The organism is Alkalinema sp. FACHB-956 (assembly GCF_014697025.1).
Taxonomy (GTDB): Bacteria; Cyanobacteriota; Cyanobacteriia; order Leptolyngbyales; family Leptolyngbyaceae; genus Alkalinema.
The window spans coordinates 1-57,671 of sequence record NZ_JACJRC010000012.1; the positions used below are offsets into that span (position 1 = coordinate 1).

General features: G+C 49.5%; 41 protein-coding genes, 1 CRISPR repeat array and 1 riboswitch. Of the genes, 16 read left to right on the forward strand and 25 right to left on the reverse strand.

What is annotated here, in order from left to right; translation table 11 throughout:
- Positions 1–167 precede the first annotated feature (167 nt).
- A CRISPR array of direct repeats spans positions 168–4,037; the repeat unit is 37 nt; unit sequence GTTCGAAAATGGCTGAAACCCTTTTAGGGATTGAAAC.
- A gap of 103 nt (positions 4,038–4,140) precedes the next feature.
- The 3 genes from H6G21_RS14060 to H6G21_RS14070 all read left to right on the forward strand — a co-directional run bounded on the left by H6G21_RS14060 (position 4,141) and on the right by H6G21_RS14070 (position 6,249).
- The gene (locus H6G21_RS14060) at positions 4,141–4,365 is read left to right on the forward strand and encodes a hypothetical protein (protein WP_190574061.1); all 225 of its coding nucleotides are present in this window, start codon (positions 4,141–4,143) and stop codon (positions 4,363–4,365) included.
- Positions 4,350–4,574: a hypothetical protein gene (locus H6G21_RS14065; protein WP_190574062.1), complete on the forward strand. Its 225-nt coding sequence runs from the start codon at positions 4,350–4,352 to the stop codon at positions 4,572–4,574. The genes H6G21_RS14060 and H6G21_RS14065 overlap by 16 nt, the downstream gene beginning before the upstream one ends.
- 559 nt (positions 4,575–5,133) lie before the next feature.
- Positions 5,134–6,249 (forward strand): fatty acid desaturase, encoded by a 1,116-nt coding sequence (locus H6G21_RS14070; protein WP_347278023.1) that lies wholly within the window; start codon positions 5,134–5,136, stop codon positions 6,247–6,249.
- A 318-nt stretch (positions 6,250–6,567) separates the two neighbouring features.
- On the opposite strand, the gene cobJ is transcribed toward H6G21_RS14070, so the two are convergent.
- The 5 genes from cobJ to cobG form a co-directional block, all read right to left on the reverse strand.
- A complete protein-coding gene (gene cobJ, locus H6G21_RS14075; RefSeq protein ID WP_190574064.1) occupies positions 6,568–8,046 on the reverse strand; it encodes a precorrin-3B C(17)-methyltransferase in 1,479 nt (492 codons plus the stop codon).
- A gap of 105 nt (positions 8,047–8,151) precedes the next feature.
- Positions 8,152–8,841: a Uma2 family endonuclease gene (locus tag H6G21_RS14080; protein ID WP_190574065.1), complete on the reverse strand. Its 690-nt coding sequence runs from the start codon at positions 8,839–8,841 to the stop codon at positions 8,152–8,154.
- Between the two features lie 87 nt (positions 8,842–8,928).
- A complete protein-coding gene (locus H6G21_RS14085) occupies positions 8,929–9,642 on the reverse strand; it encodes a precorrin-2 C(20)-methyltransferase (RefSeq protein ID WP_190574150.1) in 714 nt (237 codons plus the stop codon).
- Positions 9,643–9,692: 50 nt separating this feature from the next.
- Complete coding sequence (locus H6G21_RS14090) at positions 9,693–10,343, reverse strand: precorrin-8X methylmutase (protein WP_190574066.1); 651 nt, start codon at positions 10,341–10,343, stop codon at positions 9,693–9,695.
- 79 nt (positions 10,344–10,422) lie between these two features.
- Positions 10,423–12,081 carry a precorrin-3B synthase gene (cobG, locus tag H6G21_RS14095; protein WP_190574067.1) on the reverse strand — a complete coding sequence of 553 codons (1,659 nt, stop codon included), beginning with the start codon at positions 12,079–12,081 and terminating at the stop codon, positions 10,423–10,425.
- A gap of 62 nt (positions 12,082–12,143) precedes the next feature.
- A riboswitch (cobalamin riboswitch) is annotated at positions 12,144–12,361 on the reverse strand.
- 26 nt (positions 12,362–12,387) lie between these two features.
- Between cobG and cbiE the strand changes: the two genes are divergently transcribed.
- Positions 12,388–13,632, forward strand: a complete 1,245-nt coding sequence (cbiE, locus tag H6G21_RS26235) for a precorrin-6y C5,15-methyltransferase (decarboxylating) subunit CbiE (RefSeq protein WP_347278021.1) — start codon at positions 12,388–12,390, stop codon at positions 13,630–13,632.
- Here the strand turns inward: cbiE and H6G21_RS14105 are convergent.
- The 10 genes from H6G21_RS14105 to H6G21_RS14150 all read right to left on the reverse strand — a co-directional run bounded on the left by H6G21_RS14105 (position 13,629) and on the right by H6G21_RS14150 (position 21,124).
- Positions 13,629–14,396, reverse strand: a complete 768-nt coding sequence (locus tag H6G21_RS14105; RefSeq protein ID WP_190574068.1) for a cobalt-precorrin-6A reductase — start codon at positions 14,394–14,396, stop codon at positions 13,629–13,631. The genes cbiE and H6G21_RS14105 overlap by 4 nt on opposite strands.
- Before the next feature lie 111 nt (positions 14,397–14,507).
- A complete protein-coding gene (locus tag H6G21_RS14110; protein ID WP_190574069.1) occupies positions 14,508–15,041 on the reverse strand; it encodes a TIGR02588 family protein in 534 nt (177 codons plus the stop codon).
- Between the two features lie 98 nt (positions 15,042–15,139).
- Positions 15,140–16,054 carry a TIGR02587 family membrane protein gene (locus tag H6G21_RS14115; protein WP_190574070.1) on the reverse strand — a complete coding sequence of 305 codons (915 nt, stop codon included), beginning with the start codon at positions 16,052–16,054 and terminating at the stop codon, positions 15,140–15,142.
- 13 nt (positions 16,055–16,067) lie between these two features.
- A complete protein-coding gene (locus H6G21_RS14120) occupies positions 16,068–16,472 on the reverse strand; it encodes a phage holin family protein (protein ID WP_190574071.1) in 405 nt (134 codons plus the stop codon).
- Between the two features lie 140 nt (positions 16,473–16,612).
- Positions 16,613–16,798: a YqaE/Pmp3 family membrane protein gene (locus H6G21_RS14125; RefSeq protein ID WP_190574072.1), complete on the reverse strand. Its 186-nt coding sequence runs from the start codon at positions 16,796–16,798 to the stop codon at positions 16,613–16,615.
- Between the two features lie 108 nt (positions 16,799–16,906).
- Positions 16,907–17,320 carry a hypothetical protein gene (locus tag H6G21_RS14130; protein WP_190574073.1) on the reverse strand — a complete coding sequence of 138 codons (414 nt, stop codon included), beginning with the start codon at positions 17,318–17,320 and terminating at the stop codon, positions 16,907–16,909.
- A 113-nt stretch (positions 17,321–17,433) separates the two neighbouring features.
- Positions 17,434–18,915 carry a PRC-barrel domain-containing protein gene (locus H6G21_RS14135; RefSeq protein WP_190574074.1) on the reverse strand — a complete coding sequence of 494 codons (1,482 nt, stop codon included), beginning with the start codon at positions 18,913–18,915 and terminating at the stop codon, positions 17,434–17,436.
- 341 nt (positions 18,916–19,256) lie between these two features.
- Positions 19,257–19,424 carry a hypothetical protein gene (locus H6G21_RS14140; protein ID WP_190574075.1) on the reverse strand — a complete coding sequence of 56 codons (168 nt, stop codon included), beginning with the start codon at positions 19,422–19,424 and terminating at the stop codon, positions 19,257–19,259.
- A gap of 306 nt (positions 19,425–19,730) precedes the next feature.
- Positions 19,731–20,069 carry a CsbD family protein gene (locus H6G21_RS26240; protein WP_190574076.1) on the reverse strand — a complete coding sequence of 113 codons (339 nt, stop codon included), beginning with the start codon at positions 20,067–20,069 and terminating at the stop codon, positions 19,731–19,733.
- Between the two features lie 338 nt (positions 20,070–20,407).
- Positions 20,408–21,124 (reverse strand): response regulator transcription factor, encoded by a 717-nt coding sequence (locus H6G21_RS14150; protein ID WP_190574077.1) that lies wholly within the window; start codon positions 21,122–21,124, stop codon positions 20,408–20,410.
- Positions 21,125–21,546: 422 nt separating this feature from the next.
- On the opposite strand from H6G21_RS14150, the gene H6G21_RS14155 reads away from it, so the two are divergent.
- The 6 genes from H6G21_RS14155 to H6G21_RS14180 all read left to right on the forward strand — a co-directional run bounded on the left by H6G21_RS14155 (position 21,547) and on the right by H6G21_RS14180 (position 30,514).
- Positions 21,547–22,335, forward strand: a complete 789-nt coding sequence (locus tag H6G21_RS14155; protein ID WP_190574078.1) for an SDR family NAD(P)-dependent oxidoreductase — start codon at positions 21,547–21,549, stop codon at positions 22,333–22,335.
- A gap of 358 nt (positions 22,336–22,693) precedes the next feature.
- On the forward strand, positions 22,694–25,870 hold the full coding sequence (locus H6G21_RS14160) for a PAS domain S-box protein (RefSeq protein WP_190574079.1): 3,177 nt from the start codon (positions 22,694–22,696) through the stop codon (positions 25,868–25,870).
- A 160-nt stretch (positions 25,871–26,030) separates the two neighbouring features.
- Positions 26,031–27,836, forward strand: a complete 1,806-nt coding sequence (locus H6G21_RS14165; RefSeq protein ID WP_190574080.1) for an ATP-binding protein — start codon at positions 26,031–26,033, stop codon at positions 27,834–27,836.
- Between the two features lie 456 nt (positions 27,837–28,292).
- On the forward strand, positions 28,293–28,724 hold the full coding sequence (locus H6G21_RS14170) for a response regulator (protein ID WP_190574081.1): 432 nt from the start codon (positions 28,293–28,295) through the stop codon (positions 28,722–28,724).
- Positions 28,725–28,736: 12 nt separating this feature from the next.
- A complete protein-coding gene (locus H6G21_RS14175; protein WP_190574082.1) occupies positions 28,737–30,014 on the forward strand; it encodes a hybrid sensor histidine kinase/response regulator in 1,278 nt (425 codons plus the stop codon).
- A gap of 98 nt (positions 30,015–30,112) precedes the next feature.
- A complete protein-coding gene (locus tag H6G21_RS14180) occupies positions 30,113–30,514 on the forward strand; it encodes a hypothetical protein (protein WP_190574083.1) in 402 nt (133 codons plus the stop codon).
- A 218-nt stretch (positions 30,515–30,732) separates the two neighbouring features.
- Here H6G21_RS14180 and H6G21_RS14185 read toward each other — a convergent pair whose 3' ends face one another.
- The 5 genes from H6G21_RS14185 to H6G21_RS14205 form a co-directional block, all read right to left on the reverse strand.
- Positions 30,733–33,228, reverse strand: coding sequence for an S-layer family protein (locus H6G21_RS14185; protein WP_190574084.1), 2,496 nt, complete (start codon positions 33,226–33,228; stop codon positions 30,733–30,735).
- 86 nt (positions 33,229–33,314) lie between these two features.
- Positions 33,315–35,996 (reverse strand): S-layer family protein, encoded by a 2,682-nt coding sequence (locus H6G21_RS14190; RefSeq protein WP_190574152.1) that lies wholly within the window; start codon positions 35,994–35,996, stop codon positions 33,315–33,317.
- A 386-nt stretch (positions 35,997–36,382) separates the two neighbouring features.
- Positions 36,383–38,356 carry a ShlB/FhaC/HecB family hemolysin secretion/activation protein gene (locus H6G21_RS14195; RefSeq protein WP_242041827.1) on the reverse strand — a complete coding sequence of 658 codons (1,974 nt, stop codon included), beginning with the start codon at positions 38,354–38,356 and terminating at the stop codon, positions 36,383–36,385.
- A gap of 102 nt (positions 38,357–38,458) precedes the next feature.
- The gene (locus H6G21_RS14200) at positions 38,459–40,117 is read right to left on the reverse strand and encodes a hypothetical protein (protein ID WP_190574085.1); all 1,659 of its coding nucleotides are present in this window, start codon (positions 40,115–40,117) and stop codon (positions 38,459–38,461) included.
- Positions 40,118–41,056: 939 nt separating this feature from the next.
- Positions 41,057–42,496, reverse strand: a complete 1,440-nt coding sequence (locus tag H6G21_RS14205) for a helix-turn-helix transcriptional regulator (protein WP_242041829.1) — start codon at positions 42,494–42,496, stop codon at positions 41,057–41,059.
- 513 nt (positions 42,497–43,009) lie between these two features.
- On the opposite strand from H6G21_RS14205, the gene H6G21_RS14210 reads away from it, so the two are divergent.
- The 5 genes from H6G21_RS14210 (at position 43,010) to H6G21_RS14230 (ending at position 49,692) form a co-directional block, all read left to right on the forward strand.
- A complete protein-coding gene (locus tag H6G21_RS14210; RefSeq protein WP_190574086.1) occupies positions 43,010–43,666 on the forward strand; it encodes a HEAT repeat domain-containing protein in 657 nt (218 codons plus the stop codon).
- A gap of 1,053 nt (positions 43,667–44,719) precedes the next feature.
- Entirely contained in the window at positions 44,720–45,742 is a 1,023-nt protein-coding gene (locus H6G21_RS14215) for a hypothetical protein (RefSeq protein WP_190574087.1), read from the forward strand.
- Positions 45,743–45,790: 48 nt separating this feature from the next.
- Positions 45,791–46,918 (forward strand): histidine kinase dimerization/phosphoacceptor domain -containing protein, encoded by a 1,128-nt coding sequence (locus H6G21_RS14220; RefSeq protein WP_190574088.1) that lies wholly within the window; start codon positions 45,791–45,793, stop codon positions 46,916–46,918.
- A 650-nt stretch (positions 46,919–47,568) separates the two neighbouring features.
- Positions 47,569–48,432 carry a ParA family protein gene (locus H6G21_RS14225; RefSeq protein WP_190574089.1) on the forward strand — a complete coding sequence of 288 codons (864 nt, stop codon included), beginning with the start codon at positions 47,569–47,571 and terminating at the stop codon, positions 48,430–48,432.
- A 96-nt stretch (positions 48,433–48,528) separates the two neighbouring features.
- Positions 48,529–49,692: a ParB/RepB/Spo0J family partition protein gene (locus H6G21_RS14230; RefSeq protein WP_190574090.1), complete on the forward strand. Its 1,164-nt coding sequence runs from the start codon at positions 48,529–48,531 to the stop codon at positions 49,690–49,692.
- 74 nt (positions 49,693–49,766) lie between these two features.
- On the opposite strand, the gene H6G21_RS14235 is transcribed toward H6G21_RS14230, so the two are convergent.
- The 3 genes from H6G21_RS14235 to H6G21_RS14245 all read right to left on the reverse strand — a co-directional run bounded on the left by H6G21_RS14235 (position 49,767) and on the right by H6G21_RS14245 (position 52,515).
- A complete protein-coding gene (locus tag H6G21_RS14235) occupies positions 49,767–50,720 on the reverse strand; it encodes an alcohol dehydrogenase catalytic domain-containing protein (RefSeq protein WP_190574155.1) in 954 nt (317 codons plus the stop codon).
- Positions 50,721–51,205: 485 nt separating this feature from the next.
- Positions 51,206–51,982 (reverse strand): hypothetical protein, encoded by a 777-nt coding sequence (locus H6G21_RS14240; RefSeq protein ID WP_190574091.1) that lies wholly within the window; start codon positions 51,980–51,982, stop codon positions 51,206–51,208.
- Positions 51,979–52,515 carry a hypothetical protein gene (locus H6G21_RS14245; RefSeq protein ID WP_190574092.1) on the reverse strand — a complete coding sequence of 179 codons (537 nt, stop codon included), beginning with the start codon at positions 52,513–52,515 and terminating at the stop codon, positions 51,979–51,981. The genes H6G21_RS14240 and H6G21_RS14245 overlap by 4 nt, the downstream gene beginning before the upstream one ends.
- A gap of 343 nt (positions 52,516–52,858) precedes the next feature.
- On the opposite strand from H6G21_RS14245, the gene H6G21_RS14250 reads away from it, so the two are divergent.
- Positions 52,859–53,344, forward strand: a complete 486-nt coding sequence (locus tag H6G21_RS14250; RefSeq protein WP_190574093.1) for a site-specific integrase — start codon at positions 52,859–52,861, stop codon at positions 53,342–53,344.
- Between the two features lie 11 nt (positions 53,345–53,355).
- Here the strand turns inward: H6G21_RS14250 and H6G21_RS14255 are convergent, their stop codons facing one another.
- Both H6G21_RS14255 and H6G21_RS14260 read right to left on the reverse strand, forming a co-directional pair.
- Positions 53,356–54,768, reverse strand: a complete 1,413-nt coding sequence (locus H6G21_RS14255; RefSeq protein ID WP_190574094.1) for a hypothetical protein — start codon at positions 54,766–54,768, stop codon at positions 53,356–53,358.
- A 220-nt stretch (positions 54,769–54,988) separates the two neighbouring features.
- The gene (locus H6G21_RS14260) at positions 54,989–57,529 is read right to left on the reverse strand and encodes a TonB-dependent siderophore receptor (RefSeq protein WP_190574095.1); all 2,541 of its coding nucleotides are present in this window, start codon (positions 57,527–57,529) and stop codon (positions 54,989–54,991) included.
- Between the last annotated feature and the right edge of the window lie 142 nt (positions 57,530–57,671).

Genomic DNA, 57,671 nt, shown 5'->3' on the forward strand with positions numbered 1-57,671 from the left:
TTCCGTTTTTCATGATGTCTTCGGAGCCACAGTTCGGACATCGGAGGAAGGCTGGGATAGATGACATGACTGAATCAATGAATCACGTCTCTCTATTTTCCTCCATCCTTTACAAAAGAACACTACCGAAACGCTTTCTGACGATCGATTGTTAGCCAGCTATATCCGTTCGAAAATGGCTGAAACCCTTTTAGGGATTGAAACATTGATGGCTCTTTTGTATTGGATGACATTATTTCTCGTTCGAAAATGGCTGAAACCCTTTTAGGGATTGAAACCCGCAAAACGGGCAGGGGAAGCGCTATCACAAGGGCCTCTGGTTCGAAAATGGCTGAAACCCTTTTAGGGATTGAAACAAGCAAGTCGCGATCGAGGGGATTAATCAGGAACGTTCGAAAATGGCTGAAACCCTTTTAGGGATTGAAACAGGTTCAACCGTAAAGCCCATCTCATCCCCAGCGGGTTCGAAAATGGCTGAAACCCTTTTAGGGATTGAAACGGGATTGCGTTGACGATCTCCAAATCGTATACAAACGTTCGAAAATGGCTGAAACCCTTTTAGGGATTGAAACGTAGCTAGGGAATATCGATTTGCAGATTTCAAGTTCGAAAATGGCTGAAACCCTTTTAGGGATTGAAACGGTCGCCACACGAAAGGCGCATGGGCACTGAGTCGTTCGAAAATGGCTGAAACCCTTTTAGGGATTGAAACGCAACCGGGTCAAGGACGGGGCATTTCTCCTAGGTTCGAAAATGGCTGAAACCCTTTTAGGGATTGAAACAAATCGAGCATCATCGGAGAGGGGCCGGTCTGGAACGTTCGAAAATGGCTGAAACCCTTTTAGGGATTGAAACCCCAAACTGTGCGCACACTTGTAGAGTCGGGGCGTGTTCGAAAATGGCTGAAACCCTTTTAGGGATTGAAACACAGTCTACCCGCACGGCAAAGTAACGGCAACCACCGTGTTCGAAAATGGCTGAAACCCTTTTAGGGATTGAAACCGACTGGCTATTAGAGCATTCGGGCGAGATGTTAAGTTCGAAAATGGCTGAAACCCTTTTAGGGATTGAAACCGGATCTCGTGGCGTTTCTGAGCCTCCAACGATCGCGAGGTTCGAAAATGGCTGAAACCCTTTTAGGGATTGAAACCCATGCCCCGGTGACTTTGGCCGTGGTTGCAGGCGGAGTTCGAAAATGGCTGAAACCCTTTTAGGGATTGAAACTTCTAGTCGTGCCCAGGTTGCGGCGGCATCCGCACGTTCGAAAATGGCTGAAACCCTTTTAGGGATTGAAACTCACCGTTCCTCAAGATGCCGTGGGACGGAGAGGGAGCCCTGTTCGAAAATGGCTGAAACCCTTTTAGGGATTGAAACCAGGAAGAAATCGAGGAAATGTTGGGACGGTGGAAGGAGTTCGAAAATGGCTGAAACCCTTTTAGGGATTGAAACTCAAACGAGCCCTCCCGATCGTCGAGGCCCATGGATACCGTTCGAAAATGGCTGAAACCCTTTTAGGGATTGAAACAAGGACGGAGCATTCCTCTTAGAGAAGAAATATGGGAGACGTTCGAAAATGGCTGAAACCCTTTTAGGGATTGAAACACACAAATGGAGCCATTGGCCTACGGAGATCCCAGCGTTCGAAAATGGCTGAAACCCTTTTAGGGATTGAAACCTGATAGCCAATGCCTGATTTGGCATGGGTGCCATGTTCGAAAATGGCTGAAACCCTTTTAGGGATTGAAACTTCGTTGGTTTTTTCAGTACGATAGGCTTGCCAATCTCATTCATGTTCGAAAATGGCTGAAACCCTTTTAGGGATTGAAACTCGAATGCGAAATTGACGACACCGACTGGATAAGTTCGAAAATGGCTGAAACCCTTTTAGGGATTGAAACTAGAAGCCTCGATCGAGGAACTGAAAAAGGCTCAGGAGTTCGAAAATGGCTGAAACCCTTTTAGGGATTGAAACTTGTAGGACGTTAGGGACGGCTTTGAGGAAACGTGCTCGTTCGAAAATGGCTGAAACCCTTTTAGGGATTGAAACGGCTTGCTCGAATTCTTCCAGCGTTTCCGCCGCCGCCAGTTCGAAAATGGCTGAAACCCTTTTAGGGATTGAAACAAGTGTCCATGTGTAGGCGTGGTCATAGGCTGGCCCCGTTCGAAAATGGCTGAAACCCTTTTAGGGATTGAAACCTCGATCGTGATTGTGGAGACACTCGGAGACTTAGCCGCCGGTTCGAAAATGGCTGAAACCCTTTTAGGGATTGAAACCTGGAACAGCAACGCAACACGATCGCGGCTAACCGTGCAGGTTCGAAAATGGCTGAAACCCTTTTAGGGATTGAAACGGAGAAGCAGAAATCGTTATTCCAGAAGCGGGCTGCGGTTCGAAAATGGCTGAAACCCTTTTAGGGATTGAAACGATTCAGGATAGTGCCTGAGACGCCAGGGACAAAGTTCGAAAATGGCTGAAACCCTTTTAGGGATTGAAACAGATTGACAAAAGCCCCAAGGAAGGGCTTGAAAGCGTTCGAAAATGGCTGAAACCCTTTTAGGGATTGAAACAGATTGACAAAAGCCCCAAGGAAGGGCTTGAAAGCCGTTCGAAAATGGCTGAAACCCTTTTAGGGATTGAAACTACCCAGAACAAAACCCTACGATCGAGGTAGCGTTCGAAAATGGCTGAAACCCTTTTAGGGATTGAAACACCCACTAATACCCCCGGCGTAAAGCCCTCCCTCGGTTCGAAAATGGCTGAAACCCTTTTAGGGATTGAAACAGTGTGGAATAGGTGATTTGTGGCTTGCGGAATTCGGTGGTTCGAAAATGGCTGAAACCCTTTTAGGGATTGAAACGTCTTTGCTCGATAAATTTGCCGCGTATTGAATTTCGAGTTCGAAAATGGCTGAAACCCTTTTAGGGATTGAAACCTTCTGAACAGACCCCACTCTATCGATAGGGTGGGGTTGTTCGAAAATGGCTGAAACCCTTTTAGGGATTGAAACAGCCTTAATCAGCGTGTTGTTGGCTACAATCTCACGTTCGAAAATGGCTGAAACCCTTTTAGGGATTGAAACACTCGTTCCGCCATCCATGGATAGGCACGCTCACCGACGTTCGAAAATGGCTGAAACCCTTTTAGGGATTGAAACACGGTAGAACGGCCCTAAACCCATTGCCTTGAGTGTTCGAAAATGGCTGAAACCCTTTTAGGGATTGAAACTACTTATATCATTGTGCTAGCACTTTGATGCACATAAGTTCGAAAATGGCTGAAACCCTTTTAGGGATTGAAACATCGCCACAAACGGGGCAAAGGTAATAGCCTTTCTGTTCGAAAATGGCTGAAACCCTTTTAGGGATTGAAACAACCTTGGGTGGGAGTGGAGATAGTAATAGTAGGCACGAGTTCGAAAATGGCTGAAACCCTTTTAGGGATTGAAACTAAAAATCCCCCTAAAGTGCCTGACGGAATCGAACCGCGTTCGAAAATGGCTGAAACCCTTTTAGGGATTGAAACGCGCCTCGCCCTCGACCCAATCCCCCATCACGGGTTCGAAAATGGCTGAAACCCTTTTAGGGATTGAAACGGCACACCCAACAGCCAGCGAGAACAAAAGGGGGGGTTCGAAAATGGCTGAAACCCTTTTAGGGATTGAAACGCAACTGAGCTTGAATTCTAGCGAACTCGTGCAGCCTGTCGTTCGAAAATGGCTGAAACCCTTTTAGGGATTGAAACTGAATGTGGGTGATCTGAACCTCGAATCTAAAGAGGTTCGAAAATGGCTGAAACCCTTTTAGGGATTGAAACTTCTGCGCCGTGGCCTCATTCAGCTTGCTACCAGCGCTAAGTTCGAAAATGGCTGAAACCCTTTTAGGGATTGAAACTTCATCATCTGGATCGGTCGGTGTTGCATTCCAATGTTCGAAAATGGCTGAAACCCTTTTAGGGATTGAAACCCAAACCCACCCAAACCCTATAACCCACCCAAACCGAGTTCGAAAATGGCTGAAACCCTTTTAGGGATTGAAACAGAACCGTTATACTCTGGGACTATTAACAGATGGGTTAGGAGGCACTGACAATGATCATGCATACCTGTCCAAGTTGTGGGCCCAAAAAAATCAGTCGCAATAATGGTCACCCGGCATAGCAAACAAAATTATTACTGTTGGGACTATGGTCGTCAGTTTGTCCTCGATCCCGCCTGGAAAGCCATTACCTCACAACAATATGGACTGATTGAGCAGATGCTACTCGATCTCGTCTCCTTAGCGGGGATTGCCTGCATTCTGCAAATTTCTGAAGACACCGACAACGTTAGGTCAACGTCAAAGCTGCCGTTATGCCCCAACCAGTAGAGGTGAGTGAGGCCCCCCAAAAGCACCAGAATGTGCAGATGGATGAGTTGTGGTCATTGGTTGATGATAAAGGCAATGAGCAATGGGTTTGGTGGGCGATCGATGCTCAAACGCACGTGATTATAGATGTCAAGGTGGGTGACTGGAGTGCGGTATCGGTTCAAGTGTGGGACTTTCATGCTCCCTGTATTTTGTCAATTCCACCTTAATGGTAGCCCTACTTCAGCCAAAGGCTACTAGATCCATGTTCTGCTATAGACCACCAATGCAACCAGCGTCATTCGTTGATTAGGGCTGGTTAGGTAACTGGCACAATCTGTTCATCCAGGAACATCTATTACCGATAGGACATCCTGCAGGAAAGCGATTTCTTGCACAAGGACGCGGTATGGTGGTGTGTGACGTCGTCATTACCAATACGGAGTTGTAGATTGGTGCAGTTTTACGTACCTGGTCACGGCTCTTAATACGGTAATTCTGCGTCAATATTGTATGAAGATATATGCATGCCCACAGGAGGAGCCCTAGCCAGTCTATGACAGCAGAAGGTTATGTAAGTAACTCAATCAGCATTCGTGTAGCATCTTTGAACGAGAGTAGCTTAGCATCTCGGAGCGAGAATTGCCTAGCTACCACTGATCCCGATTTATCACTGAACTGAGACCCATTATGCTCAAGCATGATCAGAATTGTACTGAACAAATTTCTACTTCACTTCATCCATTGATAAAACAGGAAGCTTCCGGGGATTTACACCCACCCGAAACCATTAAAAAATCTGATTTTGTCTTGACTCCGTACATCAAGAGTAGCAATCTAAGGGCAACGTACCAAATTCTCAATACCGTTGTTCCTTATGTTTTGTTATGGGTTTTGGCTATCCAAGCAGCCTCCATCTCCCTGTGGCTTCTACCTCCAATCATCATCCTACTAATTCTTTTTTCGTTACGCTGTTTCTCATTGATGCATGATTGCGGACATTACTCCCTCTTTCGGTCAAAAACCATGAACCGGATTATGGGATTTCTGCTAGGGGTGATCAATGCCATGCCCCAGTATGGCTGGTCAAGGGATCATGCCTATCATCACAAAACCAATGGCGACTGGGAGCGGTATCGGGGTGTTGCCGATTTCCTATCGACCGAGGAATTTGCTCAACTTGATCCCTTTAATCAGCGGTTGTATGAAGTCCTGAGAAAGCCACTGATGGGCATTCCGGGCGGCTTTTTCTATCTCGTGATCAAGCCTCGGATGGCGCTAATTTTAGGCATTTACGATTTCATTCTTCATGTATTGACTGATCTCAAGCAAGGGTTGCAGTTTAACCTAGCGCAAACCATCTCGACCCATCAGTCAAAACACTGGCACACCGCAACGGAATTTTGGGATCTGCTATTCAACAACATTTGTGTGGTTGGGGGCTGGATTTTTCTAAGCCATCTCTGGGGAGCGGGCTTATTTTGGAGCATTTACTCCATTACGCTCAGTTGCTCGGCGATGATTTTCATCTGGGTCTTTTTTGTCCAGCATATTTTTGAGGGTAGCTACGCCCATAAAACAGAAGGCTGGGATTACGTTTTAGGAGCCGTTAAGGGCAGCAGTTACCTAGACTTACCCGCCATTCTCAGATGGTTTACCGCAGACATCGGCTATCACAATATCCATCATCTTTCCGAAAGAATTCCCAATTACCATCTCGCCGCTTGTCATCGTGAAAATAGTCATTTGCTGACAGATGTGAAGACACTTCGCCTAGGCGATTTGCTGGACTGCGCCCAATACCTTTTGTGGGATGCAGATGCAAACCGCTTAGTGACGATCTCGTCCTGGCGGCAATCAACTGAGATGATGGCTCATGCAGCAACCCATCGCAATAACGGATGAGAAACGGATGGGAAACAGAGCATTAATCCGGTATACACATTGAAAATTGAGATTTAATCGCAGGGAAGTCATCCCTCAATTTCTGGAACCAGCCAGCCATGGGTCAATTGCGAACTCCATGGGGGTGTTCGGTCTTCTCCAGGATTGAGGGATTTTTAGTGCGCTGAGCCAGAAGAAAATCAGTTGCAGCCGCGATCGTGAGCGTAAAGATGACAATCAAAAACTCAATCACACTTGCACCATCACACCATTCATCATTCAATTTTTAAAGACATTTTTGATTCAGATTCAAGAGTGTCATGTTTAATAGCGTCATGTTTAATAGTGTCGTGGAGTGTATACCCATTGTGTTCCCTGACACTGTTGAACAATGCGAGTTTTACTCGAACCAATCAAGATTACAGTGCGCATATCGGCATCTTCGATCGCTAACTGTTCCAGTGCTTTCACCGTTATCGTTTGTCCAGGTCGGCCCAAATTACGGGCCAGCACGATCGGTGTTTGAGGCGATCGCCACTGCAACAAAATCTCTTTTGCTTTTTCGAGTTGCCAGGTCCGCTGCTGAGAGACGGGATTGTAAAAGGCGATCGCAAAATCCGCTTGGGCAGCGGCGGCAATCCGTTGAGCAATCACCTCCCAAGGTTTGAGAATATCGGAAAGGGAAATGGTGCAAAAATCATGGCCCAGCGGTGCACCGACCTGAGCAGCCGCAGCTTGCATCGCCGAAATTCCAGGACATACCTGAATTTCAACCGACTGCCACTCGGGTTTTAGCTCCCGCTCCAGCACTTCAAAAACAGCGGCGGCCATTGCATAAATGCCCGGATCGCCCGATGACACGATCGCCACCGTTCGCCCAGTAGCCGCTAAATCTAAGGCAGCACGGGCGCGATCGAGTTCTACCCGATTATCGGATTCATGGCGGATTGTGTGAGGTTGCCGCAACGGTTCTGCCAAATTCAGATAGGTTTTGTAGCCCACCCAATCGGTCGCAGATTGCAGAATTTCCTTCACTTCGGGAGTCATCCAGTCAGAAGAGCCGGGGCCTGTACCGACGATCGTCAGCTTGCCTTGGGGGGGATGGGAGGTGGGAGGTGGAGAGTAGGGGGTGGATTCTAGGTCAGACTGGTATACTAAACAATTTTGACTGGGGGTTTCTATGGGCTCAGTGCTATTCTTCGGCACAATTTGAATAGTTAGAATTGGCGAGGGGGGAGTTGATTTATTTTTGCCAGTCCCGACATTTCCAATCTCTTGCACAATCGGTAAACGACTTTGCTCTAGCCAAGGGGCTGTCCCAATCAATTTGACCGTTGCGCCTGCTAGTAAATTGGCAATAAAGGTTTTGGCATCATCGGGATTCACCAACTGGTAGCCGGGAGGGGGGGATAGCAGTGCCGTTTGAAAGCGGAGTTCCCCAGTGGTGGTAATGGCAGGCGCGACTTGCAAAACATCTGCAATCCGACGCGCTAGGGAATTCACGCCTTGCAAGCCACCCAGTAAGGGCACCACCGCACTGCCATCTTCCGCGATCGCCAGTACCGGCGGTTCTTGCCATTTATTCGTCAGCAGGGGGGCGATCGTGCGAATCATAATCCCCGCTGCACAAATTCCGATGATGGAAGTCCCCGATCGAAACAATTCCCGAACCGTATCACCAAAGTTTTCATAGGTCACGTCTACCGCTTGAGTCCGATTGGCTAAACCGTAGATTACGGCTTCAGGAATTGCAGTTTGGATCTGACGGGCAACGGGAATGCTGGCTTCTCCCAAAATCACGATCGCGAGTGGATTCATCTTACTGAGACTTTTGATTGTGCTAGTAATTGCAGATATGATTGCACTAGAATCTGACTAGTAATTACGCTGGGAATTGTGCTAGTAAGTGTATTAGTTAGCAATCTATTGTTCCATTATTTTTTGAACGAATGCTGTATGGTTTTCCGAATGAATTCCCCGCTGTAGGGTCGCTAAAACTTGTTGCATATTGCCTTGTAGCATTGCGGGTACCTCCAACCACAATCCCGGAAAAACCTGGCTGCAAATCACACCCTGTGGGTTCGGTTGCAGCGCAACATAGTCCCCATTTTCCAAAATGAACCAATCGATTTTCTGGTCAAATACCTGCCAGACAATATACTCCTGGATGCCATTACGGCGATAGGCGCGTTTCTTATCTCCTAAGTCAATGCTGACACTGCTAGCAGCAATTTCAGCAACCAGTTCCGGTGCGCCTTCCAAGTAGCCGTCATCCCCTAACACTGAGCGTCCACCACTGGCTTGACTAATGCGCAAAACACCATCCGGTTGCGGTTCATTATCAATGTCTAACCGTACCGTTGGCTCAATTCCCATTTCCACCTGAGGGGTGGCAGCTTGATATACCCCTAACCAAGTAATTAAACGTCCGTGGGGTTCAGCATGGGGTCTAAAGCGCAATGGAGATGCCATGTAAACCACGCCTTCAATCAATTCAGCTTTTTTAACTTCTGGCATGGCGTTGTAACGACGTTCAAATTCGAGGCGTGTTAGGCGATCGCCATTTTCCAGAGGGGGCAATTGAGAGGGGATGAAGGCAGGAGTAGAAGTCATGACGGGGGTGGGAGAGTAGGGGAGTGGGGAGTGGGGGGTGGGAGAGTAGGGAGTGGGAAATAGGTGGGTAATCTATTATTAGCAGGTTTATTGGGGTTGGGTTTTGCTGGGAATCAGAATGAGCGACCAGTAGGGAACTTCGGTGGGGTCAATCTCGGTTATCGCGACGATGCGCTGGTTGGGTTGGGTGGCGCGTTCGATATAGAGGGCCCGATCGAGTAATCCAAGGTCATCGAGAATGGCGCGGACTTTGGCAAAATGTCTGCCCAATTTAATAATGACTGCTGCATCAGCGACGGCCAAGCGATCGTGCAACGTCTCTGCATCCAACGTTGCGGGCATAATGCTCAAGACATCATTGCGGAACGTAATGGGCACCCCCAGCATGGCGGCACTGGCCATCGTGGATGAAATACCGGGCACAACTTCGGTGGGAAATCGCTGCGCCAACCGCTGAAAGAGATACATAAACGTGCCGTATAACATCGGTTCTCCTTCGCAGAGCACCGCGACATCTCGCCCAGCACTCAAATGTTCAGCAATTTTCTCCGCGGCAATGTCGTAATAGGGTTGCGACGATCGCTCCACACTAAAGGGCAAGGGCATGGGAATTTCAATCTGGTCGGGACGAATGAAATCTGTCACGATCGCCCGTGCCAACACTTTGCCATTCTCCAAGGTAGGATAGGCAATCACAGGAACGGAGGTCAAAATTCGGTGAGCTTTCAGCGTCAGCAGTTCGGGGTCGCCGGGGCCGATGCCTAAACCGTAGAGTTTGCCGAGGGCGGGGGCTGTGGACATAGAGTCACCCGTTTCAATGGTCGATACTTCGTTACCCAGATGAGTTGTCGTCATAGCTCGTTCTCCTTTGCTAAGGCATTGATAGCGGCAGCGGCGATCGCACTTCCCCCCCGCCGACCGTGTAACGTGATGAAGGGGACACCTCGACTATTGGCAGCGAGTTCTGCTTTTGATTCAGCAGCCCCCACAAATCCAACCGGAAACCCCAGAATGACCGCAGGTTTGGGAAATCCTTCATCTAACAGTTCCAATAGATAAAACAATGCCGTTGGAGCATTGCCAATGGCAACAACAGCATTTTCCAGAGGCGATCGCCCAGCATTGCCACCAGCCGATCGCCACAGTTCAATTGCAGCTGCCGATCGTGTATTGTTGATACGGTTGGCAATCTCGACCACTTTCGGATCATTGAGGGTACAAATCACCTCATTATTAGCGGGTAATCGCTTGCGGGTAACGCCATTGGCAACCATTTGTGAGTCGCAGAAAATGGGCGCACCTGCCGCTAGCGCCTCACGTCCGGCTTTGACTGCATCCGGTGAAGCAGCGAGATCTGACACAATATCCGTCATGCCACAGGAATGGATCAGCCGCACAGCAACATGCGCTAGGTCATCGGATAATTGATCCAAATCAGCTTCTGCACGAATGATAGAAAACGATTTGCGATAGATGTCATCACCGTTACGAATATAGTCCATAGAGAAAGGCAGTAAGGGATTAGAGTCAGTAGCCAAACGAGGCAATCGAGAAATTTGAGTGTTTTATTACTTCATCACTTTAGTGTTTTATTTCTTGATGATTAGCGTTCCTATCCTCACGGCTAAAATTGTCAATTAGACTTGTCCTTGAAAATTTACTAACAAATTCTCCAAATGATTCATGGGGGGTTGCTCGGTGTTGTTTATAGAGCTTCATTAGTTGTTCGATCGTTGATGGCAGTTCCGATGCAGTCACATCACAGAGATGATATTGAGTCGCTTTTTGCTCCAAGGGATCCTGGGCAGAACCTCCTCCATGACTGTTTACACCGTTGATATAGAGCTGATATCCTTCAACGATCTCGGCCCCTGGCTGATTGCCATCATCCTGGGTTGGAAGCCCTGTTCCCATCAGTAGAATGTCAGCCGGACTGGGCTGGGCGCAGGACTTTGGACACCCTGTCAGATGAATATTGACGGGAGACTCTAGCACCAGGTTCTGATTGAGGTGGTTGGCCAAGGCGATCGCGTGGGCTTGAGTCTGCGTTTCGGCAGCAGCACAGCCGGGTTTTCCAGCACAGGCCACGATCGCGGTAGCCACTTGGTTTTCTGAAATCACTAAGCCCAACGCCGAGAGCGCTCGCACGACCTCCGCCACCTGTGCATCAGGAATGTCCGGCAACACCATCGTTTGCCAAGGCGTCAATCGCAACTGGCAACTCCCAAAGGTTTCGGACAGATCCACCACGCCGCGCAATTGCGTTGCCGTGAGTTGCCCTAACCGTAGAGGAATGCCGATGTAAGACAACCCGGATTGTCGTTGGGGATGTATCCCTAAATGCGCATAGGGCTGAGTTGGAGACAGGGATGGCGCAGCGATCGCGGGCTGGAGGGGATGCGGAAGATAGTGATTCACCTGCTGGAGATAGCGCTCCACACCCCAGTCTTGCAACAGATGTTTCATGCGGGGCTTTTTCGGCAAACGAGGAGACTGCTGGACATACTCCAGATACACTTTTGCCAACGCAGCGACAACTGCAACACAGTCATCCGGTGCAACCAAAACCTGAGTCTCCCAAAGTTGCTTATCTCCCCCCAGTGACAACCGGAAGCAGATAGGCTTAGCTTGGGTATCGGGAATCGCTAGACATTCCCCATGTCCCACACTCCACGCCCCAAGGCCCTCTTTGCCATCTCCTACAACCGCCGAAAGCTGAATCTCATTGTAACGATGCTCCCAAGGAATGCTCGATCGGGTGCCAATGCCAACGGTACCGCCCCCGTCAATGCCAATGCTGAACTTAGCAGATAAGTCAGCCAGTTCTGAATGACTTTGAATAGCCTCATCCAATGCTCGCACCAATGGACGAGTATCGATCAATTCCTGGACATCAATTCCCGCTGTGGGGCTAGTCATCACATTCCGGAGATGGTCGATGCGGGGATTGTGAGCGGCTAGACCCAGCGTCTGTAGCGTCTCAAGGGCTTCAACCGTCGGGGAGGTTTGCACAGAACGAATTTGCACATTGGCTCGATTGGTCACCTGGATCCCGTGGCTGCCCCATTGTTCTGCCAACGTTTGTTCTGCCAGCGTTTGTTCTGCCAGCGTTGCGATCGCGCGTCCTTGCTGATGATTCAATAACCCACCCGGTGTACGAATACGAATTAAAAATCCATCTTGGGCAGAGGTGCCATAGAATAACCCTGGACAAACATTCGGTTCAATCAGCCAAGCCATAGTATCCTCCTGCTCTGTGCAACGCAGAGACTCAACAGGTTAGCGTTCCTTCAGAAGCAGATCCTGGGGAACAAGCTTGAGGCTGGCATTCTGACTCGATTAATCTTGAACGTGTAATTTTGAATTTTAGATTGAGTGGCTTGAAATCCAATCTAAAATCTAAAATCGCCAATCTAGAATCATATTACAGTTGCGGCACAGTACCGGAATCTCACCGGACTTCCCCAGCATCAAGCTAAGGTAGCCTATCACATAGGCAGCCCAAAACTGAAATTCTCCAATCTTTCTTAAAGCGAGGCAAAGCGGGTGCAAAAGTGGCTATCAGTGGTGGGAATGGGCGAGGAGGGGTTGGAGGGAATAAGTCCGGTGGGACGATCGCTCCTAGCCCAAGCCACCACGATCGTCGGTGGAGAACGTCACCTGACCATGGTGCCCCCAGACGATCGGCAAGAACAGCTCCTTTGGACTTCCCCGATCGCTGATTCCGTGCAGCAGATCATGCAGCGGCGCGGACAGGCGGTTTGTGTGCTGGCCAGCGGCGATCCCCTGTGCTACGGCATTGGGGTCACGCTCCTCCGCCAGATTCCCATTGCAGAAATGACGATCGTCCCCGCTCCGTCGGCCTTTAGCCTTGCCTGTGCCCGTCTGGGCTGGTCGCTCACGGACATCGAAACCCTAAGTTTGTGTGGACGCGATCCGGCGCTCTTAAATGCCGTCCTGTATCCCGGTGCCCGCATCCTTATCCTGAGCGCAGACAAAACCACTCCAACCACCGTCGCCCAACAGTTGACCCACCAGGGCTACGGCAATAGTCAAATCACCGTCCTAGAACGCATGGGCAGCCCCAATGAACGCATCACCACCCACACCGCCACCAGCTGGCAACCCCTCGATCTCGCCGACCTCAACACGATCGCCCTAACCCTAGCCCCCACTCCCCTTACTCCCCCTACTTCCCTTACTCCCCCTACTTCCCCACTCCCCCTCTCACCCCATACCCCCGGCCTCCCCGACAGCGCCTACCAGCACGACGGACAGCTGACCAAACGAGAAGTGCGCGCCGTAACCCTAGCAACCCTAGCGCCCTTGCCCGGACAACTGCTGTGGGATGTGGGGGCAGGCTGCGGATCGATCGCCATTGAATGGCTGCGCAGCGATCGGCGGTGTCGGGCGATCGCCATTGAGCACCATCCCACGCGCCTGCAATACATTGCCCACAATGCCAATGCTTTGGGCGTACCCCAGCTCAAAATCGTTGCCGGACAGGCTCCAGCAGCCCTCCACGACTTACCAGAACCGGATGCGATCTTCATCGGGGGGGGATTAACGGCACCGGATTTGTTGGAAACCTGCTGGCAGGCGCTGCGCCCCGGCGGTCGCTTAGTGGCCAATGGGGTGACGGTGGAGGGGGAACAATTGATGTTCCAGTGGCAGAGCAAGTTGGGCGGCAGTTTGACCCGCATTGCCATTCAGCGGGCAGAACCCGTGGGGAAATTCCTGGGCTGGAAGGCCATGGCCCCGATTACGCAGTGGATGGTCGTGAAGGATTAAATTTTTTCGCAGGGCATGAGCCTCTGTTGGAGCCATGCAAAAGCATCTTCTACCGTTGCAACGATGTCTCCAGGCGGTGCGATCGGGCGTTGGATCATTACCACTGGAATGGCTAACTCGCGTGCGGCGATAATTTTGGCATAGGTGGCAGCCCCCCCACTGTTTTTGCTCACGATCGCGCCAATCCCATAGCGTTGTAGTAGCGATCGCTCCTCCGCCAGCGAAAACGGGCCTCGTTCCAAAAGCACTTGACCCGGTGGCACTGCGGCATCCGATCGCGGCGGATCAATCATCCGCATCAGAAACCAGAGATCGCACAAGTGGGCAAAGGCCGCTAGTTCCTGCCGACCGATCGTCAAAAAGATACGCTGGGCAATCTCTGGCAATACCCTTGCGGCGGATTCATGACTGTCTACTTCAATCCAGCAATCCCCCGCTGTACGCTCCCAGGCCGGACGCAGCAGCAGCAAACGAGGGATACCGACCCTGGCAGCAGCAGCAGCAGCATTGAGGGATATGCGATCGGCAAACGGATGGGTCGCATCCATCAGTAAATCAACCTGCTGTTCTCGTAAATACGCCACTAGTCCTGCCACGCCCCCAAATCCGCCAATGCGGGTATTTTCAGAGGGCACCACCGGCTGACGGGTGCGCCCCGCCAAGGATGTAATCACCTCCACCCCTGGAATTTCCGCTGCCTTGACCGCCAATGCAGTGGCATCCCCTGTTCCACCCAAAATGAGTAAGCGCTTCGTCTCAGTCATATCAACCCATCCTCTCTCAACGGAACCCTCGGAACGGGTATTCTATTTTGACAGGATTTCACCGCGATCGATGGATGAATTGCTCAATCGATAAATTGCTCAATCGATGCATTAGGGGATTTGATAACTCGTGATGCGCACGGAAAACTCCTCTTTCTGAGGCTTCTGCGGGAGAACAAAAACCCCTTCTTCCACCTCTCTTCTCGACAGAAAGTCAATCTGTTGAGTTCCGATTTCTTCCACCGTACCCTTGCGCTTGAGTTCTCCAATCATTTGGAGTTGAGTAATCGTTTGATCCCCTGCATTGGTCACTTCAAAGGGAACGTGGAATTGTCCGTCCCGCATTTCAGTTTTATCCAGGTGAACCGAGACGATCGGGTTCGGGGGCTTTTGGGAATTGGGCTTGAGCCAGAGAAACCCAACGGCACCGACTAACGCACCGATAATGGTTAATGAAATTCCAAAACTCAACCATTCGATCGGTGATTTTTGGGTTTGAACCGATTGATCGTCATTGGTTCGATCGCCATTGCTGGGATGACTATTTCGATCATCTGGTTGCGCACTTTTTAGCACTTCTACAAGCTCATCTAATTGGTTAGCCTTAGCGTCTACCGTATGATTTAATTCCGATGGCGAATGCATATTAGGGTCTAACTTCTATGATTTAACTTCTACGGTTTAACTTCTGGAATTTGATCTCTATGACTTGATCTCTGTGATTTAATCTCTGTGATTTAATCTCATAGTGCAAGTCGCCCCGCAGCTCCACCGATCGTTGCCGGTAGCCCTAGGACGATCGTGTAACTAACCCATAAAGTGGGCGGGTCTCCCCATTGAAGGAGTTGGAAAAACCAAAGCATTGCGCAGGCCACCCCTAGGGAAACCAAGTAGGACATTACCGTTTCACTCAAGGGCGTTTGGAAGAGGCCCCGTTGTTTGCGTCGTTTTTGTTGGTCGGAAAAGTTAGCCTCAAAAACAATGCCATAGGAAATCAATAAAGACGCCATGATGGTCAAAATAAGCCAAGGCCCAGAAGTATTGGCAGCCAAGGTTTTGACCTCATCGGTGGGTGCAATACTAAAGGCAACAATCAACGCCCCCATCATCGTGGCAAGAATATCGTTGAAAGTCTCCTGCCACAGCGTAGACACATGAGCCCTAGAAGAGCGATCGCCTTGGGATTGGGAGGTCGATCGTGACTCGTTTTCATCACTATCTTTATTGGTCAGAAACTGATTCGCGAGGCTAACCCCAATGGAAAAAGGCACACTCTCGAAAATTACTTTTCCAAAAATTTCATGGAGTTGCGTTTCTAACGTCACTTCTCGCAACAGGAGCAACAGCAAAAACGAGCAAACAATCCCGATCGCTTGGGCTTCGACAGTATCCATGATCAAAGTGCCCCAGTGAACCGAGGAAGATTGCCGGAATCCTGCGGTGTAATTTAGACCAAAAACAACGATGCTGGTGATGAAAAGGGAAGCTAGCATGATCGGCGGAGTGACAGAAGAACCAATCCACCAAACTTCCATAGTGTACAGTAGGGGAATTCCAAATAAAAAGCCACCACAAGCCCCCCGAACAAGATCTTGACATTCTCGTTTTAGGGCGGATTGGTGGTGGCTTGGATGCTGTGTTGAGCGAACCTTAGCCATGGTGGAAACTTAATTATTTTTGACTAGCTTCTAAGGATTTTTCAGACGTGGCGGAACTTAAAAAGGTAGGCAGCGTACGATCGGCGAAGTAGCTATTGAGGAACGTTGTCCCCAGCGAAAGCACAACGGGGCCTAACAGCGTTGCAGCCGTACCATGTACTGCGAATCCTGGAACCACTACACCTGCCAACCAGAAACAGATTCCGTTAACAACAAAGGAGAATAATCCCAACGTTAGGAAGTTAATGGGTAAGGAAAGCAGTGAAAGCACCGGACGAATCGTTCCGTTAATCAAACCAATGGCCAGAGCCGCGACGATCGCTGCGGGGAAGTTAGCAATGTAAACGCCTTTAAACAAAATATCGACAACGAGTAGGCTTAAGGCGGTTACTAAAGTCGTTAAGAAAAAACCAGTCATGGGAAACCTCCGTAAAATATGAATCGAGTCTCAATGGATCGGCAGAAATTGTTTCTGATTATTCCGTCGGATTATTCCGTCGGATTAAGCTCACTTGAGCCAATAGAGCGGTCAAACTGAGTAGCCATTCTAGGGAATCCCTACAGATTTTCAGGATTCATCATTTCGTCATAGCGAGTTAAAGCCCACAGTGCATGGATAATTCCGGGAACCCAACCCAGTAAGGTCAATAGAATGCTAATCACTAGAGTTGTGCTCACCCCATAGGCTAGGAACACAGCTACCGGGGGAAGAACAATGGCAAGTAGGTAACGTACAGGTTTCATTGAAAACACTCCATTAAACAATTAGAGATGAACAGGATTAAAATCTGCGAAAGATGCTACTAGAACAAAACCACGGGAGAAGTCTAGACAACGGGTAACAGCCGCAAACTAGGACTTTGGTGCGTTCGATCGCAGGCGGTTTTTAACTTGAGTCAGTACTTCCTTTTCCATGCGGGAAACGGTTTGCCCCAATTCATTCACCCTGTGTTCGACTTGGGCTTGCTTACGTTCCGCTAACACGGGGTGATCGGGATTAGCTCGTTGGGCATCAATCTGTTGGTTGTACCAACTCTTGGCTTCAGCCGCCTTTTCTCGCACCGTCAAATAGCGATCGCCGTAGCGCTGTGCCATCTGTTGATCTAGAGTTTCTAAGCCCTGTTTCAATTCCTGGTAGGACTGATTGGCCTCAGATTGCGGATCGCGGGAAAAGGCTAACCACTTGAGTCTGAGGTGTCTACCCCAATCCACCAGGGATTGTTTCAGGGCTGCTAAAGTTTCCGAAAAATTCTGAGTGTTAGACATGATTCTGCCTCCAAGGGGAGGGAAATGCAGAGCGGCTTGGCTCTGGCATTTCCGAATAGGTTAATAGACGAGATCAATGAAGTCACTAAATTAAAGGCTCAATTACGCCACTGTTACTTCATGGCAGGCAATGCAGCACGGCCTGGTTGCGGGGCTCGCAGTTGGGCTTGACTAAACTCTGGGGTCTGGGTGTAAACCGAGGCCAACAGAACATCTAGGACATCGGCACGGCGAGCCGCTTCGATCGCTTGGTGGGTAATCAGTTCACCGGCATTGAGGATGACCTGATCTTGATAATCCAGAATGACTCGGGTGACGGGGCGGCCTAATGCGCCTTTAATCCGTTGCTCTTCCAAGGCTTGGGCACTTTGATCCCGCAGTTGGGCGGTTTTGTACTTGGCCCAGCGCAGCAGTTGGGAAGTCCCTTCTTGCACCTGCGTGCCGACACTTTCTGCGGTATTGCTCAGTTGGCCGCGGGTCGTCGCGATCGCGTCGCTCGTGCTGGACTTCGCGGCATCGGTCGAAGACAGCCCCACGGATTTGAGCAATTCTTTTTCCGTGTTGGTATGGCGGGCGCGTTCCACCACAGGCTGCGTTACGATTTGGCCTGGAGCGACCACAATCACGCCGCTCCGGGTACGCACAATCGTTTGCGCACGGCGTCCTAGCGCTTGATTAACGGTGTACTGAGCCGTGACCGTGCTGGTTTTACGGGAAACATCTTGAGCCACTGTTTCCGCCTTCTGCGCCAGCTTGTCTGCAACTTCACCAGCCCGCTGCTTGGCATCTTCCACCAAGTCGCCGCCCGTGGCACGGTACAACCGATCCAAGATGCCCAACTCCTCCGCTGCATTGACATTGGTCATGGTGACCACGTGGCCAGCTTCTAAAAACAGCGTTCCATTAGGATGCAGCACCGATGCTTGGGTGATACGACCTAACACATAACTACGTTGAGCTTCCACCGGGACGATCGTGTTGGCTAGTTGGCTGGTTGCTTGGCGGCGGGCTTCCTGGACCTGTTCTCCCGCCTTTTGTGCTGCTTCCTGAACCTTTTCGCCCGTCGTTTGCATTGCACCCTTGAGGCCGCCGACCTGTTCTTCCATCAACTCTGCCACCACTTCCGGGACAAAGGCGTAGTCTTCCCCGATGCGTAGGGTTTGCAGAGCCGGGACAAAGGAGCGACCGGAGTAGGCATCCGCAAAAATGCCACCAGAAACTTCGTAGCCCTCCACGACACCGCTATTTTCATCAATATACAGGTCAACCATTTTGCCTAAATTCTGCCCCGTCACGGTCAGAATTTGGGTGCCTTTCATAATGTTGTTATGGTCCAAAATGGCAGAAATTTTGCTGTGGGACGAGGCCGGGATGACATCTTCTTTGGAACTTGTGATGACTGCGTCGGCTCCCATGGACTGAATCGATTCGATCGGGAGCACTTTCGCATCCCGTAGAAATCCGGGTTCTTCCACCAACAAAGCAATCAGTAAGTTGCGATCTTGATCGAAAATTAAATCTTGCACTCTGGCAAACTTCTTACCAGTATCAAATGCAACGATCGGGCATCCAATTAAATCACTACCTTTCCGCATGACATAACTCCCAAAAATTCATCTTTTTATTCGGTTTGAACTACTTGATTTGAACCCCTTCAGAAGCTGAGTCCAACAGTCATCCCGTCTCATCCTAGAAATATCTGAATTATCTTGAATGTTGATCAAGAAGGTTGATGCAACGATCGCTTAGGATTCCTTCAGGCCATACCGATTTTATTAAGGTAGACAAGGCTTACAGACTCGTTAGCTAATAGCATGGACGGATGATCACCGGATACTATCTATTTACTGACTCGACTCACTGACTCAACTCATTCAAATTACTGACTCAACTAAGCGTTCAAACCATTAACTGATTGTTCTACAGAACTGCTGCATTAGTATTGGTCGGGATAACGGTGAATCTCCAGCCGTTTGCTACCAAATCCATTGATTAGATTAATTGCTCCGGAATATTCTAGACCTGTTAAAATCGCTGCAAGCAGCAACAGGAATAAGGGTAGCTGAATGGCAGTATTCGATTGCTTTCCGACAAAACGTGGCATAATTTCATTCCTCAGGTGACTGGATCAGTAGTTTTAGAAATAAGAATGGTTAGATTTAGGAAGAAATCTTCTAGGTGGAAAACTGGTTAGCCGCTCACCACCCAGAAGTTAGGGGGTAAAGTATAGGGAGAGCTGAGAATGATCAGTGAGCACTTGGTCTAAAACAACATGCTTTCTCAGTAAACACGTTGTTTAGGCAAACGCTGCATTAGTGCACACTTTTTAGTGAACGCTTCTTAGTAAAAGCTTCTTAGTAAAAGCGTCCAAGGGAACACACCTTTCAAGGGAACACTGCTGAGTACCTTCTTAGCGACGGATGTCTTCCGCAGCGTTCAGGGCATCGGCTTCCGTTTGCTTCATCCGACCTTTGGCAACTTTCGTCGGATCATCGGTCGCTTCACCAACCGCTTCTTCAATCTTACCGGCAACGTTTTTAGCCGCTGCTTCCACTCGAGTTTGAACCCCTTCAGCAAAATTCTGAGCCTTTTCCTTCAGGTTTTCGGCACTGTGGCGAACCTTTGCTTCGGATTGCTTAGCTTTCCCTTCATGTTGATCTACGGGATCGCCAGTGACATGCCCGATCGCTTCTTGAGCCTTTCCTTCGAGGTTTTTTGCAGTTGCTTTAGCTTTTCCTTCTAAACTCATGATTAATACTCCTGTGAGTGGTTTCAGTGTTGTGTTAACCGAAGCGTACATCCTACTGTTGATAGGGAAGAGGACTGGATGGAGTGAACAGGTTTGTTTGTTCCGCAGTCGTTGCTTCGATGTCCTTAATGTACTCAACTCAACTGGAGTATCCGTCTATCAAAAGGGGGCGATTTTATACCGTTCTAGAAAAGCGATCGAAGAAATCTTAGAAATAACTGGGTTGGAATTGGCTCAAATCATTGCTATGTAAGGCGTTGCGTTCCTCATCCTTTGGAACCGTGACTCCCCTCTCTTTAGGAAGATTCATGATTAACCTAGCATTGAGCCAATTCAGTTTATTCAATCAAACCCGCTCTGAGAGCCAGAACAGCGGCATGGGTGCGATCGTCCACACAGAGTTTATTCAAAATATGGCGGACATGGGTTTTGATGGTGCCAACGGTTACAAATAGGGTCTCTGCAATTTCTGCGTTGCTATACCCGCGCACGATCAATTGTAAAATCTCAATTTCCCGATCGGTCAAGCCCGCATTTCCTACAATTTCCTCATATTCTGCATCTAGCGCCTTAATTTGCACAGTTTTCTCGGTTTCTGGTGCCGCTACGACCTCCTTCTGCCGCACCTGTTGCAGCACAATGCTCGCGATCGTGGGATCAATCCAAGGATTCCCGTCATGGGTCGATCGAATGGCCTCTTCCAGCTTATCCATGCTGATATCTTTCATACAGTAGGCGTCTGCTCCCGCCGCAAAGGCCGCCATAACCGAATCTTCGCCCTTATGCATGGTCAACATCAAAATTTTGGTAGCGGGTTCTGCCTCGGCGGAATATTCGCGAAACCGACGCAGCATTTCAATGCCATCCATATCGGGCAACCCAATATCGACGATCGCAACATCAGGTTTTTCGCTAGTCAGCAGTTTCAATCCTTGTATGCCATTGGCCGCTTCACCAATCACACTGATGCCTTCTCGCCGTTGTAGAGCTGCTTCCAGCCCCATCCGAGTCAGGTCATGATCTTCTACAATCACAATCCGAATCACATCTTCCATGAAATTTCTCCTTAAACTTTTTAACTTGGGAGGAATAAGACGGTAGCTCTCCCAACATTACAATTCTGCTTCTAGCGTTATATTAATACAGACAAGGGGAAAGTTAATCGATCGCGCTATAGATTGCAAACTCGATAGATTGCAATCTCAATTAAAGACACCCTAATTTTTTGCTGTAGATGGGTGACTGTTCTCTGATCCGAACAGAATCCTTGTAAGTATTGGTTGCAAGTATTTGGTGACAAGTATTTAGTGACAAGTATTTAGTTGCAAGTTGGGACTATAATTTGCAGCCCAATTTGCAGTTCAATTTGCAGCCCAATCTACCATCCAGTTTGCAGCCCAATTATTCGTAGCCCAATTAATCGTTAATGGAATCTACGGTCTCACCACAATTAATTAGAAATCCAAATCATTAAATTATGAAACTCCAAAATAAAGTTGCCATTGTCACCGGAGGAGGTACGGGGATTGGCCGAGCAACGGCTCTACTTTTAGCCCAGCAAGGTGCCAGGATTGGGGTTGTCGATCGCACCGTTGATCCCAGCCTAGAAACCGTAAAGACCATTGAACAACAGGGCGGACAGGCGATCTGGCAAAGGGCCGATGTCTCCCAAGCCGATCAAATGGAACGGGCGATCTCGCAAATCATGCAGACGTGGGGACGGATTGATATTGTCGTGGCCAATGCGGGCATTAATGGGACTTGGGCTCCGATCGAAGATTTACAGCCGGAGGAATGGGATGCCACCCTCCATACGAATCTGAAAGGTACTTTTTTGACCGTTAAATATACAGTTCCCTATCTGAAACAGCAATCGCAAGGATCAATTATTGTCGTCTCATCCGTGAATGGGACGCGGGGGTTCAGCCTATCGGGCGCAACGGCCTACGCCTGTTCCAAGGCGGCACAGGTGGCCTTTACCAAAATGATTGCCTTGGAATTAGCCAAGTATCGCATTCGAGTCAATGTCGTCTGTCCCGGTGCGATCGAAACGGGAATTAACGACCATGATTCCCAACGGCGACGCCTAGAAGACATTCAAGAACCCGTCGAGTTTCCACGGGGCAACATTCCCCTCACGGGTGGACATCCCGGCAAATCTGAAGATGTAGCTCAGTTGGTGCTTTTTTTAGCGTCTAATGAGTCTAGCTACATTACAGGAACTGAAATTTGGATTGATGGCGCAGAGTCCTTGATCAAGGGATAACTCCTTGCCAATGCCCCTTGGCCCCGATCGTCAGTCAAGTTTTATTTTTCAATGAACGTTTTTAATCTAATTTCCAGCCATCACTGAATTAGGGTCGCGCTTTGATCTTAACCGTCTTTAGATCTTGACCGTCTCTAGATCTTGACCATCTTTGATTCGGATCATCGCTAAAGCATCCAACGTGAATTTTAGAAGTACTTTATAATTGTGTAGTCAATTCTGTGCTGACGCTTTTGGCATCCATCTGACCTGAAGGCGATCCATGTTGAAAGTGATTCTTTGAAAGGGAATCGACTTTTAAGCGTTCCTGAGTTCTGCCTAGATGTGTTTTTTCCCTTGCAGTAGGAGCTAATCGCCTATGCCCTATTCCTTTGCCCTCTCCTGCTGTCAAAAATTCCTCGATCGCATGACTGACCTAGCCTGGATGATGGACGATCGAGGCCACCTGAGGCTGACCAATCCCCCCTGGAAGCGCTTTACCGGACAATCGCATCCCGCCCAGGATCTAGGGCTGTTGTGGGACTGGGTGGAACCGAGCGATCGCGATCGCATTCAGTTGGCCTGGGAAGCGGCTCGATCGTCCCTAACCGTCGTGGACTGTAAGGTGCGGTTAAAGAATGCCCAGGGCGTTTACGAGTGGATGCAAGTCAGCCTAGAAGCCATGGGCAATGACAAAGTCAATGACAAGGGCAATGACAAGGTCAAGGAGGAGAGCCCACCGGATGCGACGGCCAACCTTGAGAAAGCCCCCCTCGATAGCCCCTTTGCCAATCACCGGGCTTGGCTGGGGGTGGCAGTCCGGCTTGGCAGTGGGGCCATGCTACCCGATTCCCGCCAATCGAGCCAATTTGTAGAAGCCTTGTTAACCCATGCCTCCGATGGCATTGTCGCCTGCGATGCCCAAGGGCAATTAGTCCTGTTTAACCGTGCTGCACAGATGTTCCACGGTTTGCCCCCGGAACCCATTTCACCAGAACATTGGTCCAACTATTACGATCTCTACGATCGATCGGGTACCCGACCCTTAGCGGTTTCTGAAATTCCCCTCTACCGCGCTTTAGCAGGGGAAACCGTTGAAGGCGAAGAAATTATGATTAAGCCCAAAGCAGGGCAGTCGCGATCGCTGCTCTCTAACGGGGCTTGTATCTACAGCGCCACGGGGGAAAAATTGGGAGCCGTGGTCTTAATGCGCGATATTACAGCCTATAAGCGCGCCACCGAAGCCCTAGAGCAGAGTGAAAAACGGTTTCGGGCTATTTTTAATCAAACCTTTCAGTTTATTGGCTTGCTCCAGCCCGACGGAACCCTGATTGAAGCCAATCAAACCGCCCTGGAATTTGGGGGCGTGACGGCGGCAGAGGTGATTCAGCAACCCTTTTGGGATACCCCTTGGTGGCGCAATTCTTCTGAGAATCAACAGCAGTTACGATCGGCGATCGCGCGGGCAGCCCAGGGCGAATTTATTCGCTATGAAGTCGAGGTGGCAGGCGCAGAGGGACAGACCTTGACGATCGATTTTTCCCTGACCCCCATTCGAGATGCCCAAGGGAAGGTGACGCTCATTATTCCCGAAGGTCGCGATATCACGGCCATGAAACAAGCAGAAGCAATGCGGCTGCGCACCGAACTCTACACCGAGCGGCTGTCGATCGCCCTACGAGTGGCCAAAGCCGCCGCTTGGACGTGGGATCTGCAAACCCAAAAACTCTCTTGGACCCCCGAATTTGAAGCCCTATTTGACTACGAGCCAGGGAGCACCCAGCAGATCTACGACGAATGGTTTAATCGGGTACATCCCGACGATCGGGCCCGGGTGGAACGGGAACTCCAAAAGGCGATTGACCAGGAAACGCCCGAGTACCGCTGCGAATATCGCATTCAGTGGCAAGATGGCCAAATTCGTTGGATTGATGGCGTGGGTGAAATTCATCCCGATGACCAGGGTCAGCCTCGCTGGATGTCCGGGCTGGTGTACGACATTACCGATCGGAAGCTGAATGAAGCCGCGTTACAGCGCAGTGAAGAATTCACCCGTCGCATTTTGGAAAGCAATCAAGATTGCATTAAGGTTTTGGATCTCGAAGGCAATCTGCTCTACATGAATGACAACGGCCAGTCGTTGATGGAAATCGACAATTTCAGCCAGCAAGCAGCCAATCATTGTTGGCTCCATTTTTGGCAAGGGGAAGACCAACAGATGGCCAGAACCGCACTTACAGCAGCGCAATCGAAGAAAGTTGGCAAATTTGAAGGATTTTGTCCAACGGCCAAAGGGACACCAAAATGGTGGGAAGTCACCGTGACCCCTATCCTAGGCCCCGAGGGTGAGGTTGAACAACTCCTCTCCGTGTCCCGAGACATCACCGATCGACGCAAATGGGCATCGGCATTGCAACAAAGCGAAGCGTTGTTCCGCACCACCTTTGAACAAACCGCCCTAGGATTTTGTCATGTCTCCTTGGAAGGCCAATGGTTGCGGGTCAACCGTAAGCTATGTGAGATTGTGGGATACCGCCCAGAAGAGTTGCTGCAAACCACCTTTCAAGCCATTACGGCCCCCGAAGATCTGCCTAAAGATCTCGCCCTTGTGGAACAATTATTGAAGAATGAAATCCCTGAATATTCCCTAGAGAAGCGTTATATTCACAAGCAAGGCCACCATGTATGGGTCAATATTACCGTTTCCCTAGTCCGGGAGAGCACCGCAGAAGAGCGTTTAGGCAAACCCAGTTATTTTTTATCTGCGGTCGAAGACATCACAGAACGTAAGCAGTTGGAATTACAAAACCAGCAACAAACTGAAGAACTACAACTGATTAACCAATCGCTGGTTACAGCCCAACAACGGCTGCGGGAACGCAATCAGGAATTGGATCAGTTTGTCTACATTGCGTCCCATGACCTGAAAGCACCGCTACGGGCGATCGCCAACCTCTCGGAATGGATTGAAGATGATCTCATGGGTCAAATCCCGGAAGAGAATCAACAACAACTGCAACTGCTGCGCCAACGAGTCCATCGCATGGATGCCCTAATTGATGGATTACTGCGATATTCCCGCGTGGGTCGGCAGGATTTGGCCATTGAGTCTGTGGATGTAGCCGATCTCGTGCAGGAGGTGATTGACTCGTTAGCCCCTCCCCCAGGCTTTAACATCACCATTGCAGGCACAATGCCCACCCTGAGATCGAAGCGGTTGTTATTACATCAAGTCTTCGCCAACTTGATGAGCAATGCGATTAAACACCACGATCGCCCCGATGGTTCCATTACAATCGCCTGCCAACCGCAGACGGATCAGTACTATCAATTTACGGTCAAGGATGATGGCCCCGGCATTCCTGAAACAGAGCACGAGCGAATTTTTGGAATTTTCCAGACCTTACAGGCGGATCACTCAACGGACAATACTGGCATTGGGCTGGCCTTGGTTAAAAAGATCGTAGAAGCGGAGGGCGGCCAAATTACAGTCCACTGCGACATTCCGAGGGGGTGTCAGTTCTCCTTTACCTGGCCCCAGTCGATCGATCGCTAGCCTGGTTCCCACCGATTGGCCAAAATACGAGGAAAAAAATTACTAAAGGAAGATGGCAGATCAGCGGAGATAGGGCCAAACTTGAGTGAACTTTTTGATCATTTCTCATCAGTTTTTCACAGAGAGATCGTTTGTTCAGAAACTATCTTAAGATAACGGGATGCTGCGAAATCTAAGTTGGTTAAATCGGTGGTCTCGTCTCTCCTTAACCTATCGGGGAGCTATCATTGTCACTATCCCATCCCTCTGTTTATTTGGCACTGTGGGCGCTTGGTTTTGGTCGCGATCGCAAGGATTAAAGGTCGCCGAGCGCATTGAGCAAGTCCAGACAAGGCTCGATCTTAGCAATGAACTCTTGATCACACTCCTAAACGCTGAGACCGGCGTCCGGGGCTTTGTGCTCAAGCAGAACCCAGATTTCTTAGAACCGTTTTACCAGGCGCACCAAAGTGTTCCCCAGGTTTTGCAGAAGTTAGTCTCCTCCGTTGAAGCGGATACGGAGCTTGACTACACTAATCGATCGCAATTAGCCCCCCTGAGAACCCAAATTGAAACCATTCAACGGCTGACCAATGAACTGCAAGCTGCTTCTAGCCCCAGCCAACAAGCAGAACTGCTGCGGCAGGGCAAGGAGGCCATGGATCAGTTACGGCAAACGATTGCAAACTTTCAAACCTATGAATACGCCCTGCTCAAGCAACGGCAAACCGAACAAAAGCAGATTCGGAGTCTGATTCAAGCGCTGCAACAACTGGCTGTTGTCTCGGGTGTGCTATCCACCGCTGGAGCGATTTACCTGTTTGGTCTCCTAGGAGAAGAACTCAAAAGCCGAGAATCCCAATTACAAACTCGTAATAGCTTACTGAAAACCCTCAGTAACGATATCGTAGACGGCATTATTGTCATCGACGCCGCTGGGTTTGTGGAAACCGTAAATCCTGCCGTCAGCCATATGTTGGGATATTCACCAACGGAGTTACTGGAATGTCCATTAATTCAAATTTTAGTGGAACCCACAACGCCCTTGCCAAGACCGTTGCCCCCCTTGCGGAGTTGGCTAGAACAGTTACCCCGCCTAGGCCGCACCTGGCAAACCCAAGCCTATCGCAAGGATGGATCGAGTATCCCGATCGAACTCTCCTTAAGCGAAATCCCTGGAGAAAACCAATCGATCGCCATCATTCGGGATGTGTCTGAGCAAATTAGCCTCATGCAACAATTGCAACTGCATTTGGATGCATTAGAGCGGCTGAACCAAGCCCTCATCCGTTCCAACTCCTCCCTAGAGCGGCGTAACCAAGAGTTAGCAGACTTTGCCTATGCCACCGCCCACGACCTGCGCACCCCCGTGCGTGGCATCGTCACGCTGTCGGAATGGATTGAAGAAGAACTGAGCGGTTACACGTCAGAACAGTTATTGACTTACCTGCACCTACTACGCAAGCGCACCCACCGGCTCAATGCCCTGATTGATGGCCTGTGGGAATATACCAACCTCGGCCAAACACCAGTCGCCCCCGAGGCCGTGCAACTAGATGCGATCGTAGAAGAAATTCAACAGGCCCGCCCCTTGCCCGAGGGATTTGACTTACAACTCCACCATCCTTTGGTCACCTTAACAACCTGCAAAGTGCACTTAAAAAAGGTGCTAGAAGAGCTTTTGGAAAATGCGGTCAAACACCACGATCGATCGACGGGACAAATCGAGATCTTTGCCCACGGAGGGGAAGACATGATCGAATTTATGGTGCAGGATGATGGCCCCGGCATTCCTTCGGCGTACCACACTCGGGTCTTTCGTCTGTTTGAGACCCTGGAACCCCGCGATCTGACTGAAAATACCGGGATTGGACTCGCGATCGCGAAAAAGCTAGTGGAACGGGTTGGAGGGCGAATTTGGATCCAGAGTAATGGAGAACGGGGAACCACCATTCATTTCAGTTGGCCGAAGCACCCGGAAACCTAGTCAGTCCCATATACTGTCGGGAAATATTATCGGGAAAATGAAAATAATACTTTTGGAAGATAGACAATTGGTATAACGTCTTACAATAGAGGAATGCTGTGCGGAAAATCTGGCAGCATACTGGACTTAAGCACATCAATCGATGGAGCATTCCCGGAAACGCTAGAAGGTATGTTCTAGAATGCATCCACAGAGTCTTGCTAGGGGGTATTGCTAGTACTGCGTTGGCGTTCTAGTCAATTAGCATTCTAGTTAGTCTGTGTGCACTGCTAAACGGTCAATGAGTGAGCCTTCTTACCCAGGTGACTCAACCCAGGTGATCCCTAAGGGTCATTCAGCCAACGTGATTACTGCCTAGATTCCTAACCCTAGATTTCGGGTCTAGACCGTTGTTCCTCAATCGCAACCGTTTGTTACTATTGCCTGCTTAAGTCCCGTTATCTAGACAAAACTATCATGTTAACCATTGTGCGGAATCTAAACATTTTACTAGTTGAAGATGATGAAGTCGATGTCATGAACGTCCAGCGGGCGCTGAAAAAGAACGGTTTAGAGGTGCCTCTACACCGCGCCGCCAATGGATTAGAAGCACTGTCCATGCTTCGCAATGATTCGAAACATCTCGCCCATCCTGGTCATTTGTTAATTTTGCTCGATTTAAATATGCCCAAAATGGGAGGGCTGGAGTTTCTGCAAGAACTACGGCGGGATCCCAATCTCCGTCATATTCCTGTGGTCGTTCTGACAACCTCCAAGCAAGAGAGCGATCGGGTTGCAGCCTACAAGTTAAATGTTGCAGGCTACATCGTTAAGCCGATTACTTTTTCAAGCTTTGTTGAAACCATGAACGTCATCAGTCAATATTGGTTACTCTCGGAAATGCCATAAAGTACCTATGTTATGAAAGATGAAAAAGCTAACAACAGAAGCAACGTAGATGCAAAGCTCAACGTAGACTTAAATATTACAGCTAAAAAGCCAACCCAAGAAACGCTGATTCATGACACCCTAGACATTGCAACCTTAGGGATTGAGACCCTAAAAGTGCTGGTTGTCGATGATGATCCCGTCGATCGTATGGCGGTGCGCCGAGCTTTCAAAGGAGCTGACTTTCAGGCCAATTTAATAGAAGCCGAAAATTGTGCTAAGGCACTTTCTCTCATCAATCATCATGAATTTAACTGTATCTTTGTGGATTATCGATTACCCGATGGTAATGGCTTAGATTTGGTTAAACAGTTACGTCAGCAGGGGATTCGTATCCCAATTATTAGCTTAACGGGTCAAAGTAACGACCAAATTGCCGTTGAGTTGATGAAGGCTGGAGCTTCAGATTATTTATCGAAATCCACGGTCTCCCCTGGACGGTTGCGGCAAGTTTTTCAGAACGTCCTGCGGGTCTATCATGCAGAAAAAGCCGCAGAGTTAGCCAATCGCCAGCGGGAAGAACTCCTCCAACAAAAGGAGGAATTTATTTCACGGATGACCCATGATTTACAAACGCCATTGGTCGCGGCTAACCGAATGCTTCAGTTAATGCAGGAAGATGCTTTTGGTGACGTGCCTGAGAAAGTTAAACAACGGATGAATGTCATTATCCGAAGTAATGAAGACCTACTACAAATGGTACGCAATATTGTTGAAGCCTATACCTATGATGCCAATGCTAAACAGTTTAATTTAATTCCCTTTGAAATGACGGAACTCATTGATGAAATTATTCAAGAATTGAGTTCTTTAGCAAATGCAAAGTCGTTGAAACTGAAGGCGGTCTTGGTGGATAGTGAAATGCCTCAAGCCAGTTTTGGCATCCAAGGCGATCGCTTGGAGTTAAAACGTCTGTTGACGAATTTAGTGGGCAATAGTTTAAAGTTTACCGATCGGGGTTCTGTGACCATTCAAATAACGGCTGCTACACCCGAAATACCGTGGCTAACAATTCAAGTGCAGGATACGGGCAGCGGTATTGCACCTGAGGATCAGCCTATGCTATTTGAGCGATTTCGTCGGGGGCAACACAAGCGATCGAACAGTGGTTTAGGGCTATACCTCTGTCGGCAAATTGTGGAAGCCCATGGCGGGCAAATCTCCGTGGAATCTCAACAAGGGAGTGGCAGCACTTTTACCGTCAAGCTGCCAACGGATAAGCTGCCAACGGACAAGCCACCAACTGCCTAAGGAATTTTTTGGATCTCTCAAAATAGTGATGCTCTCTCCTGCCGAGGCCGTTACTGTGGATGATAGAGACCTTCAGCAAATCTTGGAGCACAAGGACTATGAAATTTACAACCTTTGGACTCATGCTAGCCCTAGTCGCTTCCTTTGGCGTCGTGGCCTGTTCCAATACGGGTGAAACGCTGAAAAAGGAAGGGGGAGAAGCCATTGAGCAATCGGGAGATGCCCTCAATAAGACTGGGGATGCTATGCAAAAGGATACCGATCGCGCGGTGAAAAAGACCAATGAAGCTGCTAAAGAGGCTGGGCAAACCGTAAAGCAAGAAACCGATAAAGCAGCGAAAGAAGCAAAGGAAGCCGCTAAGGAAACTGGGGAAGCCGTTCAGGAAGCGGGTGACGTGGTGAAAAAGGGGACAGGGGAAGCGCTGAGTAATACGGGTAAGGCTTTACAGAACAATGGGGAACAAATGAAGAAGGAAACCCAAGAAAATGATCCTCGTTAACGCAGCAATTGATTGTTAACTCAGCAATTAATTGTTAACGCAGCAATGGATTACTGCAAATCCGATCTGGGTGCTGCTATTCTACATAAGCGCAACTGAGGATATCATGATGAGTGTTGCTGAATCTGACGATACAGCGTTTTTGAAACCCTTAAGGTTCGGCTAGAAACACAATGAAATGACTGTACAGTTCAACAATACCTAGTCATTTAATATCCTCAGTTTTTCAAACTACTGGTTAAACTACCAGTTAAACTACTGGTTAAACCACCGCTACAGGTTGCGATCGAGCCTGGAGAAACTGAGCCCGATCGAGCCACTAACTCGATCGAGCCATCGGCGTTACGTTGCCATCCAGAGGCTTGCAGGAGTAGGGGCTGGGTTGCAGGAGCTTGAGCCACGGATTCTTGATTCCCACGATAGTTAGACAGATCCCGGAGATCAGTCCAGCCACGATCGCCTACAATTTGCTGATTGGGGTTTTGTGGAATCCCACCGCGCCCGGTTGCAACAAACTGGCTTCCCTGGTTGGCAGCGCAGCCCGTTGCTATTTTTTGACTCGAATCAGATACGTTTACAGGCAACTCGGTTAATCCTGCGTTGGGATCAGTCCCGATCGTATTCACTTGTACATTGCCGCTCAAACCAAATTCAGAACTTGCTGTAATATCATTATCGGGGGTTAGCTGCCCTCGGAACTTTAAGCCTAGAATTCCCTGGGTTGTAATATTAATGTTGCCACCCTTACCTCTAACGGCATTGGCAATAATGTCACTATTTTCCAATCCCAAAATGATTGGCGATTGCAGAGTTATGTTGCCCCCGTCCCCCGTCCCTTGAGTGGAAACGCTAATCACACTGCCATGGCGCATGAGCAGCAGATGACCATGATTGAGATAGATGTTTCCACCACTCCCAGACATGGTAGAAGCTGTAATGCTGGCTTTGCCATCTAACAACGTAGATTGAGTATTGAATCGGATATCGCCTGCTTGTCCAGGCCCATCATTCCGCACAGATAGCGTTGCCCGATCGGTAATTTTTAACACTGGAGTATTAATGGTCACTGTGCCTGCATTCCCTGTCGGGATGGCGGGTACCCTCAAGAAGGCTTGGGTTCTAGGATCAACAATTTCCACGGCCGCCAGCAAGCGACTAGGGAGCGCAAGCCCCTCCGCCACACCTCGCATTTCAACGGACTCTGTCGCATTGACTGTAATGTTACCCGTTGAACCAGACGCCAGCGCCGTCGAACCAATCACGCCACTTTCTCGTAGCAATAATCTTGATGTATTGATTAGCACATCACCAGCATTGCCTGCACCGATACTACTGGACACGATCGAACTTGACGACGCGGTTGCCGGAACTGCATCTGCAATTTCAATCAAGTCTGCTACATTCACCGTAACCTGTCCCGCTTGACCAGTACTTGCAGTCGCAGAGAAAATACTTCCCCCCCGGAGAAGTTGAACATGATTGGCTGTAACTAGAACCTCCCCAGCCTTGCCACTGCCAAAGGTTGCACTCCCGATTCCAGAAACATTGATAGGATTGGTCCAATTGAATCCATGGACTTCTAGGCGATCGCGAACATTCACATTCATATTGCCGCTCCCAGCCGGTGTAAAAGTCCGGGCTTCGATGCGAGCGCCATCCTGGAGCAAAAGTTGGTTAGCCGTGATCCTCACCCCTTCCACCGTTCCCAACCCTAGGTTGGTTGAATAAATTCCATTTCCCCACAATCCATCGACTGTATTTCCAACCAGATGAATAGAATCCGTGGCATGAATGACGATTCCACCCGCAGACTGGGAGCCAACGCTATTTTTCAGGACAAAAGACCCATCCGCCAAACTGATATTGCGTCCCTGCAAAGCGATCGTACCGCTATAACCGCTGACATCCAGCAGGGATTGATCGGCAAGATGGATATCTCCAAACTGTGAAACAGATGAATAATCGCCGACCCAGCCTTGCTGCGTGGACGTGAGACTGACTTGGCCCTGGTTCACACTACTGACTTCTAGACGACCAACGCCTTTAATGGAGAGAATTCCACCCGAGAAATTTACATTTCCCCCCACTAACGCCAACGTTTGGCCAAACCCTGCCTGCAATCCGATCGGGCTCTTGCTGGCATCAAACGGTAGAAATCCGCCCCCCTCAAGCCGATGACCCGTGTTTTGGACGGTGATTTCCCCTGGATTTTGCCCCATTTGCAGACCGATCGGAGCGCTCATCGTTAGCAAGGGCACAGTGCTGGAATTCGTTGCACTGAACGCTGTCCCATCGGCAAACTGAATACTACTCGCAGTGGTTCCAATAAACGATCCCCCAAGATTGAGCGAGGCGTTCGGCCCAAATAATATTCCAATAGGATTGAGTAAAAATAAGCTGGCACCACCATTGGCTTTCAGCAACCCATCAATGTTGGAAGCCGTCCCCCCCGTCACCCGCGCAAAGATATTCTGCACATCTAACGCATTGTTAAAAAAGGCAGATCCGCCCGTGGGCACTGAAAATTGGCTAAAGCTATGAAATAAATTGCCGCCCGATCGCCCACCGCCATCGATCGTGAAATCCCGTGCGTTAGGACTGCTCACTGTCGTAGGTAAGCTACCATCCGGAATCACTTGGGCATTGGCGATCTCCATCCAAGGGCCGAAACCCATTAAAACACCCAATACGCCAACGATCGACCGAACTTTCATCCAAGGACTCCACAAACAGTTATGTTAGAATTCCCGGCACCGTGTTTTTTTAGCTCAGTAAACTCACATAATCAAGTTTTCCATTTTTACAGAGTCTTGACTGTTTGAAAATTGTTTTCGCTACAGGTTACGATCGCGTCTGCGACAACAGGGATAGGACTTGCAATCAGAGCGATCGTGCCATCTACGTTGCGTTGAAACCCCGATGCTTGGATGAGAATCGGTTGCGTTGCAGGAACGGGATCTGTAATACTTTGCTTGCCACGATACGCAGACAGATCTCGCATATCCTCCCAAGGACGATCGCCCACAACTTGCTGGTTGGGATTTTGTGGAATTCCACCGCGCCCGGTTGCAACAAATTGACTGCCCTGATTCGCAGCGCAGCCCGTCGCTATTTTTTGACTGGGGTCAGTTACATTCACGGGTAATTCGGTTAAGCCCGCATTCGGATCAGTCCCGATCGTATTTACTTGTACATTCCCACTCAAGCCAAATTCAGAGCTGGCAGTAATATCACTTTTAGGTGTTAACTTTGATCTAAATTGCAATCCTAATAGTGCCTGGGTCGTGATATTGATATTTCCACCACTTCCGAGGATAGCATTTGCTACAATGTCACTATTTTCATTTTCCAGTCCTACGATCGCTAAAGCATTAATATTGATATTTCCACCTGTGGAAGCTCCTTGTGCATTGGTAGTAATGTTGCTACCCCGACGCAGTAATAACACTTCCTTCGTTGTCAGATTGATATTTCCCTGACTCCCACCATTCACTTCAGCCTGAAGACTCGCACCATTATCCAAAAAGATGTTACGGGCATTCACATTCAGGTTTCCAGCATCTCCAGAACCCGTGTTGCTGACTGCGATCGTCGCACCATCCCGCACTTGAAGTCGATCGACGATGAGATTCACCGACCCTGCGGAAAAGCCCGTTGTGGAAGAAGCGGAGAGGGTGCTGGGAAGAGACTGCCCCGGCCTTAAGGATAAGGATGGAGACACCCCTTGCACATCTAGGTTTTTAACATTGAGGTTCACATTTCCTGCGACCCCGCTCCCTTCTGTTGAAGACGTGATCTGCCCTCCATTAAAGACTCGCAAACTATTCGCCGTGAGATTAATATTGCCGCCCTGCCCTGTGGCATTCTGACCTAATGCAACTGTAATCCCACTCACCCCTTGACTGTAACTATCAATCCGGGGATCACTAACTTGCACATCCGTCGCTTGAATCGTAATATTTCCCGCAGCACCTTGACCCGCCAATGCAGCGATCGGACTACCGGAGATGGCACTGGAGATGGTTCCTCCCTCCATCACAGACAGTCGGCCTGTATTAATCGTAATGTCGCCCCCTTGACCGTTGACCAAGGTTTGCACAGAGCTAATCACCGCACTGGTAAACCCCGCTGGTGTTGTGCCCCGAATCTCTAAACTTTCCCTTGCCGTAATGGAGATATCCCCTGCTGTCCCCGTTGTAATGCTGGGCAGCCCTGTAAAGAAATTAATCGAACCCAATAAATCCGTGCTAATGCGCCCCCCATCCAGCAACCGTACCCGATCGGCATTCACCGTAATTGCGCCACTGTCATTCTGTTGCCCACCTGCAACCAGTGTGGTGATGGCCCCTGAAACGTAGACGCCAGTGAACGGATTCGGAAACGGGCTGTAACCAGCCACTTCTACATCGGTCGCACGCACGCTAATATTGCCGGTTTTGGCATTGTTGATCGGGGCAAAGGTGAAAAAGTTAGTCCCATAGTTGAGGGATTGCACCCAGGCACCGTTGGCAAGCCGTAATTTTTGCGTGTCGATCGTAATGTCCCCAGCCGTTGCACCACTTTCTGAAACACTTGTGAACACACCCGCAGGCATATAATTTTCAGGATGGGAAACACCCAGCAAATCCACAAATTCCGTCGTTTGGATATGAATCCCTTTACCGTGGCCATTCGCACCGGTCAATGCTGAAATGCCTGCCCCATCCTGCAAGGTCAAACCCCGCCCTCGAATATTGATGGGGCCTCCTATAGCCCCTGTGGTATCGATATTGGAGGACTGCCGTAACGTGATGGTGCCCCAAGTGGGAGAGGACGATGAACCGGCCAATTGCCAGTTCCCCACCGTCGGCAGATTCACAGTGCCATTCTGGACAGCCCACAGTTCCACTTGGCCATCCGGTACAGCCAGGTTGGCGCTATTGATGTCGATTTGCCCACCGACCAATGCCAGAGTTTGATTGGGAGTCAGCGATAGGGTTGGGGGGCGCAACAAAAAATTGTTAGCAGGCGTTCCTTGCACTGTTATCGCCCCAGCATTGGCTCCCATTTGCAAGCCCACAGGTACACTCATCGTTAGCAGGGGGGAATTACTGGGACTCACTGCGCTGAACTCTGTCCCATCGGCAAACTTGATGCTATTAGCAGTCGTGCCAATCAACGATCCCCCCAGCTTCAGTGAGGCATTTGGCCCAAATAATATTCCACTGGGATTCAGTAAAAATAAGCTAGCACCACCATTGGCTTGAATCAGGCCATCAATGCTAGAAACCGTTCCCCCAGTCACTCGTGCAAAAATATTCTGCACACTTAACGCATTATTAAAAAACGCTGAACCACCTGTGGGAACTGAAAACTGGCTGAAGCTATGAAACAGATTCGTCCCCGTCAGAGTGCCGTTCTCGATCGTAAAGTGATTACCACTTTGAGAAACGGTTGTCGGTAGCGTGCCATCGGGAATGACTTGAGCTTGGAGAGGGTGCATTCCCCCTAGGCCGATCGCAACCGCAAGTACAAGGGCGTTAACACTAACAGACTGAGATCTCCCTAGCCACGTCACTACGCCGGTCATGATGAGTACTCTCACAGTTTGCAAAGAAATCAAAAGGCTGTTTTCAGTTTTCCCCTATATCAGCAAAATCAACTGTAATTTTGTATTTTTTGGTAGAATAGTCTGTTTTAAGTCGTTTTACTTAGTACATGTATTATTTTTTCGCGATCGATTCCAATCACCGAACCAAACAGCCCCCGTTGCATCCACACCCTAACGATTCCAGAAATGCCTGTCACAGAAAATACCTGTCACAGAAAAGCAGGCCAGGAATTCTCCCGACCTGCTTTTTCAATGGATTCAAGCTCGAACGAACGGGATTAAAACGGTGTGTAATTCACTGAGAAATACAACCCATTTTCCTGGAGCGATCGCTTCTCCCCTTCGACCGACACCAGGGGAATGCCCCAATCTAGCCGTACAGACAGGTTATTGCCCTGCTTCCAAATCAACCCCAAGCCCATCCCAATCAACGTTTCTGGATCTGGATTATCTTGCTTGGAGTTCCAACCCGTTCCGATGTCAATAAACGGAGCCAATTGCAGAACCGTTCCAGATTTCAGCGAACGCACGATCGGCAGACGTAACTCCGCCGCCACCAACGCTCCACTATCCGTTAATAGCGCATCCTGACGATAGCCCCGCACCGTCATTTGCCCCCCTAGCCCCATTTGCTCCAAGGGCAGCAGGGAGTTATTGGTCAACTGCACGTCGCCCTTCAGCAAAAATAGCGCATCTGGAGCGAACTGCCGTACCCACTGGGCCTGCCCCCGCCAAGAAACAAATCGGCTGTCGGGTTGGCCTTCGTTGGTCGTCGCGCCAAACCAGTCCACGCCCACGCTAAACTGCGATCGTAGCGCCAAGACATGGTGATTACTACGTTGCGTATAGTCTTGGAAAAAGCGTAGGGCAGAAACCTTGGTTTTCCCTTCTGAGTCTGCACCCGGCGAGAGCGGGAACGGCCCAATGTTATCTAAGCCCAGTTCCGTTTGGCTTTCCTGCCGCGAAAAACTAAAGCCCATGGCAAACTCTTCCGTCGGCTTCTGCACCAGCGGCTGACGATAGCTGAGTTCGTAATAGCGCGACTTGGATTGAATATCCAACACACTAAACGGATCCTCTAGAACTCGGTTCCAGGACGTACCGTAGGAGAAGGACACTGTGCCATTGCGGGCATTGATCGGCAGCAGATAACTTAAATCGATCGCGTTACTACCGTTGGTGTTGGTATAGCCCAGGGTGATCGTATCGCCCCAGCCCAGCAAGTTCGCTTCCTGAAGTTCCACCTTGCGCCGGAAACTACCTACACTGGGCGATCGACCATTGTCTAAGGAAAACGTTGTGGAAAAAGTATCCGCTTCTTGAACTTCCACCTGCAAAATATTGCTACCGGGTCGCACACCAGTTTGCAAGTCTGCGGAAACCCCTTGAATCCGAGGATCCAGCCGTAACATTTGTAGGCTTTCTAGCAACCGATCGGTTTTGATGGGAGTGGAGGCTCCGCGTTTAATGCGATCGCGGATATAGGGGGTTCTCAGCCGTCGATTACCCGTAATTTTAATGTCTTCTAATTTTCCTTCAATTACTTCGATCGTCACGACCCCATTTTTCAGCGTTTGGGGGGTGACGATCGCCCCCGTTGTGACATAGTTATTGTCGGTGTAGAGCTTCGTAATGACATCCCGCGCTTGCAGCAACTCCGCAAAGGTAATTTCCCGTCCGACAAAGGGAGCTGTCACCACCGCAAACTGCTCTGGCTTAAAGACCGTACTACCCACCACGTCAATCCGATCGACGCGCACCTTGGCGGTCATATCCTCATTGCCCAAGGGATCGGCACCCGGCAGTTGGGGCGCAGGCAATTGTTCGCCGTTGCTGGGCTGGGTGGGGAGAACGTCGGACGGCAGCGGCGTCACTGGAGGAAGGGTTTCAATCCGCCCCGGAGCCCCATTAGAGGGAACGGTTGGCCCCCCCGTGTTTTGTGCAATCAAGGTTTGCCCGATCGGGGTTTGCGCGACTGAAGTTTGCGCGACTGAGGTTTGCCCGATCGGGGTTTGCGCGATCGCTACCGACTGTCCGCATAGCTGACTACACAAGCCCAAGGTAACAGCCAATCCGACAGACAACGGCGGAAGTGAGGAAAGTGTGCGAGGAACGCTGTCCCATTCCTGACGACGGGTAATAGTAGCCATGCGACGGTGGTGAATTTTCATTGAAATATGGTTCCAGAATGCCCATAAAACTCCATCAACCTGCAAATCCCAGAGATTTAAATCCTTAATAGTTCGTAACATCCAGGTTCACAACGACCCAAAAATGGGTTCAAAGCCTTTTTCAGCCTTGGTTTGAGCGATCGAGCCTGCCTCCTTATGCCTGCCTCCTCACGGCCTGCCTCCTCACTCTGGGGTAATGTCCGCCGTGGGACTTGTGATCCTTGGATGCCATCCCGTTCCCTGCTGTAGCAGTTGCCAACCGAGCCTGCCGATCAGCCGATTCGAGACCGATCGCGCGATCGCCATCAGGGGATAGGCCCACTGGAGCCATGGGTAGTTCATCGAGGGTTCCAGCGTTTCGGGGTGGGAGGATTGTGGGTGGGAGGATTGTGGGTGAGGGGCTTGCAGATGAGCAGCAGCAGTCACAGTCGCTGTCACACTGGAGGGTAGACCCTCAGCAGCATTACCCGATCGATCGTCCGGCTCAGTTCGGGAAATATCCGCGTATGCTTGACCAGCGAACGAATTACCCAAATTTTGCCCTAATAAGCTTGAGGAATTTTTAGGGTAATTCAAGTTAGTTGAATTGGATTGAATGTGTTCTGGATGCCAAAGATCTTTATGTTTATACAATGAGCCTCCACCAATTTGGTAATTAACTAGTAGGTTAAATCGATCGGTAATTCCTACTGGCAGTAATCCCTGACTGATTAAGCTCTCGACAACCCGACGAATCTTTTCTCGAATAGCCTTCTTACGATTCTCTGATTTCTCAATTCGATCGGAATTAGAATCTTGAGAACTTGCTGGATCGATCGTTTGCTTGCCGTATTGAAAGTAATGGCTGTTTTCAATACATCTAGCCCATTCTTCAATCCGCTGTTTGAGTTCGTGTTGGTGCTGACACCAATCTTCGTAGCCCGGTAACGATCGAGCAATTCGATCAACTTCAATAATGAGATCTTGACCCGTTAATGGTTTTTGACCTGTGAGAACATGATGGAAAATGTAGGTTCTTAAAGTGATTCGACCAAGCAATCGATTGGTTTGTCCTCGTCCTGTCCAGCCCACTTCAATTTCCGCATTCAAATCGTTGAGAAACTTCTCTGCTTTCCCAGACAGTCGATGAATTCTCTGTTTTGCCTGTTTCAGAACCCGTTTAAAAACCAAGGGATCTAAAGCGTTTCTGCTCTGACATTGCTGCCAGACTTCGACAAAACGAGATTGAGCGTGGGAAACCGGCTGAAAGTCACTATCCAGCAAATAGGATCCCACTTGCAACGGTAGCCGATGAGCATTGAATAGGCTAAACTCGCCTTCCACAACGTAGGGCTTGGGATTAGGAAAAATTTCCAATTGCCCCGGATAGGATTTAAACCCGTAGTTGTCCAAAAGTGTAGACACCACTAAGGCGATTTTCCAACTAGTCTGCGGCTCGTCGAAGGGGAGATACAAATGGAGCCCCTGGCTGTAACTCGATGTCACTGCAAGATAGGAAATCAAACCTAGGGGTTCCAAGGCTCCTAGAATACGGGCGATCGCCAGGGGATCCTGTCGGGGGTGATAGGGACTGCCGATATCAATGTCTAACAGGATGTAATTAGTGGTGGAACCGAAGCGAACTCCGTAGAGCAATCCTCCCTGCTGAATCGCCCGATCGCTGAGGGGATGCCGACTTTCGGTGTGCCACTGGACTGTTTCACCCGCGACGGTCAGTTGCGCCCAGATGTAATCATAACGGTGGGGAAAGAGTGAGAGAAATGCATCATCCCACTCGGAAATGTATTGAAAATCCGCTTGCAAACTGGCTCGGTTTGACCGAGGCCGTGTGATTTGTACCATAGCCAAGTTCCAGATCTAGACAACAGTCCGATCGGAATAGGCGCACACCAAAATAGAGCGACTTAACTAGCATTGCCAGCACTAGCAAATTCACCCTAAGATGGGTACAGCACAGGTAACTTTGTCGCCCGCCAAAGCATAAAAGTTAACCTGCTGTCCTATTCTCGAAACCCTTAAGAGCCTTCTCGTTGCTAGCGGGAGGGCTTTTAAGTTGGGGGCAGAGTTCACTCCGCTCACAATGGATAGAGGAATCCCCTGATATCCCTGATCATGTATACCAAATCCCGATCGATCGATCTGTTCTGAGATCCGGGCAACCTGTAATCACTTTGATTACAAACTGCATCATCTGAGAAACTGAAACCTCTGTAAATTAAGGGACTTAGAAAAATAAAGGGGGTAGGGGGCTAGAAATGTTGGGGGTAGGGACTTAGATTTTTTGGGTGAGGGGGTCTAGAAGTCCATCCGAGTCTGGCACAACAATTGGGGGTGGGGCTCTAGAGATCTAAGGGGTGGGGGCTCTAGAGTAGTGTGTAATCAATCCTAGGGAAATAGGCTGATAGGTCTGGGTTTGGACGATCGTGATTACTGGAAATGGCGTTGGGGCTGGGGGTCTAGAGATTTTTTGTAATCACTGCGATCGGGGGGTAGGGTCTAGAAATCATGTAATCATCTCAAATCCTTGTCTAGCAAGGGTTATGCAAGATTGAGTTACCTTTGCTAGGCTGCAAGCTTCGTGGATGATTACAACCTCGATCGTCGGGAAACCCAGGGGGCGTGCGGTCATGCAAAGGTGACGGTCGCCTGAAGGTAACGGGAGGGCACCTGCCGGAATCGTAGACAAACGCAGACAATCGCAGACCCAGTGATTACAAAGTCTCGCGAATGATTACAGTCTCTATCTGCGAATGATTACAAAGGTTGGTAGCAGATCTGTAATCAGTTGGCAGGGAGGTCGAGTTCGAAAACCCGTTTCAGGATGGCCTCAGTATCCGCCGTAATCGATCGCTCTCCACTTTCAATCAGCGAAATTAAGCCTTGGCTGATCCCGCTGAAGGCGGCCAGTTTGCGTTGACTCCAATTGCGTTCGGTGCGCAGGGCTTTCACCTGTTGTCCTGTCAGGATGATGGAGCTGTCTGAAACAAGGTCGCTGCCCGCTGGAACGGAATGGGGCGTTTCTGCTGCCGCTAGCCGGAGATCCTTGCCATCCTGTCGTCGAATCCACAGTTGGGCTTTCAGAAGGTGATCAAAAAAGCCCCGAGGCCGTTGGTAGTTGCTACGTCCAAAGCCCAAGGGCTGAATTTCGGGTGGATAGGTTTCGGCGTCAAATTGCAATTCCCAACCCCGATCGTGGAGGGCTAGCAAATCATCATCCCAAGTGTTGACTAACTTTTTGCGAGCTTCACTATTAGTGGTCGCAAGATCAACTTTTTCCCGACCGTAGGCTATTTCCATTAGCATTTCCACAGTCAGGGGCGATCGTTGGCTGAACTGTGTTTGGAACATGAGCCAAACCATTAACCGAGCGGCCCCTTCTCGGTGTTGCCAGACGCTCATCACGCCTTCTAAGACATCCTGGGCAAGATAGCCCTGCTGATAAAAGGCGGTTTTTTCCCGCTGTCCTTCTTCGTTCAGGAAATACCTTGTCCACAATCCTGGACGCACCACAAAGGTAATGCCCGTTAATTCTTTTTTGCCGAAGAGCGTTTCTTGATAGTGATAACGGGTTCCTAAAATGTGCCAGAGTCGGCCTTCTTCAATGGTGAAGCCTTTGACTTTGCCCTGACGCGGCCAGGAAATAAAGGTGGTAATTTTGCAGGGTTGTTTGGCAATTTCTTCGATGAGGGCTAGCTTTTCCTGCCGGTTTTTATCGGTGCGTTTTTTCAGTCCTAGGTAGGCTTCGATCTGCTGGTCGGTGATGACGAGTTCCTGTTCCCAGGGGCGATCGAGCTGGGCGGCGTGGGCGGCGTAGATCAAATGCATACAGGCCGCGCGAATATCAAAGGTATCGATTACCGCGAGGGCAGCGGCTCCGGCTAAGGTGGAGGGATGCTCGGTTTCTAAATCTTCTGTGACCCAAAAGTGTAAGGCTCCTTGACCGTTTCCAATATCCTTGGCGTAGTAGAGTTTGCCGTTGGGATCGGGGGCCCAGGGGAGGTGTTTCCGTTGGGTGAGGATGTTGCTGGCTTCCCAGATGGGCAGGGCCGAGGCCATGCGAGTCGCGCGACTATGTTCAAATAGGTCGGGGCTGGCCTTGGGCAGGGTATCGGGTTTGCTGTCGGGCATTTTGGCAGAAGTCGGGGATGCAGCCGGATTAGGCTTAGCTTTGGGGGCTAAGGCTTCTGATGGCGTGGGTTTGGGTTTGGGTTTGCGAGCCATCGGGGTGCATTACTCCAACTTGAACGCGAGATCAGCGGCAAGGATTGCCTGGTGGCAAGGAACTCGTAAGGCTGAGTTCTTCTAATGAATCAAAGGCGAATCAAAAGTCACAGCTATGATAAGCCAAATTCTAAGAACGACGCAGATTGTTCAAAGGGATTTCATCTTGTACTACAATCAAGCGTAGTACAAGATGAAAAGAAGAATTAATGATCTTCTAATGGGCGATATTCCCCATCGATCGTCTGGACAAATATTAAGGATCGTGAACTAGCTAGAGCGTGCAAGTAACTAGCGTTACTATCTGCCGCTGAAATGATTGATCCCAAGATACTTGGAAGACGATATGGAGCGCACGAGGTAGACGTTGGCGTCGCGGGGAATTAGGTTTTCACCCTGAGTCACGATCGCCGAGAAAAATGAGAACTTTTACCCATTTTATGATGATTGTACACATATTGTAACAAAATGTTATAATTGCTTAAAATTGCTGCTCCTACACAGGTGCTAGATATGGATCTCGATCAAATCAAGGTGAGTTTGCAGAGTGAAGATCCCCAGGATCGGATGCGTGGATTAACGGCCCTACGTCACTTTGATGCAGAAGTAGCTGCACCAATCTTGATGACTCAAGTGGATGACACAGAAATGATTGTCAGATCCTTTGTAGTTATGGGGCTGGGGTACAAGCAAACCGAAGCAGGATTTACCAAGCTGCTTCAAGTCATGGAAGAAGATGTAGAAGCGAACGTGCGGGCCGAGGCTGCCGGGGCTCTGGGTAAATATGGATCGATCTCCATTCCCCACCTCGTCAAGTATTTTGAGCAGGATCAACACTGGCTGGCACAAATTAGCACGATCCTTGCCCTGGCTGATCTGCAATGTCCTGAGATTCTGCTCGATATCTGTCAGCGGGCTTTGCAGACGCCAGAATCGGCGATTCGAACCACAGCGATCGATCAATTACCGACCTTTGTTGGGACGGCATACCAGGAAAAGGCTTTATTGCTGTTGCTGAGCCAAGCCCAGGATCCGGACTGGTCGATTCGCCGCAATGTGGCAAAATCCCTACGCGCCTTTGCCGACGATCGGGCGAGGGCGCAACTCATAGCCTTCCAACGGGATGCCGATCACCGAGTTGTGGCCGCTAGCCTAGAAAATCTGATTTAATTTTTTGCAATTCTATAGAGGAATTGATCCACGAAGCTAGCGTTCTAGTTTGTGGATCAATTCCTCTGTCTTGTACTACATTTGCCAACTTTTATAGATTAATTGTGGTACAAGATATTGGTAACCACAATAGCGAGCCCTCTAGATCAACCACTTTTAAGCGAGTTCTAGGGAGGGATAGAGTAATTTTAATCTTTTCAGATAATTTTTTAAATCTTATCTTTTTGAATTAAAAATTAAACATAAATTATCGAATTGATAATACTCTGTTTGGGTTAAAAAGAAAAGAGAGTTGTCATAAGTCACATCTAAGCCTTGATTCATCGGGGTTAGATGCGATTTGTCAGCTTTTAACTAGCTTGTAGTGGAGCTAGTTAACCCGTTTTTCTGCCAACGAATGCGTTGTTAACTTTGTCCCCTATTGAACAAACTTCTATCTTTAATTTGTGATATACAAAGTTGGAGGTGAAAAAGAAATGCAATTCTCAATTCATTTCTATCCTCGAGCCAGTTGTGTTTTTGAGTGGTTCGTATTGCAATGGACAAAATGATGTTAGGAGTATTTAACTTCATCTTTCCAACTAATGTTCTATGTTGAGGCTTCAGTAGGTGAAGTCTTACGTCCAAAGTATTGTTCATTTACTACAACGCTAGCTTAATCTAAGATTTTCTTGCTGCTCTATACTAGGTGGTCTTTTCGGCTAGAAAAAATCTAGAGGTGACTGTCTAGTGAAATTTTCGAAATCAATTCGAAAAAGCTAGCGATGACAACATTCAATGTCCTTTTCTAGACTCGATCGCGCACGTTTCGAGTCGCAACATCAATCGACTAAAAATTGAAGAAAGCGTTTTGCTTTCATCGATTTAGTTATCGCAATTTTTGTGTTTTGTGATTCTAATAGCGCTTTCTAAGCCGTTATTGAAATGGTCTAGAAGATTTTGACTGCTTTAACGTTGAAGTTACTTGCAGGATATTGCGCTATTGGTTCTCATAAGCATCTGAATTGTACAGAGAAAATTTTTTTAATGCATTTTAATGCAGAGGATTCCCCCATGCTAAAATCCTTAGCCGATCAGCTCTACTATCCCTTCGAAACGCCTGTAACCCCCTATGCAGATGAGATTGAGCTATCTACTCGGCAGTGGGTGCAGGATTTCAAAATGTTGCCAGACGTATCCACTTTCCAACGGTTCTGTCGCATTAACTATGGTTGGCTGGGTGCTCGCTTCTTTCCCTATGCTACGAGTGAAGCAACGACGATCGGTTCTCACTGGATTGCTTGGTTATTTACGTTAGATGATGAATTTGATGAGCAGGCAGTGGGCAGTAGTCCTAAAGTTTTAGCCCAAGCGTTCCAGAAATTCATTGATATTTTGAACGGGGGGAAAGGGTCTCAAACGCCCCTCTCGCGATCTCTAATTGATTTGCGGGAACGGACCCGTGCCCTGTCACCTGACGACAGTTGGTTCCCTCGCTTTGTGATTAGCGTTCAACAATATTTTGATGCTTGCACTTGGGAAGCTCGCAATCGCATTAAAGGTCATCCCCCCGATTTAGAGTCCTACATTCGTTTGCGACAACATGCAGGTGCCCAAACGATCGTAGTTGCCTTGATCGAAATGATGGAGAATATTATTCTGCCGGATCATGTCCGTAATCATCCCCGCATCAAAGCCCTCACGGATATGACGCTGAACTTAATGGGATGGGGCAACGATATTTTATCCGTTGATAAGGAACTTCACGCAGGCGATGTGCACAACTTGGTTTTAGTCTTGGAATATGAGTATGCACTCAGCCGGGATGATGCTTACACTTGGGCGATCGAAGTGCATAATCAAGAGATGCGACGGTTCCTTCTGTTTGAACGCAATCTACCCACCTTTGGCACCGATGCTGCGGGTAACGATCTAGATGCTTATGTTCAACGTTATTTGTTAGGACTGCGCGCCTTAATTCGGGGTTCTGTCGATTGGACGCTGATTGATGCTCCGGTTCGCTATGCTGAACTGAAGCCAATTTCAAATCAAGCTTCCACGGCCAATAACAGCCTGGTTGTGACAGAAGCCGCCTAACTCCTTCTACGCCATCCTGACTGCTCCTTTAACCCTGATGCTCACCCCATGCTGAATCAAGAACTCAATCCCTTTCAGCTACAGGTGAAAGCGTTGCAATATCAGTTTTCAGTTGCCCATGATGTGTTGAATCATCAGGAACTGGATAATCAGTGCTTAAGCATCTTGGTTGAACACAGTCAGGATATGATTTCCCTCGCCTCGCTCAAGGGTGAGATTATTTATCTCAATCCAGCCGGAAAAGCGCTAGTGGGGCTGCATCATGATTTCACTCAGCGTACGCTTCCGGCTCAAGCATTTTTTAGTCCAGAAGATTTTTTTGAAGTTCAGGCGGTTTTAGCGAACTTGCCGGAACAGGGGAGTATTCACCAGGAACTCTGGTTGCGCCACTTCCAAACCCAAGAGCGCATTCCGGTTGCTTGCCATGCCTTTTGTGTTCCCCATCCTGAAACGGGAGAACCGATCGGGTTTGGTTCGATCAATCGTGATAACCGTCCTCAACGACAAACCGAAGCGCAGTTGAGGCAACTTCTAGCGGAAAAAGAGCAGCTGTTACAGGAAAAAGAAAGCCTGCTCCAGGAAGTGCACCATCGCGTCAAAAATAATCTGCAAATCATCGCAAGCTTGATCAACTTGCAACAGCATACACTGAGTGACCCAATGGCGATTGCTGCCCTGCAAACGAGTCAAACTCGGATTCAGTCCCTGGCCATGGTGTATGAGCGCCTAGATGAATCCGATAGCTTCGCGCAACTCAACTTGGCTGACTATATTCCGGAACTAACCCAGTACCTGTGTCACACGGATGCATTCGCCCACCCAGTAGTCACTCAGTTTGATTTAGTGCCAATTGGGTTGTCGGCAGATGCCGCGATCGCCTGTGGATTGATTCTGCATGAGCTAATCGACAATGTGATTCACCATGCTTTTCCAGATCAAATAGTTAGGACTCTAACTATTCAGCTTCGTGCGATTGCTCAGTCTACGGATTTAGGCACCCTATGTCGGATCCGTCTACAGGATAATGGCATTGGTTTGCCGGAAGATGTCAATCCGCATCAAAGCGAAACCCTGGGGTTTCAGTTAATCATCTCGCTTCTGCAAAAACTCCGTGGCACGTTGGAGTACGATCGCGGATTGAACTGTTTCCAACTTACCTTCCCGATCGATGCTTAGCGAACAATGTAGAAATACAGTCCCACGTAGATAGGTGGATGGGTCGATGGGTCGATGGGTGAATGAATCGAGAATGTGATTTCTGAGAAAATTTCGTAAGCTTGTTTCAAGCACTGTTTAACCTTGCCCGTAATATTGTGAATGTATTAAATCCACAGCACTGAAGAATCGCCAAAATTTTTCGATACATTCGTTGGACTTTGATTATAATCAGTGGCACCCACCTGCATTTTGCAGCAAAATTCTGAGAAAAAGCTGTGGAGTAACGTTACTCCACGATCGGTTTGATCTTGAACCTTCAACTATTGTCTAGGGGATCAGGTATAGTACAAAAGACTTGTTTCGCGTGAAGCTGAGTTTGATTGAATTAGGCTTTGGTGGAAGCACGTTATGTTCTATGACTGCAAATCTGTCAAAAATTCTTTGGGCTGCTGCCCTTGGGATCGTCGAGGCGGCTTGACTGTCAACCAGTGAATTAATCCATACTTCCCCATGCTGAATGCTGACGTGGAGTAACGTTACTCCACAAGATTAATCAAGATCAATCAAGATCAATCAAGATCAATGTTCTCCAAGCAGTTATTGCTTTGTAGGATCCTTGGAGATTATTCATTCATTTTGACCCTTTTTCGAGATTACCAATACCCATCATGGCCGCAGCCAAATCTGGAAAAAATCAAATCCGCATTATGATCGGCAGTAATGCTGGCGGTTCTGGCAAAACGACAACGTCGGTACACCTAGCCTATGGATTGGGCAAACGGGGCTATAAGGTGACGATCGTAGAACTAGATTATTCTGGTTCGCTCAGCTCCTTTACGGGATTGCCCATGAACCCCACGGAAGATCAGTCGATCGCGACCGTCCTCCACAAAAGCTTTAAGGGGAACTACCCGCTGCAACCTGTGTGGTCGAATAAACTGTCTACCGTTACGGCGATTCAGGGGGGTGAAGCGATTCGGGATTGTATTCGGGAAGTCCCGATTAATGCCCGAGGCCACTACACCCTCCAGGATCGGTTACTGGACTATCCCCTGGAAGCGGATGTCGTTATTTTTGATACGCCAGCCTCCCTGGAACCCATGGGAGTTATGGCACTGGCCGCAAGTACCCATGTGCTGTCACCGATTAAACCGGAAATTAAAGATGCTCAGGGGCTTTTCGGCTTTTTGCGCTGGTACGATACGACGATCGAAGAATTGCGGTTACGCCCCCAACCGGACATTCTAGGGTTTGTGCCCATGCGGGTCGATTACATGAATAGTGGAACCCATCGGGATGTCCTGGGGGTCGATCGTAAGGGGCAGACCCAAAGCAATATTGATGTCGCTACGACTTTACCAGGACTGCTGGATAGTGTGGGGATTCATTGTTTCCCGCCGGTGAAGGAATCGAAAAATTACCTCCGAGCCTGCGTCGATGGTTTGCCCCTACCGCTCTACCGTCCCGGTTTACCTGCGGCTCAGGATTTTGATCCCATCATCGATCGCATTATTCAACTGTTGAAGTCATAGACCAGCCGAGGCACAACAGCGGCTGTCCTAGAGTGGCGATCCGGGTTTCAACCGAGTGTTAATCAGGTGTTTGCAAGGAGTTTGATAAGGAGTTTGATGATGGGAAAAGTGGGTACAAACTTGCTAGCAGGCTTCCAAGGCGTGCGTGAAAATCAGGAACTAATTTCCCTGCGCGCTCAAGTGCAGGAATTACAGGAAGCCCTAGCGCAAGCCCGTGCGGGCAACTTAGATGAACCCCAAAAGGCTGACTTAGACCAGCGCATGGAAGGGCTGACGGCAGTTCTGCAACAAACGGGAGGGGTTCATGAGATAGCCCTTGATTTAATCGATCGGGATGAAGCCCAACCCCGTACCGTTTTCCCAAAGAGCACCATTCAAGAACGGATGGAAAGCCTGCGCTACCATGGCCAAAAGACGCCGATCATTGTGATTCCGGGGCAGGATGGCCGCTATCGGCTATTTGATGGGGAATTGCGCTTTCGATCGGCCCAGAAGCTCCAGTGGACAGAATTAAAGGCGGTTTTTCTGCCAGAGGAAGAAGTCACTGACGCCCGTGATCTCTTTGAAGGGCAGGTGATCACGAGTATCCATTCCCAACGGCTCCATGATCTGGATCTGGCGACGGCTTTGGTGCGTCTAGCGGTGGAGCATCATCCAACGCTCCAAGGCCAAGAAGATCGCTTTGGTACTCTACTAAATACGGCATTGCGCCGACTGGAACGGGAGGGCAAGTTATCGGAACTAGCAGAGATTCGGCTTGCGGATCCCGATCGGCAAACCCAATGGATCGAAGAAGCTGGATTTCGCGAGTTTGAAGAACAGCAACTGTTTGCTACGATTTTGCGGTTGCAATTGAACCCGGTCTCGATTAATTCCAACGTTTTTCCACTCTTGAAGTTGGCGGAGGATCTGAAGGAAGTCATTCGTACGGAAGGGCTGGAAAGCAGCAAAGCCAGAGAACTAAACCGTCTGTCTGCGGAAAAGCTGAACCAAACCGAAGAAAAAGCGAGTCAAATTCGTCAGCAGGTGACCCAGGACGTGATCCAAAATCGGTTGTCGCTGAATGAAACTCGGAAGTTAGTGCAACAAATGATTCAGGCCCATAATCCCCAAGTTCGATCTGCTCCAAGTAACGATCGCTGGGTCAAGAGTGTTGCCGCGATCGAAGTAGATAGTATTGCTGATGCTGCTATTTTGAAAGAACTCAAAGCGGTGTTAAAAGCCAAATTGGATGAGGTAAGCCAAGCATTGCGCAAGTAGCCTCAGAATCGTTGATCCGTCAGCAAGAACTTGTGGAGTAACGTTACTCCACGGAAGAGCAAGCCCCAAAAATCCTAGCTCATTTCTAATAAAACTTTGAGTGTACCTTTTTGTTGGGCTTGGTCAAAGGCGGCGAGTCCTTGGCTCAGGGGATACCGAGCTTGAATCAGAGGGGTGACATCAACTTTGCCCTGGGCGAGGAGATCCAGCGCCGGGGCAAAGGGGCCACACCGGGAACCGACGATCGTTAATTCATCCACCACGATCGCGGACATATCTAGACTTAACTGCCCTGCATAGGTACTCTTCAGCACGATCGTGCCCCGAGGCCGCAGCGATCGACGGGCTGTTTCAAAGCCGCTGGGATTTCCGGTACATTCCACCGCAACATCATAGATGCTTGGAGTCACTTGATCAGCCAAGGCAGTGGCAATTCCCCGATCGCTCAAATTGGCGAGTTTGTCGGCGTGGCGTCCCACTGCCAGTAATTCGCATCCGGTTAAGGCCAGCGTTTGCGCCACCAGTTGCCCTAACTTGCCATCGCCCACCACAAGCACCCGATCGTTGGCCGTAATCGTGACCTGTTCTAGGATTTCCAGGGCGGCGGCTAGGGGTTCCGTAAAGGTAGCGGCTTCGGTGGAAATGGTGTCGGGCACAAGGTGTAGATTTTGCACTGGAAGACAGAGGTAATCGGCAAATGCGCCATTGTGGTTGACAATTCCCAGCACCGATCGATTGCGGCAATGGGTGGGCATTCCCCGCTGACAGCAATCGCAATGCCCGCAAGCGGCATTAATTTCCCCGACGACCCGCTGATTAATCAAGTGCTCTGGCCCGCGATCGACGATGCCAACGAACTCATGACCCAGAATACCTTGGTAGGGATAGTAGCCGCGCAGCAGTTCCAAATCGGTATTGCAAATTCCTGCCCGCAGAACTCGAATTCGGGCTTCGTTGGGAGCGGGTTCTGGTAGTGGTAGATCATCCCGTAGGGTGAGTTGTTGATCTTGTAGCCAAAGTCCTTGCATAGTCATGGGTAAAACTGAATGGGTAGAAAGTAGAGCGGTAAAACTAAATCAGTAAAAATCGCCGCTTTCAGTATCTCACAAAGCTTTGAGGCGAGTCTGTCAGCCTGTGGTGTAACGTTAGTCCACAGAGTGAGAATAGCCTGGAGATTCCAGATCAGCTTTAAATGAACGTGAGTTCGATGAATTTGTGGTGAGGCGCGATCGTCGGGGCTGCTGCGCAGCGAAGATCGGGGAACTTCTCCCCGCCCCCCTGCGATGTCAGGGGACTCTACTCCCCCGACACCCCCCGAAAGTGAACTCTCCGTCAACGGACAGGGGATTGGTAAGGGACACTGTAGTTGTCGAACTCACGTTCAGTTGAATCAGGTTTAGCCCAGCTCTTACCGAACTGCTCTCTGTGTGGTGTAACGTTAGTCCACAGGTCATACTTTCTTTGATGGTTTTCTGTGGTGTAACGTTACACCACAGGTCATTCCTTGACGTTCTTAGTCTTCTGGGCAAGTGGCAGAGTCCTCGATCGCCTGTTTTACCCAGACTTCTGGCGAATAAAACTCTCCCCGTTGCTCTAGCCGAAAATTCCCTAATAACGCGCCTAACCAAATTTCAATCCAGGGCAAATTGAGGACAAGCGGCAAATCTAGTAGGCGCATTTCAGTCGCCTGGGATTGTAGACAACCCGCGATCGCCTGCGTCCAATCGGAGACATTTTCATCGTGGGCGAGTTGTAGTGCTTGCTCTTTATTCGTAATTTCGGGATGAGGATTTTCAGTTGAATGGGGTTCGAGTGAACCGCTGAATTGTCCAAAATCCCCTTCCAATTGAGGGGTTAAATTTTGTGCTTGCCACTCATCTAAGAGTCCGAGGAGGGTAGATTTGTCCACAGGAGTGACGATCGTGCCAGTCGGTTTTGCCTTCGATTTTCGGGAACGGGGCAGAGGCGGTTCCACTAAATCCGTTAAGTCTAGTGCCATAGTTTGGCGTACCAGATCAGCAAAAAAATCATCTTCAACGATCGGATCGCGATAGGCATCTTCCCACTCGCCCATCAATGCCTGCGCCCGCGACTCGTAAAGTTCTGCCAGTTCCAGCAACAGATCCCCCGCCAATTTCAACTGCTGAAGCTGGGAAAATTGGGTTAAGACGGGGTCAATGTCTGCCAACAGCGATCGTAAATCCGCAATCTCCGGCATTTGTTTGGCCCGCTGAAGATTTTGATTGGCCCGTGGCCAGTTTGCTGCGGTGAGATGATTCTGCTCAGTCATTCGCGACCTCCGGGGCTGTAGGGATTGAGGTGTGCTCCGTGGTAGGGACAAGGCCGAATGGGACATTGAGCGATCGAATGCTGAACCTGGCTAGCAAACCGCTCAAAGCCCGATCTTCGACCGTTGCCGTAGCGATCGTACAGCGCATCCAGCAGTTGCTTAGCGTAGGCTTTCACGAGGCGAGGCGGCAGGCCAAAGGTGTGTTGGGGTTCCGTGCGGGCGATCACCTGGTTGCCCATCCACAGTTCAGCGTAGAGGGCATGAATCACGACTTCATCCTGTACCTGACGTGGCTTATCAACGTAGGTGTGCAGCACCACATAGGGCACTACAGGCAACGGGACTGATAATTCTGCGATCGCGGCTTTTTGGCGTTTCTGATCCTTGCCTTTGCGGTAATAGGAACGCCGACTATGGCAGATCTCATCCTTCCAGCAGCCATCGCCACCTAAAGTTACATCATGGAGGTGGCGTGCTTCGTTGGCCGAAAGTAAGCTACAAGCCCAGCACTTTTCGTTTGTTCGTCGCCCCATATTTGTCTGCTGCTGTTATCAATCAATCAATACCGCTGAATCTCGTCCAGTATCGCTCAGTGTCGCTCAATGTCGCTCAGTGTTGCTCAGTATCGCTCAGTGTCGCTCAGTGTCGCTCAGTATCCCTGGAATCTCTCCGAAAGACTGTGGATGGCTCTTCTGATTGAGAGGTAATTCATTTTACCCCTAGATTTCCAAGTTGGTCTGTTTAATTTTCTGATCTAATTCTGATAACAATAATCTAAATTATTTAACTCAGATTATTATTAGATTACTAAAGATGCTTAAACAATGGGCTACTGATTCAAACCAATTTGGATCCTCATAAGCTTCCTCGATCGCCATGCAAGACCCTGATCTTCCAGATTCCTCAAGCGAAACGGCTTTGCGCTGGTCAGCCGAGCCGATTCTTCCGATCGTCATTGTTCCGCTGGAAACAGAGGGAGAACAAGAGAGCGATCCTGCTGTCAATGTGTCACTAGAGCCGCACCTGCAACTCATTGAGCAATTTCTCCAAGCAAAATCCGCTGGCAGCACCCAAAAAGCCTACCGCCACCAGCTCCTGAAATTTGCGACCCATCTGGAAGCGATGGAAAATTCCCTAGATCCAACTAAAAAACGGTCACAACTCTGGGAGACCGTGACCGCTGAAGCGATTCGAAAATATATCCTTGCACTCCGCCAAGCAGGCCAAAAGCCGACTTCCATCAAGCAAACCCTGAGTGCAATTCAGTCGTTTTATAAATGGCTACGGCAACAGGGTCACTATCCCGCCACCCAAGCGTTACCGACGGATTTAATCGATCGTCGTCTGCTCGATCGCCGCTAGGAACACAAAAACTATGGGGCAGCGGGTTCTGGCGCAGGTTCCGCTACAGGTTCTGGTGCAGGTGCGGGTTCTGCTACAGGTTCCAGCGCAGGTTCTGGTTCTGGTGCAGGTGCAGATTCTGGCACGGGTTCTGCTGCGGGTTCTGCAACAGGTTCCGCTACAGGTTCCGCTACAGGTTCCGCTACAGGTGCGGGTTCTGAAGCAGGTGCGGGTGCCACAGGTTCCGTTGTAGGTGCGGGTTCCGCAGCGGGGGCCGGGGCCGCAGGGACGATCGGCGGCGCTGCGATCGGGAGCACAATCCCCCCTGCAGGTGCAGCTGGTTCTGCAGGACGGGCATTATCAGCGGTCGCAGGTGCACTTTGGCGTTTTTCAGCCTGCCATTGTTGATCTAAATCCTGGGTGATCGCTCGGTTGCGTTCCGCTTGCTGACGTTCTTCCGCACTCAGATTGTTATCTTCAAATTTGAAGCGAATGGGCCGATCGCGAAGTTCCGGCGGACGGGCTTCTAACTGTCGCCGTAACTTATCCATCAATTGCCCCTTGGCTTGATCAAACGCTGCATCCAGGTCGCGATCGCCACTGGAGCGTACCTGCTTGATATCCACCAAGCGTCCCTTGTCGTCGTAAACCGGCATAATGCGAGGCCGATACCCGGCTAGCACCCGTTTATTTTGACTGCGATCATAGGTAATCCCATCGTAGTTCGGTTTGGGTTTGGGCTTCGCGGGCTTTTGTGTTGCGGGAACGATCGCCAGGGGCTGGGTTGAGGGTTTAACTTGGGGGTTTGGTGCGGGGGAAGAGGGGGTCGAGGCTTTCGCGATCGGGGCAGATCCGTTGCCTTGACCGTTACCACTGCCAGATCCCTTTCCGGCACCATCGCCGCCATTGCCGTTCGCCTGTCCCCCCGTGCCTGCCCCTAACCCAGAATTCTTAAAAATTCCTCGGTCTTGCGGCGTAGAAGGCTTAGCAGGAGAGGGTGTGGTGGGCGTTGGCGGGGCAGATGCAGGGGTGGTAGGTGTCGGTTTCGGCTCCTCTTGCAGATCCCGATCGGTAATCTCCGGAATTTCTGGGGGAGCTTCCGGTTCCGTGACCTGGGGTTCTGGAGCCAAGGTTGCCAATTGCAGAGATTCATTGCCCCCACTGCTACCTCCCGCTTCTTCCGGCTCACTGAACTCGTTTTCCGCTAGTTCTTCCGGCATTTCCAACGGATCGAATTCTTCAATGACAATTTCCTGTTCTGGCTCTTCCACAGGCGGCATTTGCGGAATCGTCGGCTTCAGGTAAACCAACGCGATCGCAATACCATGCACCAGCGCCGATCCGCCAAACGCGATTAACATCAATCGTTTTAGAAAAGACTGATCCTTTAATCGTTGTTCGCGGGCGGCGGTGGAAGCAGGACTGGGAGCAAGGGAAATTAGCATAGGGGGGGGATGAGAAGAATTGCAGCAGCAAACGTGCAGGAATTAACTAACGATTAAGCAACCATTGAGCGTAAACCGATGAGAGCAACTGAGGGTAGCTCTTCATGGCAATAATGAGAACTAGTCTCATTAAATTAAGACCTTTGTATGGTAAACGATCGCAGGATCAGTTTCAACCCATTTTCTGCGAATCATGCTTCCCTAACTCTCAAAACTGTACCTAGAATTGTACTGAGAACGAACCAATCACAGTAAAGGGTTCACCAAAGTAATTTCTAGAAGCCCGCACATTTTGCACCGACTCAATGTAATTCACATTGCCGATGTTCTTGAAATTCAAGCCTAGTCGCCAGTTATTGCGCCGATAAAAAATTGCGGCATTGGTCACAAAATAGCCATCTGCTTGGTAGCTGTTATCCAGATCACCCTGCCGATCGCCCACGTAATTAAATCCAATGCCAACGCCCAGCCCTTGCAAACTGCCCTGCTGAACTTCATAGGTCGTCCAAAGGCTGGCACTGTGTTCCGGCACGCCGAACAGACGATTGCCGATTAAGCTGGGATCACTGTCCTGGGTGACTTCTGCATTGATGTACGCATAGGATGCAATAAACTTCCAACCAGGCAGAATTTCGCCAGCAAGATCCAATTCAACCCCTCGGCTACGCTGTTCCCCACTGGAAATAAAGGCCAAGGGAAAATTGGGATCGGGTACCGCCACATTTTGTTTTTTCACATCAAAATAGGCCAAGGTTGCCAGCAACTTTTTATTGAACAATTCTGTTTTGATACCGACTTCCCAGCCTTCACCCCGTTCTGGTTCCAGGGGAACACCATTCACCGTTGTGCTAGAACTAGGCGTAAACGATCGGGAATAACTGCCATAGAACGATAGGGATTCCGTGGGTTGATAAAGCAATCCAAATCGGGGTGTCCAAGCGGTACTGGTAATTTCAGTTTCATTGGCATCAACGGCTAAACCGGGTAGCGCTTCCGCCTTTTGGGTCACGGCATCGTAGCGCACGCCTAGAAGGAGCTTCAGGTTTTTCTGAATGGCAATTTGGTCTTGTAAATAAATCCCTAAGCGATCGGACTTGAGGCTCCGTCCCCCAAAATCAAACAGATCTGCCTCATTGGGCTTAGCCAATTGCCCATAAACAGGATTGAAAATATCCAAAGTCGTCAGCGTGGTCGGATCAAGGACTGAAAATTCCCGAGTATCGCTGTGGTTTAAATCCACGCCAAACAGCAAAGTATGCTCTAACGCACCTGTCGCAAACTGACCCACCACGTTCGTTTGCATCGTATAGGAATGGCTTTCCCCTTCCTGGGAGGCATAGAAGCGATCGACTAAGCCCGCATTATCCACAAACAGCGGCAAGGCAATCACGTTGTAGTCATAGCCGTAGAAGGTATAACGGAAAGCATTACGAATTTTCCAATGGGGGTTAAACCGATGTTCTAAGTTATACCCAACATTGACGTAATTGGTCGAAATAGCATCATCGGGTTCGTTAACAATTTGTTCACGATCGACATTGCCGACCCTATTGCCGACGGCTGCAATTCCCAAGTCCGCAGGTCGATCTTCACTGAGATATTCTAGTGATAAATTCAAGTCTGTTTGGGGATTAATTTTAACCGCCAAGCTGGGTGCAACGAACGATCGAATAATATTTTTCTCGTAATCGCGGAATCCATCATTATTTTGGAACAGTGCATTGAGACGATAGAGCACCGTTCCCTCGGAATTGACAGGCCCGGATAGATCTAAGCGAGGCTGGACAAAATTACGGCTTCCCAGTTGCAATTCCAGTTCTGCAAAGGGTTTGGACAACGGCTTTTTGGAGACGAGGTTAAGTACACCACCGGGCTGAATTTCCCCGTAGAGAATCGAAGCAGGCCCCTTCAGCACTTCCACCTGCTCCAAATTGGCTACTTCTGGGGTGGCTTGCGAGAACCCATAGTTCCGGAACCCGTCCCGCAGCACAGGGGCATCATCAAAGCCCCGAATACTAAACCGTCCACCTCGTCCAAAGTTCTCGCCGGAAAACGTAACACCACTCACGTTACGGGTCACTTCTTCAAGCCGCGTGGCTTGCTGATCGCGAATGACATCCTTAGGCACAACCTGAATGGCTACCGGAGCATCCAGAATACGGGTGTCCGTTCCGGTGGCTGTGGATGCACTGGGGACACGGTAGCTGGGGGCTTGGTCAGCCGTAATGACAATTTCCTCTTCTCCTTCCTCCGCAGGCGTTGCCTGGGCGGTGGGTGGGCTATATTGCGTTTGTATGTCTACGATCGGCCGTTCCGTTTTCCCGATCGCACGAATTTCAACTTGATTGTTTTCACCTTGTCTAACAGTAATCGATTGGATGGCTGTTGTTGGATTATCAACTTGGAAACTTGACCCTTCCCGCAGTTTCAATACAGCGTTGGGAATATCTGCAATGAATGTATTGGCTTCACTGCGCATTTCTGCTTGTAGTTGCCCTGCCTGTCCTGTGATCAGAAGAATTTGGACTCCCGTTTCCGTTGGGGTAACCTGAACCTCCGTCACAGGAATCACGCTGGCCTGCTCCGTCTGTGCCAGTAGGGATTGGGCCTGGGTTTGTGCGGTTTGTAGATCAGCAATGCGATGGAGGGAGGCGCTGGACGATCGGGGCGAAGGTTCTTCTTTAGCCTCACTCAGAGAAGCTGCCAGCAGCGCGATCGTCCCTGCCAAGCCTAAAGCCGTTACAAGTTGATATCGATTCATACATTCCTCATGCAAAACACCACGGGAGCAGTCGTCAAACTCTTAGTTGTCGGCATCCCGATCAGGATCATCCCCACTGGATCATCCGATCGTTGTCCTGTCACAACCCTAGATAGGCTCGCCCGTCTTGCGAATTACTTTC

Excerpts from the sequence above, each read along its gene's own strand:
- H6G21_RS14240 (WP_190574091.1), bottom strand. The coding sequence starts at position 51,982 with ATGACTGAGCAGAATCATCTCACCGCAGCAAACTGGCCACGGGCCAAT.
- H6G21_RS14250 (WP_190574093.1), top strand. The coding sequence starts at position 52,859 with ATGCAAGACCCTGATCTTCCAGATTCCTCAAGCGAAACGGCTTTGCGC.
- H6G21_RS14080 (WP_190574065.1), bottom strand. The coding sequence starts at position 8,841 with ATGACTTCTACTCCTGCCTTCATCCCCTCTCAATTGCCCCCTCTGGAA.
- H6G21_RS14155 (WP_190574078.1), top strand. The coding sequence starts at position 21,547 with ATGAAACTCCAAAATAAAGTTGCCATTGTCACCGGAGGAGGTACGGGG.
- H6G21_RS14225 (WP_190574089.1), top strand. The coding sequence starts at position 47,569 with ATGGCCGCAGCCAAATCTGGAAAAAATCAAATCCGCATTATGATCGGC.
- H6G21_RS14200 (WP_190574085.1), bottom strand. The coding sequence starts at position 40,117 with ATGGTACAAATCACACGGCCTCGGTCAAACCGAGCCAGTTTGCAAGCG.
- H6G21_RS14165 (WP_190574080.1), top strand. The coding sequence starts at position 26,031 with ATGCTGCGAAATCTAAGTTGGTTAAATCGGTGGTCTCGTCTCTCCTTA.
- H6G21_RS14085 (WP_190574150.1), bottom strand. The coding sequence starts at position 9,642 with ATGTCCACAGCCCCCGCCCTCGGCAAACTCTACGGTTTAGGCATCGGC.
- H6G21_RS14170 (WP_190574081.1), top strand. The coding sequence starts at position 28,293 with ATGTTAACCATTGTGCGGAATCTAAACATTTTACTAGTTGAAGATGAT.
- cobJ (WP_190574064.1), bottom strand. The coding sequence starts at position 8,046 with ATGAATCCACTCGCGATCGTGATTTTGGGAGAAGCCAGCATTCCCGTT.
- H6G21_RS14260 (WP_190574095.1), bottom strand. The coding sequence starts at position 57,529 with ATGAATCGATATCAACTTGTAACGGCTTTAGGCTTGGCAGGGACGATC.
- H6G21_RS14130 (WP_190574073.1), bottom strand. The coding sequence starts at position 17,320 with ATGTCTAACACTCAGAATTTTTCGGAAACTTTAGCAGCCCTGAAACAA.
- H6G21_RS14060 (WP_190574061.1), top strand. The coding sequence starts at position 4,141 with ATGGTCACCCGGCATAGCAAACAAAATTATTACTGTTGGGACTATGGT.
- H6G21_RS14140 (WP_190574075.1), bottom strand. The coding sequence starts at position 19,424 with ATGCCACGTTTTGTCGGAAAGCAATCGAATACTGCCATTCAGCTACCC.
- H6G21_RS14245 (WP_190574092.1), bottom strand. The coding sequence starts at position 52,515 with ATGGGGCGACGAACAAACGAAAAGTGCTGGGCTTGTAGCTTACTTTCG.
- H6G21_RS14105 (WP_190574068.1), bottom strand. The coding sequence starts at position 14,396 with ATGACTGAGACGAAGCGCTTACTCATTTTGGGTGGAACAGGGGATGCC.
- H6G21_RS14230 (WP_190574090.1), top strand. The coding sequence starts at position 48,529 with ATGATGGGAAAAGTGGGTACAAACTTGCTAGCAGGCTTCCAAGGCGTG.
- H6G21_RS14180 (WP_190574083.1), top strand. The coding sequence starts at position 30,113 with ATGAAATTTACAACCTTTGGACTCATGCTAGCCCTAGTCGCTTCCTTT.
- H6G21_RS14235 (WP_190574155.1), bottom strand. The coding sequence starts at position 50,720 with ATGCAAGGACTTTGGCTACAAGATCAACAACTCACCCTACGGGATGAT.
- H6G21_RS14220 (WP_190574088.1), top strand. The coding sequence starts at position 45,791 with ATGCTGAATCAAGAACTCAATCCCTTTCAGCTACAGGTGAAAGCGTTG.
- H6G21_RS14065 (WP_190574062.1), top strand. The coding sequence starts at position 4,350 with ATGCCCCAACCAGTAGAGGTGAGTGAGGCCCCCCAAAAGCACCAGAAT.
- H6G21_RS14205 (WP_242041829.1), bottom strand. The coding sequence starts at position 42,496 with ATGGCTCGCAAACCCAAACCCAAACCCACGCCATCAGAAGCCTTAGCC.
- H6G21_RS26240 (WP_190574076.1), bottom strand. The coding sequence starts at position 20,069 with ATGAGTTTAGAAGGAAAAGCTAAAGCAACTGCAAAAAACCTCGAAGGA.
- H6G21_RS14135 (WP_190574074.1), bottom strand. The coding sequence starts at position 18,915 with ATGCGGAAAGGTAGTGATTTAATTGGATGCCCGATCGTTGCATTTGAT.
- H6G21_RS14160 (WP_190574079.1), top strand. The coding sequence starts at position 22,694 with ATGCCCTATTCCTTTGCCCTCTCCTGCTGTCAAAAATTCCTCGATCGC.
- H6G21_RS14210 (WP_190574086.1), top strand. The coding sequence starts at position 43,010 with ATGGATCTCGATCAAATCAAGGTGAGTTTGCAGAGTGAAGATCCCCAG.
- H6G21_RS14150 (WP_190574077.1), bottom strand. The coding sequence starts at position 21,124 with ATGGAAGATGTGATTCGGATTGTGATTGTAGAAGATCATGACCTGACT.
- H6G21_RS14185 (WP_190574084.1), bottom strand. The coding sequence starts at position 33,228 with ATGAAAGTTCGGTCGATCGTTGGCGTATTGGGTGTTTTAATGGGTTTC.
- H6G21_RS14195 (WP_242041827.1), bottom strand. The coding sequence starts at position 38,356 with ATGTTACGAACTATTAAGGATTTAAATCTCTGGGATTTGCAGGTTGAT.
- H6G21_RS14090 (WP_190574066.1), bottom strand. The coding sequence starts at position 10,343 with ATGGACTATATTCGTAACGGTGATGACATCTATCGCAAATCGTTTTCT.
- H6G21_RS14255 (WP_190574094.1), bottom strand. The coding sequence starts at position 54,768 with ATGCTAATTTCCCTTGCTCCCAGTCCTGCTTCCACCGCCGCCCGCGAA.
- H6G21_RS14115 (WP_190574070.1), bottom strand. The coding sequence starts at position 16,054 with ATGGCTAAGGTTCGCTCAACACAGCATCCAAGCCACCACCAATCCGCC.
- H6G21_RS14215 (WP_190574087.1), top strand. The coding sequence starts at position 44,720 with ATGCTAAAATCCTTAGCCGATCAGCTCTACTATCCCTTCGAAACGCCT.
- H6G21_RS14190 (WP_190574152.1), bottom strand. The coding sequence starts at position 35,996 with ATGCACCCTCTCCAAGCTCAAGTCATTCCCGATGGCACGCTACCGACA.
- H6G21_RS14120 (WP_190574071.1), bottom strand. The coding sequence starts at position 16,472 with ATGACTGGTTTTTTCTTAACGACTTTAGTAACCGCCTTAAGCCTACTC.
- H6G21_RS14175 (WP_190574082.1), top strand. The coding sequence starts at position 28,737 with ATGAAAGATGAAAAAGCTAACAACAGAAGCAACGTAGATGCAAAGCTC.
- H6G21_RS14125 (WP_190574072.1), bottom strand. The coding sequence starts at position 16,798 with ATGAAACCTGTACGTTACCTACTTGCCATTGTTCTTCCCCCGGTAGCT.
- H6G21_RS14110 (WP_190574069.1), bottom strand. The coding sequence starts at position 15,041 with ATGCATTCGCCATCGGAATTAAATCATACGGTAGACGCTAAGGCTAAC.
- cobG (WP_190574067.1), bottom strand. The coding sequence starts at position 12,081 with ATGGCTTGGCTGATTGAACCGAATGTTTGTCCAGGGTTATTCTATGGC.